44 protein-coding genes, 1 other RNA gene and 1 pseudogene (1 of these 46 running past the window's edge) are annotated in these 57671 nt (G+C 42.6%); 2 read left to right on the forward strand and 44 right to left on the reverse strand.

All coding sequences use genetic code 11. From position 1 onward, the window contains the following. Window positions 1–95 precede the first annotated feature (95 nt). The 6 genes from LJE11_RS05260 to mutS form a co-directional block, all read right to left on the reverse strand. On the reverse strand, window positions 96–1691 hold the full coding sequence (locus LJE11_RS05260; RefSeq protein ID WP_008703185.1) for an NAD(P)/FAD-dependent oxidoreductase: 1596 nt from the start codon (window positions 1689–1691) through the stop codon (window positions 96–98). Next, window positions 1688–2878, reverse strand: coding sequence for an NAD(P)/FAD-dependent oxidoreductase (locus LJE11_RS05265; RefSeq protein ID WP_008703187.1), 1191 nt, complete (start codon window positions 2876–2878; stop codon window positions 1688–1690). The genes LJE11_RS05260 and LJE11_RS05265 overlap by 4 nt, the downstream gene beginning before the upstream one ends. Further along, the gene (locus LJE11_RS05270; RefSeq protein ID WP_008703188.1) at window positions 2875–4149 is read right to left on the reverse strand and encodes a methionine gamma-lyase family protein; all 1275 of its coding nucleotides are present in this window, start codon (window positions 4147–4149) and stop codon (window positions 2875–2877) included. The genes LJE11_RS05265 and LJE11_RS05270 overlap by 4 nt, the downstream gene beginning before the upstream one ends. A gap of 95 nt (window positions 4150–4244) precedes the next feature. Further along, window positions 4245–5189, reverse strand: a complete 945-nt coding sequence (gene miaA, locus LJE11_RS05275) for a tRNA (adenosine(37)-N6)-dimethylallyltransferase MiaA (RefSeq protein ID WP_008703189.1) — start codon at window positions 5187–5189, stop codon at window positions 4245–4247. Window positions 5190–5208: 19 nt separating this feature from the next. Next, window positions 5209–7260, reverse strand: coding sequence for a DNA mismatch repair endonuclease MutL (gene mutL, locus LJE11_RS05280; RefSeq protein WP_227295614.1), 2052 nt, complete (start codon window positions 7258–7260; stop codon window positions 5209–5211). 6 nt (window positions 7261–7266) lie between these two features. Beyond that, window positions 7267–9897 carry a DNA mismatch repair protein MutS gene (gene mutS / locus LJE11_RS05285; protein WP_020993914.1) on the reverse strand — a complete coding sequence of 877 codons (2631 nt, stop codon included), beginning with the start codon at window positions 9895–9897 and terminating at the stop codon, window positions 7267–7269. A 428-nt stretch (window positions 9898–10325) separates the two neighbouring features. Here mutS and LJE11_RS20260 point away from each other — a divergent pair, with 428 nt between their 5' ends. Both LJE11_RS20260 and LJE11_RS05295 read left to right on the forward strand, forming a co-directional pair. Then, complete coding sequence (locus tag LJE11_RS20260) at window positions 10326–10619, forward strand: helix-turn-helix transcriptional regulator (RefSeq protein WP_319017571.1); 294 nt, start codon at window positions 10326–10328, stop codon at window positions 10617–10619. Next, window positions 10609–11133 (forward strand): annotated as a pseudogene (locus tag LJE11_RS05295) (OLD family endonuclease); the annotation flags it as partial. The gene LJE11_RS20260 and the pseudogene LJE11_RS05295, both read left to right, overlap by 11 nt. A gap of 39 nt (window positions 11134–11172) precedes the next feature. Here the strand turns inward: LJE11_RS05295 and LJE11_RS05300 are convergent. From LJE11_RS05300 to LJE11_RS05485, 38 genes are all read right to left on the reverse strand, one after another. Continuing rightward, on the reverse strand, window positions 11173–12417 hold the full coding sequence (locus LJE11_RS05300) for a serpin family protein (RefSeq protein ID WP_020993915.1): 1245 nt from the start codon (window positions 12415–12417) through the stop codon (window positions 11173–11175). A gap of 195 nt (window positions 12418–12612) precedes the next feature. Continuing rightward, a complete protein-coding gene (locus tag LJE11_RS05305) occupies window positions 12613–13776 on the reverse strand; it encodes an RNA-guided endonuclease InsQ/TnpB family protein (RefSeq protein ID WP_044952123.1) in 1164 nt (387 codons plus the stop codon). Beyond that, window positions 13706–14362 (reverse strand): IS607 family transposase, encoded by a 657-nt coding sequence (locus LJE11_RS05310; RefSeq protein WP_167338119.1) that lies wholly within the window; start codon window positions 14360–14362, stop codon window positions 13706–13708. The genes LJE11_RS05305 and LJE11_RS05310 overlap by 71 nt, the downstream gene beginning before the upstream one ends. A 655-nt stretch (window positions 14363–15017) precedes the next feature. Further along, window positions 15018–18440, reverse strand: a complete 3423-nt coding sequence (locus LJE11_RS05315) for an Ig-like domain-containing protein (RefSeq protein WP_020993916.1) — start codon at window positions 18438–18440, stop codon at window positions 15018–15020. Further along, the gene (locus tag LJE11_RS05320; protein ID WP_227295616.1) at window positions 18437–18781 is read right to left on the reverse strand and encodes a hypothetical protein; all 345 of its coding nucleotides are present in this window, start codon (window positions 18779–18781) and stop codon (window positions 18437–18439) included. Before LJE11_RS05320 ends, LJE11_RS05315 begins: the two co-directional genes overlap by 4 nt. A gap of 152 nt (window positions 18782–18933) precedes the next feature. Beyond that, on the reverse strand, window positions 18934–19557 hold the full coding sequence (locus LJE11_RS05325) for a PrsW family glutamic-type intramembrane protease (protein ID WP_020993918.1): 624 nt from the start codon (window positions 19555–19557) through the stop codon (window positions 18934–18936). Continuing rightward, a complete protein-coding gene (locus LJE11_RS05330; protein WP_008703202.1) occupies window positions 19554–20180 on the reverse strand; it encodes a hypothetical protein in 627 nt (208 codons plus the stop codon). The genes LJE11_RS05325 and LJE11_RS05330 overlap by 4 nt, the downstream gene beginning before the upstream one ends. Continuing rightward, window positions 20164–20532, reverse strand: coding sequence for a hypothetical protein (locus LJE11_RS05335; protein ID WP_020993919.1), 369 nt, complete (start codon window positions 20530–20532; stop codon window positions 20164–20166). The genes LJE11_RS05330 and LJE11_RS05335 overlap by 17 nt, the downstream gene beginning before the upstream one ends. Then, window positions 20519–21151, reverse strand: coding sequence for an RNA polymerase sigma factor (locus LJE11_RS05340; protein ID WP_008703204.1), 633 nt, complete (start codon window positions 21149–21151; stop codon window positions 20519–20521). The genes LJE11_RS05335 and LJE11_RS05340 overlap by 14 nt, the downstream gene beginning before the upstream one ends. 292 nt (window positions 21152–21443) lie before the next feature. Continuing rightward, window positions 21444–22499, reverse strand: a complete 1056-nt coding sequence (gene rsmH, locus LJE11_RS05345) for a 16S rRNA (cytosine(1402)-N(4))-methyltransferase RsmH (RefSeq protein ID WP_008703205.1) — start codon at window positions 22497–22499, stop codon at window positions 21444–21446. A 19-nt stretch (window positions 22500–22518) separates the two neighbouring features. Beyond that, window positions 22519–25173 carry a heavy metal translocating P-type ATPase gene (locus LJE11_RS05350; RefSeq protein ID WP_008703207.1) on the reverse strand — a complete coding sequence of 885 codons (2655 nt, stop codon included), beginning with the start codon at window positions 25171–25173 and terminating at the stop codon, window positions 22519–22521. Between the two features lie 119 nt (window positions 25174–25292). Then, window positions 25293–25610, reverse strand: coding sequence for a metal-sensing transcriptional repressor (locus LJE11_RS05355; protein WP_008703209.1), 318 nt, complete (start codon window positions 25608–25610; stop codon window positions 25293–25295). A gap of 437 nt (window positions 25611–26047) precedes the next feature. After that, a complete protein-coding gene (locus tag LJE11_RS05360; protein WP_044952126.1) occupies window positions 26048–27367 on the reverse strand; it encodes an MATE family efflux transporter in 1320 nt (439 codons plus the stop codon). A 121-nt stretch (window positions 27368–27488) separates the two neighbouring features. Beyond that, complete coding sequence (gene miaB, locus LJE11_RS05365) at window positions 27489–28889, reverse strand: tRNA (N6-isopentenyl adenosine(37)-C2)-methylthiotransferase MiaB (RefSeq protein ID WP_020993922.1); 1401 nt, start codon at window positions 28887–28889, stop codon at window positions 27489–27491. 143 nt (window positions 28890–29032) lie between these two features. Then, on the reverse strand, window positions 29033–29932 hold the full coding sequence (locus LJE11_RS05370; protein WP_008703215.1) for a M14 family zinc carboxypeptidase: 900 nt from the start codon (window positions 29930–29932) through the stop codon (window positions 29033–29035). Between the two features lie 151 nt (window positions 29933–30083). Then, entirely contained in the window at window positions 30084–32129 is a 2046-nt protein-coding gene (locus tag LJE11_RS05375) for an LPXTG cell wall anchor domain-containing protein (protein ID WP_020993923.1), read from the reverse strand. A 137-nt stretch (window positions 32130–32266) separates the two neighbouring features. Further along, window positions 32267–33517, reverse strand: coding sequence for a glutamate-5-semialdehyde dehydrogenase (locus LJE11_RS05380; protein ID WP_195382508.1), 1251 nt, complete (start codon window positions 33515–33517; stop codon window positions 32267–32269). Window positions 33518–33531: 14 nt separating this feature from the next. Next, window positions 33532–34089, reverse strand: coding sequence for a 5-formyltetrahydrofolate cyclo-ligase (locus LJE11_RS05385; RefSeq protein ID WP_008703219.1), 558 nt, complete (start codon window positions 34087–34089; stop codon window positions 33532–33534). After that, window positions 34067–34288, reverse strand: coding sequence for a DUF896 domain-containing protein (locus LJE11_RS05390; protein ID WP_008703220.1), 222 nt, complete (start codon window positions 34286–34288; stop codon window positions 34067–34069). The genes LJE11_RS05385 and LJE11_RS05390 overlap by 23 nt, the downstream gene beginning before the upstream one ends. Window positions 34289–34380: 92 nt before the next feature. Beyond that, the gene (proB, locus tag LJE11_RS05395) at window positions 34381–35238 is read right to left on the reverse strand and encodes a glutamate 5-kinase (RefSeq protein WP_022381406.1); all 858 of its coding nucleotides are present in this window, start codon (window positions 35236–35238) and stop codon (window positions 34381–34383) included. Window positions 35239–35341: 103 nt separating this feature from the next. After that, window positions 35342–35836: an rRNA maturation RNase YbeY gene (gene ybeY / locus LJE11_RS05400; RefSeq protein WP_022381407.1), complete on the reverse strand. Its 495-nt coding sequence runs from the start codon at window positions 35834–35836 to the stop codon at window positions 35342–35344. Then, window positions 35833–36843 (reverse strand): PhoH family protein, encoded by a 1011-nt coding sequence (locus LJE11_RS05405; RefSeq protein ID WP_227295618.1) that lies wholly within the window; start codon window positions 36841–36843, stop codon window positions 35833–35835. The genes ybeY and LJE11_RS05405 overlap by 4 nt, the downstream gene beginning before the upstream one ends. 140 nt (window positions 36844–36983) lie before the next feature. After that, window positions 36984–38168 (reverse strand): sporulation protein YqfD, encoded by a 1185-nt coding sequence (locus LJE11_RS05410; RefSeq protein WP_008703228.1) that lies wholly within the window; start codon window positions 38166–38168, stop codon window positions 36984–36986. After that, on the reverse strand, window positions 38162–38446 hold the full coding sequence (locus LJE11_RS05415) for a YabP/YqfC family sporulation protein (protein ID WP_020993926.1): 285 nt from the start codon (window positions 38444–38446) through the stop codon (window positions 38162–38164). The genes LJE11_RS05410 and LJE11_RS05415 overlap by 7 nt, the downstream gene beginning before the upstream one ends. A 73-nt stretch (window positions 38447–38519) precedes the next feature. Continuing rightward, the gene (locus LJE11_RS05420; protein ID WP_008703231.1) at window positions 38520–39056 is read right to left on the reverse strand and encodes a DUF2284 domain-containing protein; all 537 of its coding nucleotides are present in this window, start codon (window positions 39054–39056) and stop codon (window positions 38520–38522) included. A 38-nt stretch (window positions 39057–39094) separates the two neighbouring features. Beyond that, entirely contained in the window at window positions 39095–39574 is a 480-nt protein-coding gene (rlmH, locus tag LJE11_RS05425) for a 23S rRNA (pseudouridine(1915)-N(3))-methyltransferase RlmH (RefSeq protein WP_008703233.1), read from the reverse strand. A gap of 50 nt (window positions 39575–39624) precedes the next feature. After that, on the reverse strand, window positions 39625–40716 hold the full coding sequence (locus LJE11_RS05430) for a chitobiase/beta-hexosaminidase C-terminal domain-containing protein (protein ID WP_008703235.1): 1092 nt from the start codon (window positions 40714–40716) through the stop codon (window positions 39625–39627). A 13-nt stretch (window positions 40717–40729) separates the two neighbouring features. Continuing rightward, window positions 40730–43429 carry an FtsK/SpoIIIE family DNA translocase gene (locus LJE11_RS05435; RefSeq protein WP_020993929.1) on the reverse strand — a complete coding sequence of 900 codons (2700 nt, stop codon included), beginning with the start codon at window positions 43427–43429 and terminating at the stop codon, window positions 40730–40732. Between the two features lie 42 nt (window positions 43430–43471). Continuing rightward, window positions 43472–44350 (reverse strand): undecaprenyl-diphosphate phosphatase, encoded by an 879-nt coding sequence (locus LJE11_RS05440; protein WP_020993930.1) that lies wholly within the window; start codon window positions 44348–44350, stop codon window positions 43472–43474. A 262-nt stretch (window positions 44351–44612) separates the two neighbouring features. After that, complete coding sequence (locus tag LJE11_RS05445) at window positions 44613–45509, reverse strand: YihY/virulence factor BrkB family protein (protein ID WP_008703238.1); 897 nt, start codon at window positions 45507–45509, stop codon at window positions 44613–44615. A 231-nt stretch (window positions 45510–45740) separates the two neighbouring features. Continuing rightward, a complete protein-coding gene (locus LJE11_RS05450; protein WP_008703239.1) occupies window positions 45741–46802 on the reverse strand; it encodes an aldose epimerase family protein in 1062 nt (353 codons plus the stop codon). Window positions 46803–46880: 78 nt separating this feature from the next. Then, window positions 46881–47062: non-coding RNA, 6S RNA (ssrS, locus tag LJE11_RS05455), on the reverse strand. 92 nt (window positions 47063–47154) lie between these two features. Then, window positions 47155–48645: a threonine synthase gene (gene thrC, locus LJE11_RS05460; RefSeq protein WP_008703241.1), complete on the reverse strand. Its 1491-nt coding sequence runs from the start codon at window positions 48643–48645 to the stop codon at window positions 47155–47157. Window positions 48646–48928: 283 nt separating this feature from the next. Beyond that, the gene (locus LJE11_RS05465) at window positions 48929–49765 is read right to left on the reverse strand and encodes a cell wall hydrolase (RefSeq protein ID WP_020993931.1); all 837 of its coding nucleotides are present in this window, start codon (window positions 49763–49765) and stop codon (window positions 48929–48931) included. A gap of 196 nt (window positions 49766–49961) precedes the next feature. Beyond that, window positions 49962–52475 carry a methyltransferase domain-containing protein gene (locus tag LJE11_RS05470; protein WP_227295620.1) on the reverse strand — a complete coding sequence of 838 codons (2514 nt, stop codon included), beginning with the start codon at window positions 52473–52475 and terminating at the stop codon, window positions 49962–49964. A 461-nt stretch (window positions 52476–52936) separates the two neighbouring features. Then, window positions 52937–53677 carry a pyruvate formate-lyase-activating protein gene (gene pflA / locus LJE11_RS05475; protein ID WP_008703250.1) on the reverse strand — a complete coding sequence of 247 codons (741 nt, stop codon included), beginning with the start codon at window positions 53675–53677 and terminating at the stop codon, window positions 52937–52939. Between the two features lie 18 nt (window positions 53678–53695). Continuing rightward, window positions 53696–55951, reverse strand: a complete 2256-nt coding sequence (gene pflB / locus LJE11_RS05480) for a formate C-acetyltransferase (RefSeq protein WP_020993932.1) — start codon at window positions 55949–55951, stop codon at window positions 53696–53698. 405 nt (window positions 55952–56356) lie between these two features. Then, window positions 56357–57671, reverse strand: partial view of a 2-isopropylmalate synthase gene (locus LJE11_RS05485; RefSeq protein WP_020993933.1) — the 3' portion only. The gene runs 341 nt beyond the window's last position; only the last 1315 of its 1656 coding nucleotides appear in the window; the start codon falls outside the window, past its right edge; it ends in the stop codon at window positions 56357–56359.

Genomic DNA, 57671 nt, shown 5'->3' on the forward strand with positions numbered 1-57671 from the left:
GGCAATCTGGAATGAATTTTGGCTACGTTACTGTGAACGGAGTGAACAGTAACGTTACTGGATTACTGGTTATCGGTAATATCCCGCTTAAGAGATCAATTATTTTTTATAGCCGCATATTTTCGGCATACAGTCTCAGCAACTTTGATTCCATCCATGGCAGCACTTGTGATTCCGCCTGCGTAACCGGCACCTTCGCCACATGGATAAATTCCTGCCATATTTGCTGTGAGCTCCTGATCACGTACGATTCTTACAGGAGAAGAAGTACGGCTTTCAATGCCACTGAGCAGTGCATCCTCTCTGTCAAATCCGGAAATTCGTTTTCCGAAGGCTCTGACACCTTCTTCAATAGAATCGCCTACTGCTTTTGGCAGAACAGAGCGTACATTTGTCAGTATATATTCTCCCTTCATACAAGGAGTAACCTCTCCTAATGCTTCACTTGCCTGATTTTTGCAAAAATCACCAAACAGCTGAACAGGAATTTTTCCTTCTCCGAGCTCCCATGCTTTTTTCTCCAGATCACGCTGAAATTCTACGCCGCCAAGAATTCCTTTATCCGGGAAATCTTCTGGTGTGACTGTGACGATCATGGCACTGTTTGCATTTCTGGAATCACGTGCCTGATAGCTCATTCCGTTCACTGCGAGACGACCGGGTTCAGAGGATGCATTTACAACATATCCGCCCGGACACATACAAAAAGAATAAACACCTCTGCCATTTGCACACTTATGGGTTACTTTATAGCTGGCTGCACCAAGTAATTCATTCTCAGGCTCTCCATAAAGATCCATATTGATCATTTCCTGAGGATGTTCAATACGCAGCCCCACTGCAAATGACTTTGGCTCCATATAAACACCACGTTTCTGTAACATTTCAAAAGTATCTCTTGCACTGTGTCCTGGTGCCAGTACACAGACTTGTGCAGGGATTCTCTTATCATTGTTGATCTCAATTTCTTTTAATGTATTGTTCTCAAAAATCAGATCTGTCACCTTGGAACGGAAGCAGAATTTTCCTCCCATTTCTTCGATTTCATGACGCATTTTTTCAACGATACCAACCAGCACATCTGTTCCCAGATGTGGTTTCTGCTGATAAATAATTTCTTCCGGTGCGCCGGCAGCTACGAAACGCTTCAGTACCTCATGATTACGTCCGTAAGGATCTTTTACCAGCGTGTTCAGCTTTCCGTCGGAAAAGGTGCCGGCGCCGCCCTCTCCGAACTGTACATTGGACTCAGGGTCAAGAACACCATTTTTCCAGAAATTCTCTACTGTTTTCTGACGTTTCTCAGCCTCTTCTCCGCGTTCAAGTATTATTGGACAATATCCGGCCTTCGCAAGATACCATCCGCAGAAAAGCCCTGCAGGACCACTTCCCACAATAACGGGAGAATGTAAAAGAGGTGTCTCACCCGGAGAGGGAAATTCATATGGTTTCTCTTTTGTTAACATAATGTTGTTATTGTTAACTTTTTTGGCGAGTTTCTGTTCATCTCTGATCGTTACATCTACAGTATATACAAAGATTTTGTCATTTTTGTGTCTGCAGTCCAGAGATTGCTTTTTTATCTCGTAAGTAAAACTGTTTCCGGGATTTTTTAATGTTTTTGCAATCTTTTTTTCGAGCTGTGCCTTTGTATGTGTGATTGGAAGTTTCAGCTGTGAAATTCGAATCAATTTTTCTCCTCCTTTGCTGCATTTTTGCCGGCCACTGCGCCGCTGCTCCATGCCCATTGCAGATTATATCCGCCGCATGTACCGTCAATATCCAGAAGCTCCCCTGCAAAATACAGACCCCTACAGAGCTTTGACTCCATGGTTTGAGAATTTACCTGTGAGGTATCTACTCCCCCGGAGCAGACCTGTGCCTGTGAAAATGACATACCATCCTGCACTTCAAGAGGAAATTCCCTTATGGCAGAAACCAGTTGTTTTTGTGATATAAGGATTTTGATAAGCTTTTCCGGGAAAAGTCCCACCAGGAGTTCTTTTTCTTTTTTATAGGGACATGCCTTCTTTCGTGCATACAGAAGTTTCTTTAATTCTTCTTCTGACAGCTCCGGCATGAAATTAATGCGGAGCTCTGCTTTATGTCCTTCTCTGACTGCACGTACTGCATAAGTGCTGAGCTGAAACACTGGGATTCCGGAGATTCCGTATTCTGTAAGCTGCAGCTCGCCATGTTCAGATTTACAGAATTTCCCATCTGTAAAAAGAGAAATCTCTCCTTCTGTACGTACGCCTGCCCATGCCTTAAAAGAAGAACCCTTACATTTCAGGGCAGTAAGTGCCGGATAAACCGGGACAATGCGGTGCTGAAAGCTCTCTGCCAGCATATATCCGCTGCCGTCTGAACCTGAAACAGAAGATGCCCGGGATCCATTGGCAAGTATCAGTGCATCTGCATCATAGTGCCATCCTTTTGTCAGGATTTGAAAATTCTTTTCATTTGTCCCGGTTTTTATTTCTGTAACCTGTTCGTTTGTCTTTATTTTCACACCCAGACTGGCAGCCTCCATACACAGTACATCTACAACACTCTGCGCCTGATTGCTTCTCGGATAAAGATAGCCGTTCCTGTTTAAAGGATAGATTCCTATCTCTTTGAAAAACTCAATGGTATTCTCGACAGAAAACTCTCTGAGTGCATCTTCGACAAATTCCGGATGTTCGCCTCTGTATGCATCATCCGGTCTTGCAAGATTGGAAAAATTACATCTGCCGTTTCCTGTAGCACAGATTTTCTTTCCGGGTTTCTCGTTCTGTTCCAGAACAGTGACTGCTGCCCCGTTTCGGGCCGCCATGATCGCTGCCATCAGTCCACAGGCTCCTGCTCCTGTGATTACTACCTGTCTTTTTTTCATAAAGTTACAAGTCCTTTATCAACCATTTTCTGCAGGGACATCAGAACACCCAGTTTTGCATGTTCCCAGGTAAGTCCTCCCTGAAAATACACTGCATATGGAGGCTTCATCGGACCATCTGCGGAAAGCTCGATGGAAGAGCCCTGTACAAAAGCACCTGCTGCCATGATAACCTGACTGTCATATCCGGGCATATCCCATGGCTCCGGATCTACATAACTGTCAACCGGAGCCGCTGCCTGAATACCCTTACAGAACGCGATCAGACCTTCCGGTGTGCCAAGGCTTACTGCCTGAATGATGTCCTGACGTGGCTCTGTGGAATCCGGGATTACCGGGAATCCAAGTTTCTCATAAATATTTGCCGCAAACACAGCTCCCTTTAACGCACCCTTGGTAACCATTGGTGCAAGGAAAAATCCCTGGAAGAAAGAACGGTTGACTCCCAGAGTTGCGCCTACCTCACTGCCAAGTCCGGGACAGGTCATTCTGTAAGAAGCATTCTCCACGCACTCCTTAGTACCTGCAATATAACCGCCGATAGGCGCAAGTCCGCCGCCCGGATTTTTGATCAGAGAACCAACGATCATATCAGCTCCCACATCACTTGGCTCAATGGTATCTACAAACTCACCGTAGCAGTTATCCACCATACAGATCACATCCGGTTTAATACTCTTTACAAAAGAAATCAGTTCTCCAATCTGCTTTACAGAGAAAGACGGACGTGTCTGATATCCTTTGGAACGCTGGATCTCCACAAGACGTGTTTTTTCATTGATTGCTTTACGGATGCTGTCATAATCAAAGGTTCCGTCTTCTAACAGTTCCACCTGACGGTAACTTACTCCATATTCTGCGAGAGAACCTTTTGACGGGCGGATGCCGATTACCTCTTCCAGAGTATCGTAAGGCTTTCCGGCAGGCGCCAGAAGTTCATCACCCGGACGGAGATTACCGAATAAGGCAATGGCCAGCGCGTGAGTTCCGCATGTGATCTGCGGGCGTACCAGACAGGCTTCCGTATGGAAAGTATCTGCATAGACCTTTTCAAGTGTTTCCCGGCCAATATCGTCATATCCATAACCGGAAGAACTTCCGAAGCATTCGGCACTTACCTTATTTTTCTGCATGGCAAGAAGCACCTTCATCTGGTTATATTCTGCCGTTTTATCAAATTTTTCAAATCTTTCTTTTAAAGATTCCTCAATCTTATGACCAAAGTCATAAACCTCTGAAGAAATCCCAAGCTGTGCGTACATTTCTTTCATAATTTGTTTCGTCCTCATTTCTGTTTGCATTATTATCTTTATTTTATCTCTGAATTTCACTTATTCTGTATCAGTGATTTTTAAGAAAAATTCGGTTATAAAATTCCTCTGTCCCTGCATACCTTCAGCATTTCATCAAGGATTCTGTCTTCATTATAGTCAAATTCATCCTTATTCATCCAGATGGTATCCTTCTCCCTGCGAAACCAGGTCAGTTGGCGTTTTGCAAAATGTCTGGTATCTCTTTTCAGGATCCTGACCGCTTCCTCTAACGGATACTCGCCATCCAGATATGCAAGGATTTCTTTATATCCAAGTCCCTGCATGGAAACCATCCCCCTGTGGTATCCCATATCTTTTAACTTCTGCACTTCCTCAAGGAGTCCCTCTTTTAACATCTCATCAATACGGTCATCAATCCGTTTATAAAGAAGTTCCCTTGGTACATTCAGCACAAAATATGCCAGATTATAAGGGGTTTCGTGTTCCTTCTGCTCCTGATTATGTGCGGAGATCGGCGACTGGTTCTGATGATAAAACTCCAGTGCCCTGATCACACGTTTCACATTATTAGCGTGGATTTCCCCGGCACTGACAGGATCAACATTCAAAAGCATCTGATGCAGATATTCATTTCCCTTCTCTGCAGCAAGCTGTTCCAGCTCCTGACGGTATCCGTCTTCCTGCTCTGCCTGAGTAAAATCAATATCCTTTGTAATAGCCTGTATATAAAATCCGGTTCCTCCTACCAGAACAGGAATTTTCCCCTTGGCATAAATTTCTTCCATGGCAGCTTTTGCCATCTGCTGGAATTTCACGATATGAAATTCTTCCTGAGGCAGCAGTTCATCTACCAGATAATGCTTTACTCCCTGCATCTCCTCCGGCCGGATCTTAGCTGATCCAATATCCATATATTTGTAGACCTGCATGGAATCAGCAGAAATGATCTCTCCGTTTACTGCTTTCGCAAGAGCAATGGATAGATGGGTTTTTCCTGCTGCCGTCGGTCCTGTAAGAACGATCAGTGGCTTTTTCATAATAGCTCCTTTATATAAACTATACAATACGTTTAAATTTCTTTTCCAGTTCTGTTTTAGTCATGGAAATAATCGTCGGTCTTCCATGAGGACAGTGATAGGGGTTCTCCAGTGTGAGCAGTTCATCGATCAAGGCATTTGCTTCCCGGTCGGACATCTGGTTATTTCCCTTTACCGCAGCCTTACATGCCATGGTGGCCAGTCTGGAAGCAAAGATTCCAAGTGGATCCTTATCCTTCTCAGAAGCAAGATTGTCAAGCATTTCCAGAAAAAGTTCTTCCTCCGTAAGACCGTACAGATTGGACGGGACTGCATTGATACAGTATTCCTTACCGCCAAAAGGTTCAATCTCAAATCCAAAATCCTCGAAATACTTACGGTTAGCCTTAAGAAGAGCTTCTTCCTGAAGATTCAGGGATACGATCAGCGGCGGGCTGAGGTACTGGGATTCTACTGTCTGCTCACGAAACCTTTTTACGAAACGTTCATAATAAACCTTTTCATGTGCCGCATGCTGGTCGATAATAAAAAATTTATCCTCAAACTGAACAAGCCAGTAAGTATCAAAAATCTGTCCGATCAGCTGATGACGGCTTCGTGATTCAGGAGCAAGAAGTTTCTCCTCAAATAATTCCAGCTGCTGTGGTCTGATTTCTTCTGATATTACATTTTTGTTTTGTTCTATCTGTTTTCTGTTTCCTTCTGAATCCACAGCAGTCTTCAGATATTCTGCAGTTTTCTGTTCTGCAATTTCCTGCTTTGTCTCTGAAAATACCGGTTGTTCTTCATTCTTTTTATCGCTTAGTGTTCCCTCAAAAAGCTGTTCCTCTGCCTTGGTAAGAGGATCCCTAGTCTGATAGATCTGCTGTTCACGCACTGCCTGTTCTGCCATTGTAACAGTTCCTCGTGGTAGTGCGGTATGCTCAGAAACCCTGGAAGCTGTATTTACAGTCTGTGGACGATACTCCGGAATTTCAGCCCGACGTCTGGTTTCAAATGGCTCCGGTACATCCCCCGGTTTTACCACAGGCTGCTGCTTTTTAATCGGTTCTTCTTTTCCAAAAGGCACTGTCTGGATCATTTCTCTTGTGGTAAGAGCCTTGTGGACTGTCTCGTAAACTGCATCATAAACTTCTGTTCCTCTTGCAAACCGCACCTCCATCTTGCTTGGATGCACATTTACATCCAGATCATTTCCCTCCATCTGAATATGAAGAGAAACAAAGGGAAACTTATGCTGCATGAGAAAACCCTTATAGGCATCCTCTATCCCCTTTGCAATGATCCGGTTCTTTACAAAACGTCCGTTAATATAATAATTCTCAAAGGTACGGTTACCTCTGGAAATCTCCGGTTTTCCCACAAAACCCTCAATCTTCATGAAATCATTCTCGTAGGATACCTCAAGAAGTGCTTTGGTGATATCTCTTCCATATATATTATAAATCACATCTTTCACATTGTAATTTCCGGAAGTATGAAGCTTCACCTGTTTATTCTGGATATATTTAAAAGAAATCTCAGGATGGGACAATGCCAGCTGCTCCATCAAAGTGCTGACATAATTTCCCTCCGTAGTATCTGATTTCAGGAACTTGCTTCTAGCAGGTGTATTGTAAAAAAGATTTCTCACCAGGAAAGTAGTTCCTTCCGGTGCTCCCATATCCTCTAAAGACTCCTGTACACCACCGTTGATCACATAACGGATGCCGCTTAATGCAGATGGGGTTTTTGTGATCAGTTCCACCTGTGCAACAGCAGCAATACTGGACAAAGCCTCACCGCGAAATCCAAGAGACGCAATGTGTTCCAGATCCTCAACCTTCTCAATCTTACTGGTGGCATGACGCAAAAATGCCAGGGGTACCTGATCTCTTTCCATACCCCCGCCATTATCTGTGATACGTATCATCTTTTTGCCGCCGTCTGTGATCTCCACTGTTACAGCAGTTGCTCCTGCATCAATTGCATTTTCCACAAGCTCCTTCACAATGGAGGACGGACGTTCCACTACCTCACCGGCAGCGATCTTATCTATGGTCTGCTGGTCTAATACTGCAATTTTTCTCAACTTTTATCACCATCTGTTCTTAATCTTGTTCTGCAGGTTATAAAGTGTATTCATTGCCTCGATAGGAGTCATATTCCCCATATCAAGACCTTTTATCTCATCAATGATATCGTTATCCTTAACTGTATCGAACAGAGACATCTGTGCCATATCCATCTGATCGTATACAGGCTTTTTCTTTTTCGCAGATGTCAGGTCTTTTACTGCTGCCGTAATATCCGCATCACTTAGTTCCTCCACCAGTTCCTTTGCTCTCTGGATCACAGAATCCGGAACACCGGCAAGCTTGGCAACCTGGATACCATAACTTTTGTCTGCGCCGCCCTGAACGATCTTACGCAGAAATACAATATCGTCCCCTTTTTCCTTGACAGCAATACAGTAGTTATTAACTCCCGGAATTTTACCCTCCAGTTCAGTAAGCTCATGATAATGGGTGGCAAATAATGTCTTTGCACCACAAAGCTTTGTATTGCTGATATGCTCGATCACAGCCCAGGCAATGGCAAGACCGTCAAATGTACTGGTGCCACGTCCGATCTCGTCAAGAATCAGAAGGCTTCTTGCAGTTGCATTCCTCAAAATATTGGCAACCTCTGTCATCTCTACCATAAAGGTACTCTGACCACTTGCCAGATCATCAGAGGCACCCACACGGGTGAAAATCCTGTCAACAATTCCAATGTTTGCTTTTTCAGCAGGGACAAAGCTTCCGATCTGTGCCATCAGTACGATCAGGGCAGTCTGTCTCATGTAGGTAGACTTACCTGCCATGTTCGGACCTGTGATAATGGATACCCTTTTCTTATGGTTATCCAGATATGTATCATTCGCAATAAACATATCGTTCTCTATCATCTGTTCCACAACAGGATGACGGCCGTTTTTAATATCTATCACACCTGTTGTATTTGTCTTCGGACGTACAAAATGATTTCTTTCCGCAACCAGTGCAAGAGAAGCAAACACATCCAGTGCAGCCACTGCCTTGGCAGTCTTCTGGATCCGCATAACTTCTTTCCCGACTGCATCTCTCACATCACAGAACAGTTCATATTCCAGAGCATACAGCTTATCCTCTGCCCCAAGGATCAGGTCTTCCAGTTCTTTTAACTCCTGGGTAATGTATCGCTCTGCATTGGTAAGCGTCTGTTTACGGATATAATTATCCGGCACCAGATCTTTAAAAGTATTGGTGATCTCCAGTGAATAACCAAATACGCGATTATATTTGATCTTCATTGTTTTGATGCCTGTACGCTCCCGCTCTTTGGCCTCCAGTTCTGAAAGCCATTTCTTACCATCTGTCCTGGAACGGCGGAATTTATCTACATCTTCATTATAGCCCTCTTTAATAATGCCTCCATCCTTCTGTGCAAGAGGCGGATCTTCCACGATGGCACGTTTGATCAGATCTGTCACATCCTCCAGCGAATCCATATCCTCATAGATTTTCTGAAGCAGAGGTGTTTTAAATTCTTTTAAAACCTGTTTTATATAAGGAAGCATTTCCAGCGAAGAAGCAAATGCGATCAGATCTCTTGGATTCGCAGATTTATAACTGATACGGCTGATCAGTCGTTCCAGGTCATAAACAGGTCCCAGATATTCCCTGATCTCATCCCGGAGCATTCCGTTTTTATTTAACTCTTCCAGTGCTTCCAGACGTTGTTCAATCTCATCTCTGTCGATCAGTGGCTGTTCCACATAACTGCGGAGAGTTCTGGCTCCCATTGCTGTTTTTGTCTTATCCAGTACCCAGAGAAGAGAACCTCTTTTCTGTTTCTCTCTCAGGGTTTCCACAAGTTCCAGATTTCTGCGGCTGGAACTGTCGATAAGCATATATTTCTCTGCTGCATAGGGACGGATAGTTGTCATATGGGACAAGGCTGTCTTCTGGGTTTCTTTTAGATATAAGAAAAGAGCTCCTGCAGCAATGATCCCGCAGTCATAATCACCAACGCCCAATCCCTCCAGAGAACCTACATGAAAATGATCTTTTAGTGTGCGGCGGCACAACTCGTCATCGAAATACCAGGAATCCAATGAAAAAACACAGATCCCAAGACGGTTCTGCAAGTCATCTGTATCTATATTAGACATATAAAAAGAATCATTACAGATAATCTCTGCAGGAACAAATTTATTGATCTCATCAAGAAGTTTCTGAGGTTTGTCCACCTCTGTAAGGAAACAGTCACCTGTTGTAATGTCTGCAATAGCGCATCCGAAATGTTCTTCCATAGACACAATAGACATCAGGTAATTATTCTTTGTCTCATCAAGAGCAGCAGCATCCAGTGTGGTTCCTGGGGTTACGATCCTTACAACCTCACGCTTTACCAGTCCTTTGGCTTTTTTAGGATCCTCTACCTGCTCACAGATTGCTACCTTATGTCCTCTCTCGATCAGACGATTGATATAAGTCTCCGCAGCATGATAAGGGACACCACACATGGGTGCCCTCTCCTCTAATCCGCAGTCTTTTCCTGTAAGGGTAATCTCCAGTTCCCTGGTGACAAGTAATGCATCATCAAAAAACATTTCATAAAAATCTCCCAGACGGTAGAATAAAATGCAGTCTTTATATTGTTCCTTTGTCTTGCAGTATTCCTGCATCATCGGACTCATTGCCATTTAATTGTTATCTCCTATCTTCATAACAGCTCACTGCTGTTTTTTATCTCATATATATTGTATTTTTGACATCTTAAGATTTTAACATGAATAAATAGAAGATGCAAGATAGAGTATAAACATTTATTCTATCATGTTGACTATATGTTACTAAACATCCTCCTTCACCATCCCTTTATAATTTATTTCAGCGTAGTCACGATCAGTTTACTTTCCAGGGCAGCTGCGATCATATTATCAGGGATATCTTTGGATACCACACTTCCTGCGCCAATCACTACATTGTTTCCGATTGATTTTTTACTTTTGCAGATGCTATAATTATAGTATTCTCATATATGGAAATCTATCAGAATAGTCTTTGATTTTTATAAAAATCGTACACGAGGTGAGCTTTTTGGATTTAATCAGAACAGAGCTTATGCCGGATTCCTCAGAAGTCGTTTCCTAGTAAGTGCTGCCAGATTTTTAAGCATTATATGCAACAGTCACCGGTTGACTTTCTGAATGCATACAGGTTGAAAATCAGCTGTCAGCTTCTGTGTACCACCCGGAAAAGTATTACGGAAATTGCCATGCTGTGTGGATTTAATCACCTGAGTTATTTTTCCAAATATTTTATGGAGTGTTATGGATGTACACCAAGGGAATACCGTGTACTTCATGATTCACATCATATTTGTTATTGTGATAAAACCACAATATTAGACATATCTGCGTGATAATTTCCTGATGATCCGGGATGGGGATGGTAAAGATGCAGAAGAACTGGCTTCTTCCCTGTGCAGGTATTATGAGGCTCGTAACCGTGAGGATATGGACAGACTACCGCGTGTGACTCGAGAAAATGTTCTGATCCTGAAGTATTATTCCTTTGAGAATTATTTCCTGGATCCGAAGATAATGGAAAAAATCGGAGTGATAAAAAGTGAGGATGATTTCTACGAAATCCTGTTGAAAAAGTGGAATGAATATCTATACAAATTAAAAAGCGGTCAGCATCTCACAGAAATGATCGGCCATGCTCTCAAAAATACTACAGATATCAGAGAACATATGGAAGAAATCCGTATCTGTCTCCGCGGACATAATTTATATGATATCTTTTACGGAAGATTCCGTAAAAACGAAACTGAAATCCTCAAATCCTATATAGAGGAGGCTCCAAGGGATACTTTTAAAGATATTCTGGATGCAATTGACCGTTTTGTTTATTTTGAGAACAGAAAAAAATAATTCATGAAGAGGGATGCCACGCATGGCATCCCCTTTTCATCAGGAAACGGTCATTACTTTTCCCATAAACAGTATTTCGTTATTGCTCCTGTCATAGATCAGGAAGGCAAAAGGACGAGTGAGTTCCACATTTTTGATAACTGGTTCTTTCTCCTCTACAGCTGACATACATTCCATGATAACTGCTGTCACCGCTGCTGCTTTCGTGCCGTTTTCATCCAGTTCCAGTTTTGTTTTCTGCAGTATCGTATCTACATTTACATTTTTGTCTGCAATACCGGAGAAATCAGCGTTGCTGGAAAATATATTATCAAGCCCCAGGCTTGAGAGTATGTCATTTAGGATGGCGGTAGTCTCAAAATCAAGTTTTGGCATCTTACATTGTACTTCGTCATACTCTGGCTGAGATTTCAGGAGTCCACCAATATCCAGATCCTCAAGTGTAAAATCGCCTTCATCGACAGGCAGGATTCCGACAAAACTCAGTCCGTTTGCATACTCTCTGTCAAATGCTGTTGCCTTATCATTTTCATAATACCTGTCTCCGGCACAGGTCATGTATTTTGTCTTTTCATTGTTTCCAAACTTCTCTTCTGTATCAGAAACATTCCAGGGTTCTCCACTCCATCCGGACTCAAAATATAGTGAATTAGTTAAGCACAGTCCGGTAGTATCATTGATCAGATCCGGGGTTATGATTTTCGGGATCAGCCCTTCCGTATTTTTGTCACACCAGGAATTAATGATACCGCATGTTTTCTCTGCAGCGGAAAAATCTACATTTTCCACTTCCGCCCCAAAACCGTTCGTTACTGAATTTTTAAATTCTTCCTGTAATGTCAGATTATTATCCACCCAGACTGCATCTGCAATCTTTAATTTTGACTTATATCCGTAACTCTCATCTTCAGTATTATATTCTTTAATCTTGTTCAGATATTCCTTTGCATAAGATGCAAAATCATCGGTTCCCAGGTAATTACATAGAACTTCTTTTGTCTCTCCTTCTGCACCTTCTGCGATCATGCCCAGCGCAAAATTAAGGCTTGTGGGACTGAACATAATATTTTCTCCATTGACTGCCGCAGAGATTTGGTCTGTCATTTTTACGGAATTCTGTAATGTCACGGCTTTGTCGATACTGGCTCCTTTATTACCGGACACCGTGTCTTCATTGCTGCTTTGGATTTCACTGGCTTCTGCGGAACCGGCATATATGCCGACAGCTGGCAGCGCGACAGTCATAGCTGCCAGTATTCCGATTAAGAGTTGTTTTCTTATCATAAGGCATTTCCTGCCACTCAAAGCGTGTGCAAATATACGCACATCGAGATAATGTAGACTCTCACGAGTTCTACTTACTACTTCATCGTGTATGCTTTGGATTGAACGAGATCATATCTACTCACAGGTTCTTGTACACTCCATAGTCGTAAATTCCCGAAATAGCCTTCGGTACATACTCACGTTTGCGTTTCGTTATGCAATTTCGTAAGTCGTGACATCTCTCAGATTTAAAGCAGCATTGAAATCCCTATCTTCGACATAACCACAACTGCATTTAAAGATCCTATCTGAAAGTTTTAAATCTTTCTTGACAGCACCGCAACAGTGACAGGTTTTAGACGATGGATACCATCTATCTACTACTCGAAGTTCAATTCCTTTTTCCCTGCATTTGGCTTGAAGTTTTGTTCTAAATTCATAAAACTTCTGTGATGCAACTGCTTTTGAAAGATGTCTGTTTTTCATCATGCCTTTTACATTTAAGTCTTCAATCGTTATATAAGATGGTTTGGTTTTTACTATCTCAGCGATTGTTTTGTTAATGTAATCAGTGCGGATATTATCTATCTTATGATGAAGTTTCTGTACCTTGCGCTTTTGTTTTTGTAAATTTGCTCTTTGAGTGGACTCTCCTTTCTTTAAATTTTCATATTTTCGCGAGAGACTTCTCTGTTTCCGAATAAGTTGTTTTTCAAGCTTTTTAAGTCTTGCTGATCTGTTAATGTTCTTATAAGTTTTACCATTAGAAACAATGGCGAATTCCTTTAATCCAAGATCAATGCCTATTCCCTCATTAGGATCATCAGTTATTTTGTTATCAGGGATCTCTACAAGAACGGAAACATAAAATCTGTCAGCTTTTATTGAAACGGAACCGCTTTTAATAACATATCCATCTTTTGTGGTTGGGATATATCCTTTTTCTTTGATACGAACCCAGCCAAGTGACGGGATGTTGATCCTATGTCTTTCGCATCGACAATCTTTTGGATTATTCTTTACAAAATACATCTTCACATCAGATCTGCCTTTCTTTTTGAAATTAGGAAAGGCACTTTCATGATTGAAAAATCTTGTAAATGCGGTCTGTCCGTTGTTCACTGCCTGCGTTACTGCTTTTGAATAAGCTTCCTTGATCCATGAATACTCCGGATGTTGTGGAAGATATTCATTATTAAGCCAGACTCTGAACTTATTGCTGCTCATAAATTTTTCGCCATTATTATAAAGTTCTTTATTATGAGCAAGATAGAAGTTGTAGATAAACCTGCAAGTTCCTATTGTCTTACGGATCTTGATCTTCTGTTCCTCTGACGGGTTTATTTCCGTCTTGAAGCTCTTTCGCAATTTCCTCATCCCTCTCTATTTGTTTTTTATACTTACGAAGTCCATACAGCCTGCAAGAGAAAACATGAAGGATCGAAACAATATCCTGTACAAGTTCTTCTTGTGGTGATAGTTCTTCATTATTGACTGCCACTATGGTCGTATTGAACTTCATACAGAATTTTTCAAACCAATCATAACCAAATCTGATAAATCTATCTTTATGGGTGATTATTATGGTTTTGATTTTTCCCTCCATTACTGCATCTAACAGTTTATTCCATTCTTTACGGTTATAATTAAGACCACTTCCATAATCTTCAATACATTGATCAACAATAATTCCTTTAGCATTACAAAACTGTCGTAAAAACGCGACTTGATTTTGTAAATCATCTTTTTGATTTCTTGTAGACACTCTTGTATAAATAACCACTTGTCGCATATCATTTTCGGTATTTATGCCTTTGAATTGAAGATATTGGTCGTAAGTGTAATAACGTCTATCAGTTGGGGTTCGGTCTGCCTTTAGAATCCCTTCTCTGTCCCAGCGTTGTAATGTCTTAACGGATACGCCTAACAGTTCCGCAAAATCTTTTGGCTTATAATTTGTGATATTTGATGTGTTCATAACCTTTTACTCCTTTGAGTATATTTAAACACATTTAATCCTGTTAGTCAATGTATTCAGTTACTTATAAAATCCTCCTATCAACAAATAATATAAAAATATCTACAGTAACTATTATAGTTCGAGCATCAACATTTTGGAAATAAAAAATGTATAGAAATCAACATTTTGGAAATAAAAAATGTATGTCTATTAACATTTTAGAATATTATAGCACTAATCAGGATATATTAAAGCTGAAAAAGCTTTGTAATGCATCATAGTATAACAACATTTCCATAGCGTTCTGTATATGGCAGCCCTTTTTTTCTTCATCTGAAAAAGTTAAACTTTAAAAAGAGAAAGGGAATAGGGCAAAACCGGATTGAGCAGAATAAACTCAATCCGGTTTTTGGTGTTAAAGATTATATACCTATGATTTTCTAATATCTTAATATTTTTTATTTCTTTTGTAGAAAACAGAATCAGAACAAATGATAGCTGTTGGAGTCACTTATGGCTTTTTTTCGTCAGTACTTGAATATAAAAAACAAAACGCTTCGATCCAACTCTTGCTGAAATGTGTGCTGCCCCGTTGCTTATGGTCACTGGATTAGCTGGTGGCCGTAGTTTATATATATTCAGATGATATCATGTTTTATCATTTCACAGTAACCGTCAGTGCCGCATATACACCATTTTGTGCATATACCCATATCGTACAGGTTCCTTTACCAACTGCCTGGATAAGCCCCTCCGGGGTAACAGTGGCTACTGCTGTATTGCTGCTTTCATAGCAGAGATTTCTGTGGTGTCTGATCTTTTTGTCCTTTTTTATTTCTTTTACTGTGATCTGTGCTGTTTTTCCTTTTTTCAGGGTTATTTTTGAAACATTCTTTTTGTTTCCGATCTTAGTTACGGAAACAGATCTTGCAATTCCGTATTTGCTGCCCTGTGTGATTACATGTATGGAGGCAGATGTATCTGTCACTACCTTTTTGCCATCTACTATCTTATATGCTTTTACGATATATTTATAGAAAGTGCCTTTCTTCAGGTTTTTATGTGTCCATGTACGTCCGTTTGTAATAGTGGCAAGCTTTTTGTATTTGTATGTCTTTGTACTTGTATTGCAGCGGTTTCCATATACCAAATATCCGTCCACACCATCAAGTTTACTCCATTCTAAGGTTATGGAAGTTTTCGTCTGGTTTACAGAACGGACTTTTAAGCGTCCGAACCCTTTTGTTTTGTTAATTACAGGCTTATCAAGGATCTTCACTGTGATTATTATTGAAGCTGTGTTTTTTCCATACTCTGTAGTTACTGTGATTATTGCCATTCCATTTCCGATTGCTGTTACTTTACCATTCTCATCTACAGCAGCAACCATTTCATTGTCAGACTTCCAGATCAGCTTCTGAGCGTCTGCGTTCTCAGGTTCGATCTTAACTTTCAGTTCTGTGGATTCACCAATCTTCGTCAGTGTTTCCTTCTCTGCTTCAATCGAGATCTTCTCAATTTCTACAGGAATCTTTACGGTTACGGCTACCGTTGCGGTATAATTTCCGCTTACGGATGTGACTGTGATTGTAGCTGTTCCATTTCCAACGGCGGTTACTTTACCCTTTTCGTCTACAGTTACCACACTTTCATCACTGGACTTCCATGTTACCCGCGTATTATCTGCATATGATGGAACCACTTCCGCGGAAAGCTGTGCAGTCTCGTCCTTCTTTGTAAGCATAAGGGTGTCCTGAGATACCTTGATACCTGTTACAGGGTAGCTTGGGATGTAGATCGATGGGATTGTTTCTTTTTCTGTGTATCCACAAACCGTACAGGTTCGTTCCTTCTCTCCTTCTGCTCCGATTGATGCCTGTTTTGTCACTACCCAGTTACCAAATGTATGTGCTTCCTGAGTTGTATTCTCATTTCCAATGCTGCAGTGCTCCCAGTGATTTGTTTTATCAAACTGCCAGGAATAAGAATGTTCAAACGCAGGAATTACAATAGATGCTGTCTCTGTGGAATTCACTCCTGCTTGACTTGTAGCTGTTACCTCCACTTTATAGGTTCCCGCCTCAGAGACTGTAAGAGTTTCTCCTGTCTGACTATTCAGGATCTGATCATCTTTATACCATTGATAGCTGTACGTAATGCCTTTATCGTCAAGCACATGCGTTGCCTTTGCCGTTAAAACAATTTTAGAAGACGGACAGCCTTTTTCTTTGTCCGCTGAAACTTGGACTTTTGGCTTTACCAGAGCCCATTTTAAATACTTTCCATCTCTTACCAGTTTGCTCATACCATTTGAATAGAATTGTGACTCAAACGATTCAGCTGCTGAATCATTCTCATATTCAACCGCAATTAAATCAGCTTTTCCATATGTAGGTGTCACCAAAATATGTTTGTCTGATAATTGCAAAGATTTACCTACATATATACGAGGCCCATAATTATTATCATCTGAAAGTGTTACGCTTCCCGTTATTACCGGACTGTCACTAAGATGCAGATCTGCGAAACCGGTATCTTCAGTCAGATTCGGATCCCACCCCATCAAGACGATCGCATTTTCTTCTTCATTCTCTCCTGTTCCGCTGTAATTATTTGTTATCGTTCCACCGGAAATGTTCACATCCATATTATGTTTGTTTCCCCTAGAACATATAGCGAATATACCGGCTCCGCTTCCATTCACATGATTGCCGCTGATAGTTCCACCTTCTATATTAAGCAGACTAGAATCATTGTTCGTTCCCTCTGTGTATATCGCACCTCCACGGTTACCCGCACTGTTATTACGGATTTTTGTATCTCCTTTGATGGTTACTCTTGAATACTTTGCTGAAATTGCACCACCTAATCCGCCCTGGATATTACCGTTTTCGTCAGGAGCTGCTGCAATGGCTGTATTTTTGTTGATGGTTCCAGATTCAATTTCTGCTTCAGAATAAATCAGATAAATTCCGCCACCTTCGCCGCGCATATCTTTAGGAGAAGGTTCTGTTGTTACTGTATTTTGGGTGATCTGGCAGCTTTCCCCATTTATAAACAATTTAGAAATAGACAAGTAGACACCTGCGCCCTGTCCACTTTTATTATGAATAATACTGCCTCCTTTTAAACTTACGTTTGAATCATTTATCGCATATATTCCACTGCCTCTTATTGACTGATTATCACTGATTGTACCCCCGTTTATTTTAATGTTTGAGTAAGACGAAAATATTCCACCGCCATACGTTGCACTATGTCCACTGATTGTACCTCCATTCACATTGACAGTTGCATGTTCCGCATATATTCCACCGCCATATTCAACTGTGTTCTGCTTATCTCCCAGGATTTTACCACCATTCAGATTTACAGTACTATCGTGTGATACAATAATACAACTGTTTCCCGGGAACGGTCCAATCTCAGTACCATCCGCTATAGTCAATGTTGCCAACCTTCCAGTCACTTCAATAGGATAATTAGAGAACTGGCAAGACTTACCATCCGGTGTTTTATTATTTATTATTATGTTTTCTAATGTTACCTTACCTCTACTTATATACAGCATACCTGACATATTGCTTTTTCCAGGGCGAAATGTCACATTGCTCAGTTTGATATCACTATCGACCTCCACACAATCAAGAAGAAAAATATCGCCACCTTGTGCAAGCTCTACGGCTTTCGAAAGAGTATTTACGGCAGACTTAGCACTCTCTCCAGTATTACCATCGTTTCCAGATGACGGATCCAGGTAAACAGCCGCTTTTTCTTCTGTCTGCGCAGCTAGAACGCTGTCATCGGAAAACCCGCTTGCCTCATTTTCGCTGGAAAATCCGGTACGTCCTGAATCTTCGCAGTTATCTTCGATCTCAAAGGTATGTTCTGGCTCCATCATACCTTCGTCTTCTGCATCGGATATTGTAGCTGCCGGAGTCTCTTCTCCTGCATCTTCGGAAACGATCAGCTGACTACCATCAGTAAAAGTGTCTGCCAATACCGGAGTTACCGCCATCGTTGCGGACATAACGATACTCAATGCCCATGAAACAGTTTTTTTGAAACACTTTTTCTTCATACTTCCACCTTTCCTTTCTTTAATACATGATCTTCTACGTCTTGACTCTTTTGTCCTCTTTTTCTGAATTTGATACATAATGCAGTAATCACGACTGCCACAGTAAAGGAAATGACAGCCACCAACACATAACCGCCTGCGTCCTCATGCAGCAGGATTGTGCCGTACATTCCCGTGATGTCTATTGGCTGGCTTTGCATCATCCCCATTGTTCCCACGAGAGACAGGAACAACAGGGTACACAGAACAGACAGCCGGCAGACTGTGCGCCGCTCCTGGCGGCGGTGATATTCATACATTCGCTTTTTTACCAATTCGATACGCTCTTCTGTATCGTACATGCCTTCCAACCTCCTTCCACAAAAACAGTCTTAAAAGTCTTTCACTTATATAGGTACAAAAAAAGCGAAAAACTCTCACCTGAAAATCAAATTTTTTCAAAAAAATTTGAGAGCTGCCGAAACAGCTCCCAAAAGCGGAAAATCAGGTTATATTATTGTATTGAACTGCGGAAGATCAGTTTTCCCGCTGCCAGGATCAGTACAGGCAACAGATAAGCAATATACTGTGCTGCACTGCCATAGGCGATCAGAAGATTATAAATTGCGTGAAAAGTGATTGCTGCTCCCAGCAGACCGCAGGTTCCGGCAATCTTCAGCCATGTTCTCTGCCACACATATGCAAGACCACCGCCGACAATGGCTCCACAGATCACATGCATGGCTCCAGTCCCAATACCACGGAAGAAAATAAAAGAAAAATGTCCGGCTCCGTTTTGGATCAGGTAGCAGACGTTCTCAAATGTGGCAAAGGAAAGAGCTATAACTACAGCTGTATTTTTTATCTGCTCTCTTTTCGGCTCAAATATCAGCAGATAAAAGAGCAATGGCAGAAATTTCATCACTTCCTCCACCACCGGGGCGATCTCTGTAGTAGTGGTAAAGGTGTCCGCTCTATAAAGTGCGGCAAAAAAGGTGTTGATGTAAGCAGACAGCAGACAGGCACCCATTCCGGCAAGGCAGAACAGAAAGAATTTTCTCTGCCGCTTTCCCATACACAGAGCCGCGATCAACAGGGGCGAAGCAATGCAGAGAAATACATTTTCAATATAGGTCATGTCTGCACCGCCTTTCCTGTGGCCGGGAGCAGTGCGAACAGGCAGCCTGTAAGCAGAAGATCAAACCAGCAATAGGGATTGGAAATGGAATAACCCGGCCACAGACAGCCGGAGAGCCAAAGAGCATACTCCACCGCCACATAGCACAGCACCCCAATGTGAAAATACCGGATCTTACGTGCCGTTCCCGTCTGTATCAGAGCATAAATAAGCCCTCTGATGGAATGATAAGAAACAACGATCATCATGCTACACCAGAGCAAATTGGAGAGAACATCCCCAAAGGTACAGTAAAACACACAAAGCGGAATGCCAATCAGAGGAGCTATCAGAGATTTCCGTGTCGAAAAGTCTCTTTCCTCCGCAGAAGAAAGGGTGTATTGCAGAAGATAAAGAAAAATCACGCTGGCTATCCAGCCGAACTCTGACACATAAAAGACCTGCGGCGTTTCAGAAAACAGAAGCAGATACAGCGTCCAGTAAAGAGAGCCAAGGGCAAAGCAGCCGTAAAAACAGGTCAGCAGGAAACAGGTCTGTTTTCGATCTTTCAGATACCAGATACCACTCAGACAAAAGCCCAGCAGGGTGACAGCGAATTGAAAAAGATTACTGATCAGCTCCATCCCCATTGTCCCCCTTTTGTTCCTCCGTCTGCTCCTCTTTGTTCAGCTGGCGGATGCGGAAGCACAGAATAGTCACGCAAACGCCGAGAATAAAAGCCAACAGTCCGATTACCATATATCCCAGTGCAGTGCCGCCGCCTAAAATTGTTGCTGCCGTTTCAAAGCCGGAAGAAGTACCGGGCGTAATCTGTCCGACAATACCTGGCATGACAAAGGAAACACCAACGATCACTGCAAGGCATGCCGCTATGCAGAATGCGGAGACAATCCGTCTGTGCCGCAGTCTCTGCTGTCGTTCTTTTTCCTCAATACGCCGTTTTACCTCAACAATCCGTTCCTCATTTTTCAACATCTGTAATACCCTCCCGTTGCAATAATCCACGTAAACGCTCTTTTCCCCGGTACACCATATTTGTGATCTGCTTTACACTTTTCCCCATGACCTCAGCTGCCTGTTGATAGCTCATACCCTCAAAATAGGTCAGATAAAGAGCTTCCCGATAATCTGAATTTAACTCGTCCATGCAGAGATGCAGGATCTGATTTCGTTCCTTTGTGCGGATGACCTCCTCCACCAGTGTCTGCGCCTCCGGTTCTCTGGTCAGGTCGTCAAGACTGAAGATAATCCGCCGTCTGCTTTTGTGGCGTAAAGCCATGTGCCGCGCCGCTTTATAGAGATAAGCCTTAAAACATCCATCCCGGATGCGGGGCTTTTTCGTAAACAGCCAGGAAAAGGTTTCCATCATTAAGTCCTCCGCTTCATGGACATCATGCAGATAACCATCGATGTATAAGGTCAATGGGTCGCCGTATTTTTTTATCAATAGTTCAAGTCCTGTCTCGTCACCGCTCAGATATTGCCCATAAAGCTCTTCATCAGTAGCCATACCGTTCAATTCCTTTCCCCATATTACTCCTCTGTTGTCAGGTGTAATCTCCGGGCTTCTTTCCTTCGTTCTTTTAATAAGCATAGTATACTTTTGTTTACAAAATACGTCAATTGTTCATAGTTCATAGCAATTCTATAAAATAATGCAACTTTGTATACTTTCCTGTGTTATCTGATTTCTTACAGTGGACAGTGCAAAAGAACTGTCCGTAACCGGACTGAAAACACCTGAAATAATAAAAGCAGCTGTATAGCTCTAAAGAGCAAACAGTAGTGGCGCCATGGATGCACCATGAAAAAAGGCGGTATCCCGCCTTTTTTCAGATGCTCTGGTAACTCAGTTACCGAGTAATTCACAAACATTTATTAGAACTTTATTCAGCCTTTATAGCCCAGCGCATCTTTGTGGAACGAGCTCTTGGGTTCTGTGTGCACTCTTTGGCTGAGGGGCGGATCACATCTTTTGCATAGTCAGAATAAATTCCATCTTTGTATCCTGCCTTGAGAGCTTTCTTTACCAGCTTGTCCTCACCGGAATGAAAGGTAAGGATTGCCACTCGTCCGCCCGGACGCAAAGCATCCGGAAGCTTCTCCATAAATTCATACAGTACTTCGAACTCATGGTTAACATCAATACGCAATGCCTGGAAGGTTCGCTGGCAGGTTTTCTTAATTGTCTCTTTCTTTTCCTTTTCAGGAAGGAAATCAAGAGTTTTTTCGATTACCTGACGCAGTTTTGTGGTAGTATCAATATGATTGCCTCTGCGGATCTCATCGGTAATGGCTTTGGCGAGTTCCTCACAGTATGGTTCATCAGAATTTTCACAGAGCATTCCCGCAAGCTCCTCTCTGGAAATGGTATCCAGACGCTGGGCTGCACTGATGCCGGTTTCCTGATTCAGGCGCAGATCCAGAGGTCCGTCTGTTTTAAAAGAGAAACCTCTTTTGGGGTTATCAATCTGCATGGATGAAACACCGAGATCTGCCAGAATAAAGTCAAATCCTCCAACCTCTTTGGCAATCTCATCAATGGTGCAGAAGTTCTGAAGCTTTACTGTCAGCAGTTCTTCCCCGAATCCCTGCTCTGCCAGACGTTTCTTTGTTTTGGCGGATTCCTCAGGGTCTACATCTGTTGCATAAATATGTCCCTTGCCATTCAGACACTGAAGCATCGCTTTCGTATGGCCGCCATAGCCCAATGTGGCATCAAATCCGGTTTCTCCCGGCTGGATATTAAGAAAATCAAGGATTTCCTTAACCATAATGGAGATATGCATTCCCGCCGGGGTATTTCCTTTCTGAATCACGTGTTCAATGGTATCTTTATATTTTTCAGGCTGTAATTCCTTGTATTTCTCCTCGAATTTCTTCGGATATTTTCCTTTATAACGGACACGCCTTTTATGTGGTGTCTGGTTCTGGTTTTCCATAAAATCCCCTTTTTGTTTTTTATTCCTGTGTGATACCGGTTACTTCATAGCCGGCTTCTTTGATCACTTCGCGGATCTTATCCTCGTCCAGTTTTTCCGGAGCATGGATCACTGTGGTTCCTTTTTCATGGGAGGAAACTACATCTTCCACTCCAAATGCCTCTTTTACTGCCTTTGTCACATGTGCTTCACAATGTCCACACATCATTCCTGTTACGTTTACTGTGATTGTTGTCATTTCTTTGTTCTCCTTGTTTTCTTTTATATTTTCCTGATCTTTTGGATCATGAATTTCACTGTTGCAAAAGTCTGGATTCTCTGCCTTTAGACTTTTGTTTTCTGTTACATTTTTCATTTCTGCATTAGCTGAAATGTAATGGATTTCTTCCACATTCTGTTTTATTTTTTTGTCTCTGGAAGCATCATGTACCTTAAAGAGATTCAGTCTCAGTGCATTGGTTACCACACAGAAACTAGAAAGGCTCATGGCAGCTGCACCAAACATGGGGTTCAGTGTCCATCCGAAAATCGGAATCCATACACCGGCTGCCAGTGGAATACCGATCACATTGTAGAAGAATGCCCAGAAAAGATTCTCATGGATATTTCTCAATGTTGCCCGGCTTAAACGTATGGCAGCAGGTACATCACTGAGCCGGCTCTTCATTAATACCACATCTGCGGCATCAATGGCAACATCTGTTCCTGCACCGATCGCAATACCGATGTCTGCCCTGGTAAGTGCAGGGGCATCATTGATTCCGTCTCCTACCATGGCAACCTTTCCCTGTTCCTTCAGAGAACGGATCACACTTTCCTTGCCATCCGGAAGAACACCTGCAATTACATCGTCCACTCCTGCCTGTGCTCCGATTGCTTTTGCTGTGCGTTCATTATCACCGGTAAGCATTACTACCCGGATTCCCATGTTCTGCAGTTCTTTTATTGCCTGAGGACTGTCCTCTTTTATAACATCTGCCACTGCAATCATGCCGAGAAACTTCCCGCCTTTTGCAAAAAGAAGTGGTGTTTTTCCTTCTTCTGCCAGCTTTTGGGCTTTTGAAATCAATTCTGATGATACAGATGTCTCATTGCTGATAAATTTCATATTTCCGCCTGTAAGCACGTCACTGTTTAATACTGCACGAAGGCCGTTTCCCGGAAGAGCCTGAAAATCAGAAACCTCCTGCAAGACAGTCTTTTTCTCCTCTGCTCTGGCAATAATGGCTTTCGCAAGAGGATGTTCACTCTTCTTCTCAAGTGCATAGGCACAGCCTAAAAGTTCTTCCTCTGAGATTCCCTCTGCAGGGATCATATCTGTCACCTGCGGTTCACCCTTTGTGATAGTTCCTGTCTTATCTAATGCAACCATCTGGATCTTACCTGCTTCCTCCAGGGATACTGCTGTTTTAAACAGGATTCCGTTTTTGGCTCCCATTCCGTTTCCTACCATGATGGCAACCGGTGTGGCAAGTCCAAGGGCACAGGGACAACTGATGACCAGAACAGAAATACCTCTGGCAAGTGCATATCCGAACTCTTTTCCTGCCAACAGCCAGACAATGGTGGTGACAACCGCAATACTGATAACTGCCGGAACAAAAACTCCGGAAACCCTGTCTGCGATTTTGGCAATAGGCGCTTTTGTTGCAGCCGCATCACTGACCATCTTAATAATCTGGGAAAGAGTAGTGTCCTCGCCTACCCGGGTTGCCTCACATCGGATAAACCCGGACTGGTTTACAGTTGCAGCAGAGACTGCATCTCCCGGATTCTTGTCCACAGGAATACTCTCCCCTGTAAGTGCAGCCTCATTGACCGCACTGTTTCCTCCAAGGACCACTCCGTCCACCGGAATGTTTTCACCGGGATGTACCACAAAAACATCACCTTTTCGGACCTGTTCGATGGGCACCGTAGCTTCCTGTCCGTCCCGGACAACAACTGCTGTCTTAGGTGCCAGTTTCATCAGACCTTTCAGCGCATCCGTTGTCTTTCCCTTAGATCGGGCTTCCAGCATTTTTCCAACTGTAATCAGGGTAAGGATCATGGCTGCAGATTCAAAATAGAACTCCATCATGTAATTCATAACTGCTGCCGAATCTCCGTCCACCTGTGCCCTTGTCATTGCAAAAAGTACATAAACACTCCACAAAAAGGATGCCATGGAGCCAAGTGCCACAAGGGTATCCATATTTGGTGCACGATGCCACAGACTCTTAAATCCGCTGATAAAAAATTTCTGGTTAATGACCATTATGATTCCGGCAAGAAGAAGCTGCATCAGTCCCATGGCAATATGATTATCATTAAACCATGCCGGAAGAGGCCAGCCCCACATCATATGTCCCATGGAAAAATACATCAGCACAAGCAGAAAGCCTACAGATGCGATCAGCCTTCGTTTCAGTGCAGGTGTTTCATGGTCTTCCAGTGCTTCCTCTGCCGCAGAAGCAGATATCTGCTCCCCGGATGCCCCCTTTAAGGATGCTCCATAACCTGCATCCTGTACAGCCTTGATGACCGCACCTGCACCGGCAGTTCCTTCTACTCCCATGGAGTTAGTCAGCAGACTGACCGAACAGGATGTCACACCCGGAACCTTGGATACGGCCTTCTCCACTCTGCTGCTACAGGCCGCACAACTCATTCCGGTTACATTGTATTGTTCCATTTCTATTCCTCCTTACGACTTGTTGTCCCTTACCTGATATCCCCTGCTCTGCTGCTTTGCAGTTCCCGGATCTTTGTTCTGCTGTACTCTGATTCTATAATAATCTGGACACACAGCTTTCACTTCATCAGTTTCTGCAAAGTAGCCACCAGCTCATCGATTGTATCATCCTTGCCCCTGCGGATATCTCTTGCCACACAGTTGCGGATATGGCTGGCAAGCAGTTCTTTGTTAAATGCGTTCACTGCTGCGTTGACTGCTGCGGACTGGATCAGTATATCGTTACAGTACGCATCATTCTCCAGCATACCGATAATCCCTCGGATTTGTCCTTCCACACGTTTAAGACGATTGATCAGCTTCTTTCTCTCCTCCTCAGAACGCATTGTGTGTTTTGTGCAACAGGGACAGACTTTTTTCTCCTGTGTATCTGCCATATGGGAAATCCTCCTTCTGATTTTTATGTACTCTCGGAATCTTTTTGTACTTGATTTTATGAGAAGATTTTTTGTCAGATGTGCCCGAATTTTTGAGGCGTACGCGGTGCGTACGTTGATAAAATTCGGGTGAATCTGGCGAAAAATCAGCCATAAAAGCAAGTGCAATAAAGACTCCGAGAGTACATTTTTATAAATAAGCTCTGTTTTATATAAATTTCTGAAACATATAACGATTTCAAAATACCCTTACGGGGTATCTTTATAGTAGTCACTATATACCCTTATGGGGTATTTGTCAATACTGTTTTTTCATATCGGAAACAAAAAGATTACCGTGAACAGAGTAAGCAGCAGTAACACAAAAAAGAGCTCTCACAGAAAATAACCACTGGCAATATTCTGCCGGTAATTATTTTTCGCAAAAGCTCAAAGACCTATACTCTATGCACTTTTCTTCTGACAAAATAAAAACAGATGACCTGCATAATGATCGTCAGCATCCAGGATGCAGGATAGGAAATAAACAGAACAGCCAGTGATCTGTGATGCGGGAATATTCCAAAGATCCATACGATCCTGGTTCCTACTGTTCCGATCACTGACAGGATCATTGGAACGCCGGAATGTCCCATTCCACGCAGGGCACCCGGAAACAGATCCATAATCCCGCAGAGAAAATAAGGTACGGTAGTGTAAGACAGGATTTCCAGTCCGCAGCGGATCACTTCCGGATCGGCAGTATAAATCTTAAGGATCTCAGAACCGAAGAAATATGCACCGCATCCAAGGGAAAAGGAGGTAACTACGGAAATAATAAGACAGTCGACCAGAACCTTATCCATACGTTTAAATTTATGCACACCATAGTTCTGACTGGTAAAGCTCATACATGCCTGTGTGACAGAGTTCACCGCCACATACAGAAAACCGAAAATATTATTGGCCGCCGTATACCCTGCCATGGCGGTCGATCCAAAGGAGTTAACCGAGGACTGAAGCAGAGCATTTGACAGATTAATGACTGTGCTCTGGATCCCGGCCGGAATCCCAACCTGGAAAATCTGTTTTAAGTAAACAGTATTGATCCTTAATTTTCCAAAATGAAGCTGGTAGCTGGTTTTCGATGTACGCAGACATCTGAGTACCAGAATGCAGGAAATTAACTGGGAGATCACAGTAGCAATGGCTACGCCCGCCACATCCATATGAAACATGATCACGAGGATCAGATTCAGTACTGCATTTACAACACCGGAAATAACCAGAAAGATCAGTGGACGTTTCGTATCTCCTACAGCCCGCAGAATCGCAGCTCCATAATTATAAAGCATAAAAAACGGCATACCCAGAAAATAGATTTTCATATACAGTGCAGACTGTCCGATCACATCATCCGGAGTACCCATCAATTCCAGAGCCCATCTGGAAAAAATCAGTCCCACAAATGCCATGACGATACCGCTTACCAGTGCAAGAGTTACAGCCGTATGAACGGTATCTGACATTTCCCGGTCTTTTCCTGCCGCATAGAACCGGGCAGCAAGTACATTCGCACCAAGTGAGATACCAATAAACAGATTAGTAAACACATTGATCAGTGCTGTGGTTGAGCCTACGGCTGCAAGTGCCTGACTTCCGCTAAATCTTCCCACCACTATGATATCCACAGCATTAAACATCAGCTGCAGGATTCCGGACAGCATCAGCGGCAGTGAAAAGGAAATCAGCTTGTCCATGATGGTTCCGTTACACATATCTATTTCGTATTTATTTTGTTTCACTTTTATCTTCCACCCTTTATATCTAAATTGATATGGGCTTCTGTAGAAGTCCTTTATATTACTGTTCGTAAACAGTTAGTATTTTTCAATGTTTTTATTCTGCAAGGCTTCCGAAATAATAGAATCCCTTGCAGGTATCCAGTTTTACTTTTACATATTTACCGATCAGATCCTGACATCCCGGGAAATGGACCAGAAGGTTATATTCTGTTCTTCCTGTAAAGATACCTTTTTCTCTGCTTTCTTCCTCTACAAGGATCTCCTGAACAGTTCCCTCGAAACGAGAAGAAGCCTTTCGGCCTTTTTCCTGAACCAGAGCAAGAAGACGGTCAAAACGGTCTTTTACCACATCCTCAGGTACCTGATTCTCCATTTTGGCAGCAGGTGTGCCGCTTCTTTTGGAATAGATAAAGGTAAATGCAGAATCAAAATCACATTTCTCCACAACATCCAGAGTATCCTGGAAATCCTCTTCCGTTTCTCCCGGGAAACCAACGATAATATCTGTAGTAAGGGAAATATCCGGTACGGCATTACGGATTTTGGCTACAAGCTCCAGATACTTTTCTTTGTCATAACGGCGGTTCATGATCTTTAAGATTCGGCTGCTTCCGGACTGCATGGGAAGGTGGAGGTGATGGCACACTTTTTTGCTCTCTGCCATTGTCCGGATCAGTTCATCAGACAGATCCTTCGGATGGGAAGTCATGAAACGGATTCTCTTTAATCCTTCAATTGCTTCCACCTGTTTCAGAAGCTGTGCAAAAGTAACCGGATGTTCCAGTGTCTTTCCATAGGAATTAACGTTCTGTCCCAGAAGCATAACTTCTGTCACACCGTCAGCTACCAGACCCTTGATCTCTTCTATGATCGCCTCCGGTTCGCGACTCTTCTCTCTTCCTCTTACATATGGTACAATACAGTAACTGCAGAAATTATTGCAGCCAAACATAATATTGACACCCGTTTTAAAGGAATATTTACGGTCAGAAGGCATACCCTCCACGATTTCATCAGATTCCTTCCAGACATCAATGATCTGTCCCTCCGTATTTAAGCTTCTGTAGAAAAGCTCCGGAAACTTATGGAAGTTATGGGTACCGAAAACCAGATCAACAAAAGAATATTCTTTGTGGATCTTCTCAATTACTTCCGGCTCCTGCATCATGCAGCCAAACAATATAATCTTCAGTTCAGGATTCTTTTTCTTAATACTTTTCAGATGGCCAAGATGACCGTAAATCTTCAGGTTTGCATTCTCCCGGACTGTGCAGGTGTTATAGATGACAACATCTGCATCTTCTTCTCTGGATACTTCTGTATAGCCCATACGTTTCACGATACCGGCCACTGTATCCGTCTGCAGGGAATTCATCTGGCAGCCTGCATTCTGGATAAAGAAAGCTGGCGCCTTTTCATATTTTTCCTTCACAAGCTCTGTACATTTATTGATATATTCTAACTGTATTTTACTTTCCTGTGTATTATTATTCACTATTGATTCCTCATCTTTCTGTTTACAACATTTCGGGGCACTCTTTTTATCATACAGAATCTATGGCTTTATGTCAAACGCTAATCTCTGTTTTTATTACTTTTTATTTTCGGATACAGTTTTTCTTTGACTATGTGACGGATTTATGCGTTTGCCAATATGCCGCTGTTTAGAGAATAAAGATATTCAAGTGGAATCAGACGCAGTTCTTCCATATCGTCCTTGCGGTATTCCGGAATCTCAATTGCCAGAGAGGGCTGACGGATTACTTCCGCATAAAACTGTTCCGGAGATCCCATCTCAGGTTTTGCTCCGGCTTTTTTGACTCTCGCACCACCTGCAATCCCTTTTTCCAGACGATAGCCGGAACATTTCTGTAAATGCCTTGCCAGTCTGTAATTTTTCTGATTGTAGGCAAAGCCTTTCTCCTGTCTGCAGTAAACGATCTTCCCTCTGGAATAACTGAATGTAAGCAGGCCAAGGCTTGAATATTCCTGAAAAATGCTGATCAGGGCACGAGTCTCATTCTCACTGGCAGGCTCCTGATTCACTCTTTTCCGCTGATAATAATTAGTCGGAAAATTTCTGCGCAGATCAATTCCCCTGGCATTACATTCATACTCTTCCACAGGCCTGTCCTGCATTTTCAGCATCTGTCTGTGGATGGGATTATGTATGGCACCATATCCGTATTCACATATTTCATAGCTGTCAGGATTCAGCATGGGGATCATACAGATACGAACCTTATCCAGAAGTTTACGAACTTCATAACTTTCTCCGATGGTCCAGTTGCTTTCATAGGATCTGCAGTAATCTTTTGCAATAGACAAAAGATATTCCGGGAGATTTCTGTCTCCGCTTTCCACTCCGCTCAGACAGATAATGCAGGTATCACCCTTTCCAATCTCAAGCATGGGGATCATTCTGTCATCATGACTTCTTCCGATCACTCTGAACTGGACAAAATTTCCATATCTCTGTCCGAGTTCCCACAATGCGAAGTATATTTTTTCATAAGTTCCCATCTGTTCTGTTGACATACATTCTCTCCTCCTTTTTGGCAAATGTTCAGCAGCCTGGATCAGATTCCGGATTCTGACCTGTATGGACGGCTGAATGGCTGCCTTATTATTATATATATGAAAAGAGACAGGCCATAAGACCTGTCTCTTAAAAATAATTGGATTATATTTACATTTCTTTTTTACGTCTTCTTATCAGTACGTAACCACCTGCAAGAACAGAAGCTGCAGCAAGAGCCAGCATAGTTCCGACCGGTGATTCATCACCTGTGGATACTGCTGATTTCGCTGTTCCGTTTGTTCCGTCTGCATAGGTTGTCGGAGTTACATCTGTAGTTCCTCCATCTGTAGTTCCGTCGCCGGATCCGGTTCCGTCTCCGTTTGTTCCGTTTGCACCTGGTGTGGTAGTGGCCTGTGTCAGAGGAGCTGCCTTGAACTGATAGGGCAGAACTTCGGAAGCATCTGTTTCCTGCCAGTCATTTCCACTGTATACCTGTTTTGCATATTTAATGTAAATAGTATATGCTTTTTCGGCATCTGTATAAATACCGCTCTTGGCACCAATTTTCCAGGATGTGTTCCAGGTTGACGGGTTAGAAGACATACTCCATCCTACAGGTACCCATCTGACATCACCTTCTCCCGGATTATTGTTCTGTGTACCTGCACCGATTACCTTGAAGTCATAGAAAGTATTCGGATAGAACACAAGTGCTTTCTCAAATCCCTGTACAACACTCTCTTTTACATCGGGTACTACCGGAGTATGAGATGGTGTAGGTGTAACAGGACGTTCTTTTGAATCAGGCTGGAACATTACAGAGCCATAATTACTCTTATCCTTATCACTGATCACACATACATAAATATCAACATCATAGTCAGGAAGATCAGTAACTTTTGCTGTTACATTTGTATCAGCCTCAATAGGAGCACCTACTCTGGAAGTATCGATTGTCGGTGCTTTCTCACCACGTTTTACCCAGTCAATATAATAGGTACCTTTTACATTTGACTGGAACTTAATTTTAACAGTACCACTTCCGGACCATTTGCATTCTTTTCCTGTTACTTTCAGTTTTTCTTCTGCAGGAGTTGGGGTAGGGGACGGTTCTGTTGTACTGACTAAAGTTCCGTCTTCTCCGATTTTAAGGCTAGAATCTCCCTCATATGTAATCTGAGAAAGAACATCCGCCAGTTTCACATCAGTAACAGCGTCACCCAGCTTTACGACTGTTCTTCCGGCGTTAGCCTCCTGAACAGCAACACCAATGGCAGAACCTGTAACAGCACCGCTTACATTGATCACACCGTCTTTGGCAAGCACAAGGTTACTTGCAACTTCAAAAGAATTTGTAACCGTATTTCCTGTAACACTTACAGTTCCACGAATATTGACAGTTCCCTCACTGTAAATCGCACCGCCTGCTGCTGCGGAGTTTGCTGTGATAGTACCACCCAGAAGATATACATTTGCACCGGCAGCATTGTTGACCGCACCGCCATTTCCGGTTGTGGTATTTCCTGTCAGAGTTGTACCGTCAATCAATGCATAATTACCACTTGCTACTTCTACAATCGAACCGGTAACGTTATCGCCTGTACCATCAACAGTTAAACTGCCTGAACCGATAGCATTTCCATCTGAATCAGTCACAGAACCGCCTGCCATCTGAAGATTACCACCATTAACAGTAAACATACTCTCAGTAAAGCCGGCTGCACGTTTGATCGTAGTATTATCTTCAGCAGCAACTAGCATGATATTCTTCTTTTCAGGAACTTTTATTGTGTTGTTGACTTCAATGGTTCCTTTTAATTTTACATAAGTAGGCTCACCATTTATCATATCCTCACAGTCTGGTACTACTGCGAACGCTTCTTCTAGAGAAGTAAAGGAATCTCCGCCAATCACAATCGCAGATCCTGCCTCAGCAGCCTGCTCATCAGTTTCTTCAGCAGCCGGTGCCTCTGTAGGATCAGCTGTTGTTTCGGCAGGAGTTTCAGCCGGATCTTCCGGTGTTTCGGCTGGTTCCTCAGGAGTTTCAGCCGGATCTTCAGAAGGTTCTTCTGTATCTGCAGAGTCAAGTTCACCTTCCAGTTCGCCTTCGGCTGATGTCTCAGCAGCAGTATCTGCTGCAAATGTGGCTGTCGGTGCCATTCCTACAGACAGGGCACCTGCCATTAATAATGCAAAAAGTTGTTTTTTTCTCATTGTATGTCCTCCCATAGATGAGTTTTAGTTAAAATCACTACTGACACCATCCGATTTCTTATTCCCCACGAAGCAGTCAGTAATCCCAAATCTGAATTGAAGTATAGCACATCCCTCAGAAAAAATCAATGTGCTGTCTATGGGCGTACCTGTCCGTTTCCATAGATGATATATTTCGTTGTGGTCAGAGCCAGAAGTCCCATAGGTCCCCTCGCATGAAGCTTCTGTGTGCTGATACCGATCTCTGCCCCGAAACCGAATTCAAATCCATCTGTAAAACGTGTGGAGGCATTGACATAAACTGCCGCAGCATCCACCTCATCCAGAAACTTCTGTGCATGTTCATAATTATTGGTAATAATTGCCTCTGAATGTTTTGTATTATATTTATTGATGTGAGCAATCGCCTCTTCCACAGAAGAAACCACTTTAATAGAAAGAATATAATCCAGATATTCTTTGCCCCAGTCTTCTTCTGTTGCGTGTACAGCTCCCGGGATCAACGCATAAGCCGCTTCATCTGCGCGGATCTCCACATGTTTCTCCTGCAGACGCTTTGCAAGGACTGGAAGCAGGGCATCCTTTACATCTTTATGTACAAGAACAGATTCGCAGGCATTGCAGACGCCTACTCTCTGAATCTTGGCATTCATGATAATGTCTGCTGCCATCTCAAGGTCTGCGGTTTCATCCACATAAATATGGCAGTTTCCAGTACCGGTCTCAATCACAGGGATGGTGCTCTGCTCCACTACGGCTTTGATCAGGCCTCTGCCGCCTCGCGGGATGAGTACATCCACATACTGGTTCATCTTCATGAATTCTGCTGCTGTCTCTCTGGATGTATCAGAAATCAGCTGAATCGCATCCTCTGTCACGCCCTGTTCATTCAAAGTTTCCCTGATACAGTTTACAATGGCCTCGTTGGAATGGATCGCATCACTTCCACCCTTCAGGATTACTACATTACCGGTCTTAAAGCAGAGTGCAAATGCATCCGCAGTTACATTCGGTCTTGCTTCATAGATAATTCCGATCACGCCAAGAGGTACTCTCTTCTGCCCGATCAGCAGTCCGTTTGGGCGTTTTTTCATCCCGGTTACTTCCCCGACAGGATCATCCAGGGCTGATACCTGGCGCAGGCCCTCTGCCATTCCTTCAATCCTGCTCTCTGTGAGAAGAAGCCTGTCGATCAGCCCCTCAGGCATATGATTCCTTTTTCCAGTTTCCACATCCAGCCTGTTGGCATTGATCAGAGCCTGTGCATCCTTTACCAGTTTGTCTGCTACTGCAAGAAGTACTTCATTCTTTTTGTTTGTAGAAAGATTTCTCATTTCTGTTTCAGCTGCCTTCGCATTCATGCCAAGGCGGTTCAGCATTTCATTCATGTTCAGTTCCCCTTTCAGTCAGTAAGATAGCATATCTCCTCTTCTGTTACTATGATCTGCGGACAGATATCAGTAGGTTCTGTGGGAACCTCCGGCAACATCTGAAAAGAAAATGCAATGGCAACTCTTTCAAGCTGCGGATGTTTCTCAAGATAACGGTCATAGAAGCCACCGCCGTATCCGACTCTGTGGTTTGCTCTGTCAAAAGCCACTCCCGGCATGATCATAAGAGCCTTTGACCAGTTGACGATCTCCCCCGATACAGGCTCAGGAATCCCAAAATATCCGGGTTCCAGCCGGGCAAAGTCTGTCAGCTTATAAAATACCATATCCTTTCCCACAACCTTGGGAACTGCAACCTCCTTGCCGGCCTTCCATGCTTCTTTTATAAGATACTCTGTGACAACTTCATGGTTGTAATCTGCATATACCAGAATGCGGTCCGCATTCTTAAATGCAGGAAGTGCGGTCACTTTGTCAGTGATCGTGCGGCTCATTGCCTCTATCTGTTCATCTGTGTGCAGCTTTCTTTCTGCGAAAATCTTCTTTCTAATGTCTTTTTTTGATTCCATATTTTTCACCCAGATTAATGATTGTTCCGTCTTCCTGCTGAACATCCACATTGTCCAGCTGAGCGCGAAGGTTCATGCGGACAGATGCAATATATTCCTTGCGCAGCAGTTCTCTTTCTTTTTTCTCTTCTTCAGTAAGCCCCACACTTTTGGCTTTATGTGCAAGTGCATTAATGCGGTCGATTTTCTCAACTTCCATAGTTCTTCCTCCTGTTTTTGTCTGCGGCAGTCTGTCTGTAAACACTGCCATTTACTCTGTGAATGTCATTTGGCACCGGTAAATTTCCGGTATTATAACAGTCTGTCAATAATATCGATCAGATAAACTTCTTTTTTGGACTGGCTTACAAACAGCGTACCGTACTTGCGGCCCTCTGTGATCTTATGGATAATATGGAAATCGGCTCCGTTTGCGATTACCATATCTACGCCTGCTGCAGAAGCGATCTGTGCTGCTGTCAGCTTAGTAGCCATTCCGCCGGTTCCTACCTTACTTCCAGAAGTACCTTTTCCCATGTTAAGCAGATTATCATCCAGATTTTCTACCACATCAATGAATTTTGCATCAGGATTAGTATTGGGATCATCTGTAAAAAGACCATCAATATCTGATAACAGGATCAGCAGATCTGCCCGTACAAGTGCAGCAACCATTGCAGACAATGTATCATTATCTCCGAATTTCTCCAGATTCTGAAGCTCATAGGTGGAAATGGAGTCATTCTCGTTTACAATGGGAATCACTCCCAGGCTGAGCAGTTCATCGAAAGTATTCTGAGCATTCTTTCGGTTAACATTATTAACCATAGTATTTTTGGTCATAAGGATCTGAGCGGAAAGCTGATTATATTCAGAAAAAAGTTTCTGATAAATCATCATCAGTCTGGCCTGTCCTACTGCTGCACATGCCTGTTTTCCTTTCAGTTCTGTGGGTTTCTCATGCATTCCAAGAGCTGCCACACCTGTTGCTATAGCTCCTGAAGAAACCAGTATGACATCTTTTCCCTGATTGCGAAGGTCACTGAGCTCTCTTGCCAGCACTTCCAGTTTGCGAAGGTTCAGTCTTCCTGTCTCCGAATGAGTCAGGGAAGAAGAACCGATCTTAATTACAATACGTTTTTTATCTTTAAGTCGTTCCCGGTAATTCATCTTTTTGTTACTCCATATAAATATATTTTTGTAACTGTTCAGTGTCTTTACAGTTACGAGACAAAATCCATCAGAAATTGCCTGCAATAACAGAATTTGAAGATCAGCGTGTAATCCCAAGCTCCTCCAGGGCTTTCGCCTGTTTTGCCTCCATGACTGCCGCTTCCCCGGGAGTCATATGGTCATATCCCAGCAGATGCAGCATACTGTGTGCAACCAGAAAACAGAATTCTCTTGTCACACTGTGTCCGTATTCCTCTGCCTGCGCAAATACCTTGTCAACTGAGATCATGATATCTCCAAGAAGAAGTTCGTCTGTATCCAGATCAAAGTAAGATTCATCTTCCTCCACAATATCATATCCTGCCGGTGTCTCAAAAGGAATCATAGGGAAGGATAAAACATCCGTAGGTCTTGCGATATCGCGAAACTCAGTATTAACTCTCTCAATCTCTTCGTTATCTGTAAGTACAAGATTCACCTGTGCATCATAGGGACATTTTTCCATTTCAAGAACCTTGTCAGCTACCTTTACTGCCAGTGTCTCATAGTCGATCCCCAGTTCACGCTCTGTCTCATAATCAATCTGCATGTTCATCGTTCATTTACCCCGTTTCTGCGTCTTGCCGGTCTTTCAGGTTTTTGTTTCTTCTCATAGGCATCATAAGCCTGTACGATCTGCTGTACCAGAGGATGACGGACAACATCCTTGCTGGTAAGCTGGCAGAAGCCAATGTCATCTATTTTTTTCAGTACTTTCATTGCCACGTCAAGTCCGGATGTAGTATCTCTTGGAAGATCTTTCTGTGAGGCATCTCCGGTGATGATAACCTTGGAACCAAATCCGATACGTGTCAGGAACATCTTCATCTGTGCCGGAGTAGTATTCTGTGCTTCATCGAGAATGATAAATGCATTATCCAGTGTACGTCCGCGCATATATGCAAGCGGTGCAACCTCGATCAGGCCGCGCTCCATATTTTTCGCAAAGCTGTCCGCTCCCATGATCTGGTACAGTGCATCATAGAGTGGTCTCAGATAAGGATCTACCTTGCTCTGCAGATCTCCCGGAAGAAATCCCAGCTTCTCACCGGCCTCAATAGCGGGACGTGTCAGGATGATCCTGCTGACCTCCTCATTTCGGAAGGCTGTGACAGCCATTGCCATCGCCAGATAGGTTTTGCCGGTACCGGCAGGACCTACACCGAACACGATTATTTTTTTGCGTATCTGTTCTACATAATCTTTCTGTCCCAGTGTTTTGGGCTTGATAGGTCTGCCCTGTATGGTGTTACAGATAAAATCTTTGTCTATTTCTGTGAGAACTTCGTTTCTCTGCTCCATTGCCAGAGAAAGAGCATAATTGACATTCTGTTTCGTGATCGTGTTGCCTCTTTTTGCAAGTACTGTCAGTTCTTCTATCAGTTTCTTCGCAGAAGCCGCATTCTGTTCATTGCCAAGTATCTTAAGGATTCCGTCTCTGGAGATCACTGTCACATTCAGTGTTCTCTCAATCAGCTTAAGATGCTCATCAAACTGGCCAAATACATTTGCTTCCAGTTCTGCGGGGACTTCTGTGTGTAATTCAATAATATTGCCAGCCATCCTGTGATGTCCTTTCCTGTTGATAAGTTAATAATGGATTATTGCCTCGTTTATGGACGATAATCAAAGTCCGGTTAAAACCAGATGCATCCATTGTAACACCTCCCTGCAACTTTTTAAATACAAATTTTTATGGAATTTTATGTTATCCGGCTTTTTTCGCCTGTCTGTTCGATGATAAGCAGGGTTCCTCCGGTAATGCACAGAGATTCTGTCAGCCTGGTAGTAATATGATTTTCACTGATCTTAATGCCATTTTGAAGCAGCTTCTTTTCATATTGATGAAATCTTCGCACAGCTTCCTTCTCGGCTTCTTTCCTGGTATAGGTTTCTTCTTTTATTGTATAATCAGTAGTTTCGGTCCATCCGATCCATACGGGAAGTATAAAATTTTCTGTGATACGCAGAGGAATTTCCTCTGTGATACGTTTCTGACCTGTATGTAATGTCGGATACAATCCCAGATACCAGTGCCCAAACCGGAAGTACATTTCTTTTTTCTTTTTGCCGGCAGGGATTTCTGTACGGTATTTTAATGGAAATTCCTGATAATAGGAAATTTGTCTGGAAATAAAAATATCCGCATCTGCATGAACGTATTCCTTTCGCAGGACTTCCTGACTGTCATTCATGATATGAAGTTCCCCGGATACCAGAAGTTCCCCTTTTTTGCAGGAATCCCCGGGCTTTTTTACCGGTATGCCCCTTCGGACGATCATATCTGTGATCACTCCGTCCTTGTCTGCGAGCAGATTACAGGGTGAGGTATTACTGTTGATTTTTGGGGGGATAATTCCTTCCTGGATATTAAGAATCAGACGGGTTCCTTCTATTCTGGCAGATACCCAGGTAATCTCCGGAAAATTTTTCCGTACAGCTGCTGCAACTTCTGAACAGTTGATCTTTTTTTTGGACATCCCATGGTTTATATCCTGCTTATCCAGAAAATCGAGGATTTCTCCGGTACTGTTTCTGACATTTCCTTCAATATGGATATTCCAGATTCTCCCTGTCAAAAAAAATATCAGGATACCTCCCAGAATCATGCCTGTAAAAAAAGCCTTTCTTTTTTTATTCCTTAAAAAAAAGAAGGGCATTCCCCGTCTCTGTATGATCTGAATATGTACACCTGTTTTATTCCGGAGAGGTCTCAGGCGAAAGAAATCAGCGGCCTGCATTTGTGCCATAAGCTGGCCGTCCTCTCTGTACCGAATCTTTTCCATATAAACTTTTCTGCTTTTGCAGAGATTCAGAAAGCGTTCCAGATTTTCTCCTCTTACAAGGATGATCACATAACCATATATTAATTTCAAAAATTTCAACATTCGCTGTCACCCGCTTTTATATCATAAATACTTCCCGTCACTTTCATTGCACTGGAATTGTACCAGCGGATTTCAAGATTTTTCCCGGATATGGTCACTTTTCCGCAAAAAGACTGTATCACAATTTCAGAAGGTGTATATTTAAAAACAGATTTATAATTTTCGATAACAGCTTCCGTCTGACCGGTCAGTGTGACGATCGTTTCATTATATGCCAGATCAGGCGGAAGTTCTAATGCCAGCACCATCCGGTTTTTCCATTGTCCTGCTTTTTTCATAAAAAAAGCTCCCCCGGCTTTTACTATCAGTCTATGCCGGAAGAACTTTCTTTAAAACACGTTTCAGCAGCAATCATCGAAACAAAACCATAGAAAACCACAGAATTGTATTTCCACCCAGATTATATTCCATAGATTCACGCTCTACAATCTCATTTACTACTACACCATGACTTTCCAGACATGGATGCATCCGATCAGGATATCTGCATGGTTTTCCCTCTTTATAGGCACATTTTTCACAGATATCACAGGATTCTGTAGACAGGATGTAAGTTTCATACCCTTCTGTATTCAGATATTTTCCCACCTCTGTAGTCAGGTCCTCGTGTGCCCGTCTTGTAGAAAGCATTTCTTCCATGTTCATGATATCCGAAACTTCCGCTACACTGGAAAAGAAAACAGCCTGAGGATAACTTTTTATTTTTTTTTCACATTCCTGCAGGGTTCCTACTGCGGGGGGACAGGCCCAGGTAGAATCATAACGTTCGCATTCTTCTTGGCAGATCGTGCGCACGCGTTCCTGAATTGTAATATCTTTTGTGTCCAGTATGCGGTATTCAAAAATCGGGTACTGTGAAATAAATTCTTCAAATTTTTCTATGTTCATAGTTTTCTTCTTTCTTTTGGACTTGTTGGTACATTCGTTCATTTATGATAGGGTTCGTGATTCATAATGCGGTAGCTTCTGTATATCTGTTCCAAAAGGATCATCTGCATCAGCTGATGCGGAAAAGTCATTCTGGAAAAGCTGAGCTTATAATCTGCACGTTTCAGAACGCTCTCACTCAGTCCTAAGGAACCTCCGATCACAAATGCAATGGAACTGATACCGGAAACTCCCAGTTTCTCAATTTTTTGAGAGAGTTCTACAGAATCCGGCGTTTTTCCATCAATTGCCAGTGCGATAACATAATCCTGTTCGCGTATATGTTTCATCAGACGTTCGCCTTCTGTATTTTTAATCTGTGTGTTCAGTGCTTCTGACGCTTTATCCGGTGTTTTTTCATCTGCTACCTGACAGAAAGTCAGCCTGCAGTATCTGCTCAGCCGTTTGGCATATTCTGCGATTCCGTCACACAGATATTTTTCTTTGATCTTTCCAACTGTAACAATACGGATTTCCATGATCTTCTTCCTTCTATTTTAATAAAATCAGCGATAAAATCACAGTATTTTTAGTACTGCAGATAATATTCCATAGCAGTCATTTTACTGGTCTTGCCATTTGCTGCAACAAGAATAACATTCAGCCTATGGTAACCCACAGGCATGGAGATTGGCTGTTCATAAACAGTACTGTTAAGATCCGGTTCAGAATCAAATGCATAATATGCCTTACATCCATCCGGAACAGTGATCTTAATCTCTGTTTTTTTATTGTAATCCCCTGATTTAGGTGTTACCTTAGGGGCTTTCGGTGCATTTAAAACAATCACATACTTTCTGCTGATCACATCACTTTCGATGTTTTTATCATTTACACCAAAGGCTTTTAATTCAGTTGTGCCTTCCCTCAGAATAATAGGTTCTGTATATACTTTACTCTTTCTGGTAGGTGTGCTTCCATCTAATGTGTAATAAATCTTTTGGCAGTTACCTTCCAGTTTCAGAGTCTGCGTTGTAGTATAGGTTCCGGGTGCAGGATTTGATACAGGTGTTTCGCAGATATATTCTGCGCAGGCATTCTGCACTTCTCTGTCAGCAGATTTCAGGATCAGTCTGACTTCGTTGGTCTTTCCCTCCTGTGTAAGAAGCTTCACATACTCTTTATATATTCCTGTTCCCGCAGTTTTGTTCTGGATAAACGGGCGCAAAACAAGAAGTGCAGATCGTTTATCGCCTGATTTCTCCATACTTTTGGCCAGAAGAAGATTGGCGGCTTCATTTTTGGGATTTTTATCCAGAGCATTTTCTGCAATCCGCTGTGCTTCTTCATAGTTTTGCTGTGCATATTGTTTTTTTGCCCTGGAATATAAGGCAGAAAAAGTATTTAACTGCCGATAACAAAAGACCCCCAGTAGTGTTGCCGCACACAGAAGCAGACATAGAAGCTGTTTTCTGCTGAATTTCAGCTTTCTTCTTTTTGGATGCTTGAAATATTTTATAATTTTTGTTTTCTGTTTTTTTTCGGATGGGCGGTTCTGCTGCTCCTTTTTCATCAGAGTTTCCACTGTGCTAAATTCTCTTACCCAGGGTATCTCCGCAAGGCAGTAGGGGCAGTACAGAGAGCCTTTTTCCACCTCTTTATGACATTTAGGACATTTCATAGACAGTCCTCACTTACTGATTTTCCAGATAATTCTGAAACTCCTCCATAGACATAAGAACTTTTCTCGGTTTTGTTCCCTCTTCCGGTCCCACTACACCTGCGTCGCAGAGCTGATCCATGATTCTTGCCGCTCTGTTGAAACCAATCTTAAACATTCTCTGCAGCATACCAATAGAAGCTTTCTCTTTCTCTATGATAAACTTACCTGCTTCTTCAAAATGGATGTCCCTTTCATCTCCGGACATACCTGTTGTTACAGGAGAATTTACCTGCTGCTCGATCTGTTGGTTATACTGGACACCCGGATTTTTATCTGCAAGAAATTCAACCACAGCACTTACCTCATCATCAGATACAAATGCACCCTGAAGTCTTGCAGGCTTCTGATATCCCTGAGGATAAAAGAGCATATCACCTTTTCCAAGAAGCTTCTCGGCTCCGTTCATATCCAGAATTGTCCTGGAATCCACACCGGAAGATACAGAGAAAGCAATTCTGGAAGGCATATTCGCCTTGATCAGACCGGTGATAACATTTACAGACGGCCTCTGTGTGGCAATGATCAGATGGATACCCGCCGCACGTGCAAGCTGGGCCAGGCGACAGATAGCATCCTCCACCTCTCCGGGCGCAACCATCATAAGGTCTGCAAGCTCATCCACGATGATCACGATCTGCGGCATTTTCACAGGTTCTTCTTCAGCTCCTGCCGCCTTGATCTGCTCTGCTTTTCTATTATATTCATCCAGATTACGGACACCGTACTCCGCAAATGTATTGTAACGGTTTGTCATCTCCTGTACTGCCCAGTTTAATGCGCCTGCTGCTTTCTTCGGATCTGTCACAACCGGAATAAACAAATGTGGAATTCCGTTATACACACTGAGCTCTACTACTTTAGGATCGATCATGATAAGCTTTACTTCATCCGGATTTGCCTTGTACAGGATACTGATGATAAGTGTATTGATACATACTGATTTACCTGAACCGGTTGCACCTGCGATGAGAAGATGTGGCATTTTGGCAATATCCGCAACTACAGTCTTACCTGCAATATCCTTTCCTACTGCAAAAGAAAGTTTGGATTTTGCCTTCTGAAATTCTTCTGACTGGAGCAGATCTCTGAGCATAACCGTACTGTTCTCTTTATTGGGAACCTCAATGCCCACTGCTGCTTTGCCCGGGATCGGTGCTTCAATACGGATATCAGGAGTGGCAAGATTCAGTTTGATGTCATCTGCAAGACCTACAATTTTGCTGACCTTCACTCCCATCTCGGGCTGAAGTTCATAACGGGTAACTGTTGGTCCGCAGCTCACATTAGTGACAGTCACGTTCACGCCGAAATTGTGAAGTACTTCCTGGAGTTTTTTTGCAGTCTTACGCAGATAGGCATCAGAATCCCCCTGAGCTTTGCTGCTTCCTTTCTTCAGCAGATTTAAGGCTGGAAATTTATATTCTTTTTTTACGGCTGCTTCCTGTCGGGTGATCTCATGCTGAATGTTTACAATTCCGCTCTGTATCTCCTTTTCAGAAGATTTGGGGTTTTTCGAAGGCGGCCGCACTGCCTCCTCATCCTGAAAAGGGGGCAGATCTTCCTCCGGTTCTGAAACCACAGATTTCTTCCGGTCAGTGACAGCATCTTCAAATGGAAGGTCTTCCTGCTGTTGTGATTCATTATCTGCCTCGTATGTATCCGGGGATGTATCCGCTCTGTGAATCTCAAAATTCATCGGAGCATCGATGTATGGTTTATTATCCGCATCATCAGAGGATTTAATCCCTGTGTTCTCGGTATCCTCCGCAGCTTCGACTGTTTCTGCTGCTGCTTTATCTGTATCTGCTGCTTTTTTCAGAAGTTTCCCCTTTTTCTTTGGCTTCTGTTCAGAATAGCCTGCCAGCTTGGTTCCTTCCAGAAAGCCGCCTTTTTTCATTTTTTTTGCTTCCGAAGGATCCATGAGAAAGTCATCATCTGAAAATTCATCATCGCCAATTTCTTCCTCCAGTCTGCAGACTCTTTCTTCACGCCGCTGTTCTCTTATAAGCTGACGTTCTCTGGCACGTTCTTCTCTATATCGCTCACGTTCAGGCTGCCCCTGCATATAGCGCATATGTCTGTCTTTTACAAAATCACACACCTTCATAACCAGCCGCGTTACAAAATCGAGCAGAGAGCGCTGTGTGATAATGATCATACATACAACAAATGCTAGTATAATGATCACATATCCGCCGATAGTTCCAAAAGCAGATGTGACAGAAATACAGATCGCTCCTCCGATCAGACCACCGCCTGTTTTATAATCTGCGCTTAAAGCATAATAATCCAGCAAAGTTGTACTCTGCATATATCCGTCTGTGAGAAGCTGCGCTGCCCCACACAGAAACAGAAACATCACAAACGCCGCTGCAAGTTTCTTATATGCCAGCCGGTTTGTTTTATTGATCAGAATAAATGCTGATTCAAGGAAAAATACGATTGGAAACAGATATGCCATCAGTCCCATCAGACCGAAACAGAAATTACTGATCGCATCTCCTACAAAACCACCTGCTCCAAAATTGCTTGCCATCAGGATCACACATGCGGCCAAAATCACAAATAATATGATTTCTGTCTGAAATCTGCCGACTTCCTGTTCCATTGCTGTCTTCTTTTTTGTATTTCTTCCCGAATGCCCGGTATTCTTACTCTTTGATGCTGCCATTCTAAGGCTCCCCTCCTTGATCTTCTCGTAAATATCTTCCCTTTACAGGGCAAAATTTAATGCCAGTGTAATAATACCGACTATAAATGAATAATATGCAAAATAGCGTAATTTTATATTCTGAGTCATGGCTATTGTATTTCGGATAACAAGACATCCCGCAAAACCGGCGATGATCATTGCAAATACATAGGTAAACCCAAGTCCTGCCGTCATTTCAGAAGCACCAAAATTTCCGATTTCCGTAAAAAAAGCACCTATGATAGCAGGCAGACTCATAAAAACAGAAAAACGAACCGCAAATTTGCGGTTATATCCGCATAACAGTGCAGCACATAATGTAAATCCCATTCTGGAAATCCCCGGAAAGACAGCAATCCCCTGACAAATTCCAATCCACATGGCGCTGTCATAAGAAGCCTCTCTCGGTCCCTTTTTTCCACCGGATTTATTCAGATCTGTTACCAGAAGAAATACGCCTGTAAGTAAAAATCCGATTCCCGGAACAATCTGAGAGTCTGCGGCCAGAAGAGCCAGCCGTTTTCCTGTAAGTCCCAGAAGTGCTGTTGGGATCATGGAAATCACAAGAAGTGCACCTGTTTTCCGATATGTTCCGGTGACTATTCTGGCATAGCCCAAACTTTCCCCTGTCTTCTTGTTATGGATATATAGATTCAGATTACCGATCATATCCATAAACATCCCCAGAAGTCCCAGTCCGATTTTTTTTAAATCTTTGCGGAACAAAAATATAATTGCTGCCGCACTTCCAAGATGGAGCATCGTTTCTGACAGCAATCCGGTTTCGTGGCCGATTCCCATATATTGTTCCAATATGCATAAATGTCCCAGGCTGCTGACAGGAAGAAATTCCGTCACAGCCTGAATGACAGCCAAAAATATCAAATATACAACGATCATAGAACTGATTCCTTTTTGTTTCTCCAAAATTATGGTTTATTATAGCACACTCAGAAAGGCTTTACAATAAAAAGCCCCCTGACTGTCATGTTCACAACGTAGCCAAAAGTTACTGTTCACTCCGTTCCCAGCAACACGCTTCGCGATGCACAGAATTTATGCTAATCGCATAAATTCGCGCAGTATGTCTCGGGTTTTCTGTGACCTTCGCTCACAAAAAACACCTCGCGGGATATTACCAGTGAACAGTAACAGCCAAAATTCATTCATTTTCCTGCTGCTTTTTTTCTTTCTCATGTGCCAGCAGTTCCTGTACCGATTTATGTGCAATCCGGAATTCTTTTTCAAAATAAGCATTGATCTCTGCACCGTATAACAGAAGATTCATACAGATATACAACCACACCATGACCATGATGATCGTCGCAAGGTTTCCGTACATATTACTGAATCCCGGAAAAATCTCAAAATAAAAAGAGAATCCGTATGAAAATATCGACCATGCAACTGCTATGATCAAGGCTCCGGGAATCTGGCTTTTGAATGTGGCTTTTCTGTTCGGAAGAACCTTATACAACATAAGAAAAACCAGAAACAACACACCAAATACCAACAGTGCTCTTGCCCCCAGTATTTTTCCCAGAACTCTTCCAAGAAAAGGAATATATCTTGATACAACTTTCTGTATTTCATTTCCGAGTACAAGCATAAGCAGAGACACGATTACCGCAATCACCAGTGATAAAGTATAGAATACTGCATAAATTCTGGTTAACAGCCAGTTACGGGTTTCTTTTACGTGATAAATGGTATTTAATCCATTGATGATAGACTGCATTCCTTTTCCGGCAGACCACAGTGCCACAATTGCTGACAAAGGGACAATTGCAGTACTTCTTTTGTATACATCTACCACGATCCCCAGAACAAAACTCTGCAGATTCTCCGGAATAAAAGCAACGATCGCATCCCTGACTACATTATAGGTCAGAGGTGTATACCGTACCAGTGTAGTCAGAAACAGAATACAGGGAATAAAAGACATGATCAGAAAATACGCTGCCTGTGTCGCATAAGCTCCTACGTGATCTCCGGATACACGTTCCATAAACCCGAATAAAAGCCCTGTAACAGACCGGGTTTTATTTTTCTTTTTCATATATGTCTCCATTCTGTTATTTTACAGCAGTCATTTCTGATAATGCATTTATGGTGATTGCTGTAATTATAAAGATAACTGTTTCGAATATCTCTGTTTACTATCATACCATGAAACTGCCGTTATGACAAACATGAATTATGGATAATAAAATCCGGTTCTTTTCATGCTGGAACGCTGTAGATATGAAAAAAACCGGATCAATATGTAATTAGTTTTATGGTCAGATTTTTACTTTCTGATGTAGAAATGATAAGCAGTCACAGAATCATACTGTTCACCTGCATTAAGAATCGGGGAGTGGAAATCTTCAACATTGACCGCATTCGGTTCAACCTGCGTTTCCAGACAGAAAGCATCCCGCTTATTGTAAGTATGACCATTTTTACCATGTTCATTTTCGACAAAATTTGCTGCGTAAAACTGTACACATGGACAGTCGGAAGTGACATCCATGGCAATTCCGGTTTTATCACTGTATGCGGTTGCGATCAGTCTTCTGTTTCCTTTTGCATAGTTGTCTGTCACATAATTGTGGTCATATCCGCCTGTGAATTTCAGCTGCTCAAATTCTGCTTCAATATCCTGCCCGATCTGTTTGGCAGTTCTGAAATCCATGGGAGTCCCTGCAACTTCCTCATACACTCCTGTAGGAATGGAATGACTGTCGGCTACAGGTGTATAATATTTTGCATGGATTGTAAGATACTGATCCATGGCGGTTCCGCTTCCCTCACCATTCAGATTGAAATAAGAATGATTTGTCATATTGGCAACTGTCGGCTCATCGCAGATTCCCTGATAATGGATCCTCAGTTCGTTGTCTTCCGTAAACTCATATTTTACAGACACATCAAATTCTCCCGGGAAACCATTCTCGCCATCCGGACTTATACGGTTAAATATAACACTGTTTTTATCATCGGAAATCTCAGCCACTTTCCAGAGCTTTTTTTCAAATCCGTCAGGACCGCTGTGAAGATTATTGTCATTCTCATTCTGAGCAAGAACTACTTCTTTGCCATTGACAGAGAATTTCGCACCGCCGATGCGGTTTCCGTTTCTGCCGATGGTTGAACCGAAAAAGCATCCATTTACTTCATAAGATGCCAGATCATCATATCCAAGTACTACGTCTGTTAAAGTACCATCTTTATCAGGTACGCAGACCTTAACCAGGATTGCTCCAAAATCTGTCACTTCCGCATATGCCCCGGATTTGTTTTCCAGATGAAAAATTTTTACTGTTTCCCCAGTCTGTAATACACCGAACTTTCTTTCAGAAACACTCATTGTTTCCAACCTCCCGTATCATAAAATAATATTAAATCCAAAAGATAATAAAAAAGAGCCTCTCTACGGCTCATTTTTACAGTTCCCGAAATGCCGTTCCCTTCCCATTGACGCCTAGCCGCAGCTAGGTGGGTATCCTCAACAGACCTTCTGTCTTCCGCTGCATAATGACGGCCTGACATCCGGCCTGCGATGTTGGGTTCCCGTTAAAGTCGATGTAGGTTCAAAAAAAGAAGGGGCCTCGTACATTTCAGGATATTCACTGTTTTTAACTGATTTTTATTATACTCCAGTATATGTTCTTTTTCAACATAAAATGTAGAATTAATTATATTTTTTTATAATATGGAGATTATCGGATTCCAAGGATATCTTTTACTGCCTTTGGCATATCCGGCGCATCTACCACCCGGTTATGAAGTACCGGTGCTGTGCGGATCGTCTCAACTGCCTGTGGAAGTTTCACTCCGGAAAGCGCACTCAGTTCATCAGCCAGTGCAAAATCATCCTTACCGTCTGTATCTGCTCCAAGTGCTTCCATTACACTTCTTGTAAATTTATATGGGCTTGCTGTGGATGCAATGACAGTTGGTGTGGTATCATTGGTATCTTTTACATATTTGTCATAAACACCTGCTGCAACTGCAGTATGGGTATCTATCACATAATGACTGTCTTTGAAGATTTCTGCGATTGTTTTTGCTGTTTCGTCTTCTGTACAGTAATTGCCATAGAAGTCTGCAAGCTGTGCCTTCATGTCTTCTGTGATGGTATACTCGCCGCCTGCAGTAAGAGACTGCATCAGCTCTGCACATTTTTTTGCATCACCGCCTGCGATACGGTAGATCAGACGTTCCAGATTGCTGGAGATCAGAATATCCATGGACGGTGAGGTTGTAAGGATAAAGTCACGCTTTCTGTCATAAGTTCCTGTGCGGAAGAAATCATACAGAACCTTGTTATCATTGGAGGCACAGATAAGTTTGTGAACCGGAAGTCCCATCTGTTTTGCATAATAAGCAGCCAGGATATTTCCAAAGTTTCCGGTAGGTACTACCACATTAATCTCCTGACCGTCTTTGATCTTGCTCTGACGTACAAGTGATGCATATGCATATACATAATAAACGATCTGCGGTACCAGACGTCCGATATTGATAGAGTTCGCAGATGAGAACTGATATCCTGCAGCATCAAGTTCTGCTTCCAGTTCCTTATCATTGAACATTTTCTTTACGGCAGTCTGTGCATCGTCAAAGTTTCCGGTAATTCCCACAACATATGTATTGTTGCCTTTCTGAGTTACCATCTGTTTCTCCTGGATAGGACTTACACCATGTTTCGGATAGAAAACGATGATCTTGGTTCCCGGAACATCTGCAAATCCGGCCATTGCCGCTTTACCTGTATCTCCGGAAGTAGCGGTAAGAATAACAATCTCATTTTTTACCTGATTCTTCTTAGCAGCTGTAGTCATAAGATGTGGAAGAATTGATAATGCCATATCCTTAAACGCAATGGTCGCACCATGATACAGCTCAAGGAAATAAGCTCCGTCTGCTTCATGAAGCGGTGCAATTTCTTTTGTATCAAATTTTTCATCATAGGCATTGTTGATGCAGTTCTTTAATTCTTCTTCTGTAAAATCAGTAAGGAAACATTTCATTACTTCATATGCTGTCTCCTGATAGCTCATCTTTGCCAGCTCATCCATTGGGACATCCAGCTTCGGAATCTCTGTCGGCACAAATAAGCCGCCATCCTCAGAAAGCCCCTTTAAAATAGCCATAGAAGCTGTTACGGTTTCTTCTTTTCCTCTTGTGCTTTTGTATAATACCTGCATGATATTTCCTGCCTTTCCAAAGTTATTCGTAACTGTTCAGTATATTGGCAGTAATAATAAACCGCTGAACAGTTACAGTTATTCATTTCGCCAATTGAGCACATTATAGCATATACTTTAGCAAAATACTATCCTAAATTATTTCTCTTTTTTCTGTCTTTTTATGATTGATTACTATAAATCAAAAATATGGACATATTCTTTTGTTCCCGAAGAATATGTCCATATTTTGAGCAGTATTACCGCAATCCTGTTAAATGAGTTATATGAAGAGTATCGTTTATTACGATCCTGTGGAACTTTCTGCTGAATCCGGATAGGTATAAAATTCATGTACGCCGTATTTAAACAGCCTTTTCAGATCTTTCTCAAACCAGGAGACATTCTGGCTTTCAGCTTCAGATTTCTGGATAAAAAACAGTGCTCCTTCTGAATAATCCACACCTTCAAGAGCTTGTCTGACGGCTTCTCTTGTCTCATCTGTAACAGTTACTTCATTGATACGTCCGTCATAAGTCGGCGAAAACTGCGGAACACCATTGGTATTCTGCCATACCACTTCTGTGACTGTATCGGGAAATTCCTTATTCTTTATACGGTTCATGATCACATTGGCAACCAGAATGCGTCCCTTGACATCCTCAGTACCTGCTTCAGCCTCTACAATATGAAGCAATGTATCATAGTCCTCATCCGACATCATCCGGGCACTCTCTGCAAGAGCCGCTGTCCTTGCATCCAACTCATTGATGCTGCTCTCCATAGAAGAGCTGACATCAAATTCTGCCATATTATCTTCAATAACTTTAATTCTCTGACCGACCATTACCTGTTCACAGGAAGTTCCGATACGTGTGACTGATTTTTTAGGAGAAGCTGTATCATTCATTCCGGATACTACTCCTGCAATTCCTGTTGGCAGTACATCTGTTTCGTCAGCATCAGAGGAAAAAGTTTTCTCCCTATTTTCAGAAGCTGCATATACTTTGTTTTTTCCATTAAAATCTGCTATTCTGCCGCCTGCTGCAAACGCAATCGCCGTACAGGTACACACTGTAACCAGTATCAGACTCCGCGCCGGATTGCCGGACTGTTTTGACTCTTTTTTCTGAACTTTCATACTTATCATTCCTTGAGTTTTTTTAATTACAGGTTTTTATGGTTGTAACATTTCTGTAACTTATAAGAAAATTATATTTAATATAATTGATTTTGTCAAGCTTTTTTTCATATTTTTGTAACATTTTAGCTTGCAAAAAAGAAAAAAAGGAAGGCTCCATCAATGAAATCTCCCTTTAATATATGCTTCATTTTTCTCAATTATTACATTTATTTTTTTCGCCGCAGATCAGGAACATAGGGGTTGGATTATAAAACTCATCTTTCTTTGTATAAATTCTGCTGCTGATACCCAGATCAATGGAGAATCTGTTGATACCCAGTTTTCCCAGTGTCTCCAGATCCCAGGCAGGGCGTACATAGGAACTGATAGGAAGCTGGCGTTTAATTTCCTCGCATTCCTGCATCATGGCATCGCCTACTGTAAAATGAGCATGATTGGCAGGCAGATCAGCAGTATCTGAGAAATCATCTGCACCATAATTGGCATCTGCGTTGATCAGGATTCCTCCCGTTTTCAGCACACGAATCCATTCTTTATATGCTCTTGCTGCATCCGGAAGTGTCCAGGTAAGATTTCTGGACACGATCACATCAAAGGTACCATCAGGAAAATCCGGATTTTCCGCATCCATTACTTCAAACGTACAGGAGGCGTTCTCTTCTTTTGCCAGTTCCCTGGAATGAATGATCATATCCGGTGTCAGATCGATTCCTGTAACTTCATGTCCCAGTTTTGCTAAAAGAATGGAAAAGAAGCCTGCACCGCATCCCACATCCAGAATCCTTAATTTTCCATCAGGAAGAAAAGTCCCGATCTCTTTCAGCCATTTATCAGCCATATCACTGTGAAGCTCAGCTCTTCTCTGTTCCATAAAACTGTCGCTTCTTTTCGTCCAGTAATTTGTGATCTTTTCCTTGCGTTCATCCTTTCTTCTGCTGAAACTGCCATATGTGATCATCGGACCATCCTTAATAACCTGAAGACTTCCCGCCTGATATAGAACCACTCCATTTAAATCGGATAAACTTGTCTCCAGAATATTTCCCTCATAATCCTTAACACAGCCAAGATACTCTCCAACCTTAATGATATCTCCCGGTTTTTTGGCAGGATACCACAGCCCGGATACACTGGCAGACTGATAACGCACATCTTCAATTTCCATGGGATAATAATTACTGTAACTTCTCATGCCATCGTAAACACCCAGCGCACACAGAATATTACGCACATCTTTTCTTGTAGAATGAACCTCCTCCGGACTCCAGCTTCCCATCTGGCCACGTTCGATCAGAACACTGGGAATGCCACATGCGGCAGCATAATTGTAAGAACCACCGGATGCCACATTAGACTTTACCATATAGGGAACATCTGCCTGCTCTGCCATCTTCCTTGACATCTGAACCACATCTTCATCTGCACATCCGGCATAGTAAATATAAGGCGTAAGCTGCTCATAATCATCCCCGCTGTGAAGATCAATATAATAATCTGCTGCACTGTGAAGCTTCTGAACCACCTCATACGCCAGACGGTCCATCCTGGTTCCCTGCGGATTTCCCGGAAATACACGATTCAGATTCTTATCATCCTCCGGGCAGACACTGCCGCTCCTCTCCTCAAATTCCTTCCTGCACACAGTCTTAACCAAAATCACTCTTCCATGGATTTTCTCCGGTTTCAGCTTATCCGCAAGCTCAACAGCAGCCTGGATTCCCACATATTCTCCTCCATGGACCGCAGCGGTGATCAGAACTGTCTTTCCGGGATGAGAACCGCAGATTACTGTATAAGGAAGCGAAAACTCACCTCCGCCCAGTCTCAGAAATCCACTCTTTTTCATACCCGGAGCAGCACACAGCATGGCATCCTCCAAATCTCTTTTCCTGTCATATCCGCTATCAGAATCACCCATTCCATCATTCTCGGACCAGACGTTTTTCTCTTCCTTCACAGCGCTGATCATAAACATCGGCGTAGAATGATAATTCAGCTTCTCTTCCTGACTCCACACCCGCTGCCAGATCCCGGTATCCACTGCCACAGATTCAAACCCGTTCTCCTTCAGAAACTTCCTGTCCCAGGACGGTCTGTTAATAGAAGAAAGAGGCATCTGTAGTGCAATCTTCTCCATTCTGTCAATATCCGTACAGAGGTAATGATCATCCAGATGCTCACTCTCCACACTCTTTCGGTCTTCCTCATAAGACAGGCGTTTCTCCTCATCATAAAGATAACCGTACCAGTTTGCATCGAAATTAAGAAGCTTTCCGCCCAGTTTCAGTACACGACACCACTCTTCATAAGCTCTCTTAGGATCCTTCAGATTCCATGTCAGATTCCTGCTGATCACAACATCAAACACACCATCCTCAAATTCCAGATTCTGAGCATCCATCTTATAAAAAGAAATCCGCTCACAAAGATTACCGGCATTCCTCTTCGCAGTATCCAACATCTCCTGCGTATAATCAACAGCAGTCACCTTATATCCCGCCTCAGCCAGAATAACAGGAAAAAATCCAGGTCCTGTTCCGATATCCAAAATCTTAATTTCATCCTTCGCTTTCTCCGGGAACTGCCCTTTCAACACCTCAAGCCATGCCCCCTTCTGCATCCCATTCAATTCCTTATGATTAACTTCAGAATACCCCTCAGCCCGGGTAGTCCAGTAACTCTCAATCTCCGATAATAAATCCTTCACCTTATGCCAACCTCCATGCATGCAATTTATAATCATATATGACCAAAATTATATCAAATCCACCCTCCCCCCAACAAGCCCTCCCGGGGGATATATTTCACGTCTCAATTCATTTTTATATAAACAAAGTCCTTCTTATAATTCACACTCCACCTTGTATTATATCTTAACCAAAACCAGCGAAGCAGGCGTATAGTTGTACCGGATGCATTGCAGGCATCTTAGAGATTCTTAGTCCTCGGAAATCTGCGTTATGAGACGAAAAGTCCCTTGTCTGAGCGACAGCGAGTAATTCCGGATTTTTCGTCTCATGCTTTTAGCGGATTTTCGAGGGCTTAGAATCTCTTAGATGCCGAAACCGTATCCGGTACAACTATACGCCTGCTTCGCGTCCCCTTTTTAAACCAAAAACAAAGCTGCCATACCCCCAAAAAGAGGATATGACAGCTATATATTTTTACTCAGATAGCTCCAAGAATCTTCCGGGCATTATCAATCCTTTCCTGCGTCGGAGGATTAACCCCCTCCAGTGGATAAGAAAGCCCCAGATTCTCCCATTTAAACTTACCAAGCGTATGATAAGGGAGCACCTCCACTCTCTCCACATTGGAAAGAGTATGGATAAAATCAGCTAACCGGTGCAGATATTCATCCTTATCACTTCCGCCCGGCACAAGCACATGACGGATCCATACAGGTTTTTTCATATCAGAAAGTTCCCGCGCCATCGCAAGAATATTCTTATTGGAATGACCGGTAAGCTTAATATGCTCCTGCTCGTCAATCTGCTTGATATCAAGCATTACAAGATCTGTATACTTCATAAGCTCCAGCCACCCGGAATGCCATGGTTCCTGATCAGTGAAGGGATTTCCACTGGTATCAAGATTCGTATGCACACCCTCTGCCTTTGCCTTCTTAAAAAATTCTGTAAGAAAATCCATCTGAAGCAATGGCTCACCACCGCTTACAGTGATACCGCCTTTGCTGCCCCAGTAGCCCTTATAACGTAAAGCTTTCTTAAGAAGCTCATCTGCCGTATAAAGCTCTCCCTGCTTCATCTTCCAGGTATCCGGATTATGACAGAACTGACATCTCATGGCACAGCCGCTTAAAAAAATCACATATCTTACTCCGGGTCCGTCAACGGACCCGAAGCTTTCTAAAGAATGAACATAGCCTTTTATCTGTTTATTATCCATTATATCATCATCCATTAATTACATTCTGTCGTGGCAGGTTCTGGCAATAACGTCTAACTGCTGCTCTCTTGTAAGGTCGATGAACTTAACAGCATATCCGGATACACGGATTGTGAAGTTTGCATACTCTTCTTTTTCCGGATGTTCCATAGCGTCGATCAGTTTCTCTTTACCAAATACGTTTACATTGAGGTGATGAGCACCCTGATCAAAGTATCCGTCAAGTACATGTACCAGATTCTCTGAACGCTCGTCATCACTGTGTCCCAGAGCATCAGGATTGATTGTCTGAGTATTGGAGATACCGTCAAGAGCATCTTCATAGTCAAGCTTGGCAACAGAGTTCAGGGAAGCAAGAAGACCGTTCTGCTCTGCACCGTAAGATGGGTTTGCGCCAGGTGCAAGAGGTTCACCTGCTTTTCTTCCATCCGGAAGAGATCCCGTAGCCTTACCATAAACAACGTTGGAAGTAATAGTAAGGATAGATGTGGTTGGCTTGGAATCACGGTAAGTATGGATGTGTTTCAGTTTCTCAAGGAATGTAGACAGAAGAGTTGTTGCAATCTCGTCTGCTCTGTCATCATCATTACCATAACGTGGGAAGTCACCCTCAACCTGGAAATCTGTTGTAATACCGTCTTCATCACGGATAGCTTTAACTTTTGCATATTTGATAGCGGACAGGGAGTCTACTACATGAGAGAATCCTGCGATACCTGTTGCGAAAGAACGCTCAACCTTTGTATCGATCAGAGCCATCTCTGCTGCTTCGTAGTAGTATTTGTCATGCATGTAGTGGATCATGTTCAGTGTTCCGACATACAGATGAGCCAGCCAGTCCATCATTTTGTCATATTTTGCAATTACTTCATCATAGTCAAGATATTCAGAAGTGATCGGCTGATAGTTTGGTCCTACCTGCTGTTTTGTCTTCTCATCAACACCGCCGTTGATCGCATAAAGAAGGCATTTTGCAAGGTTTGCACGAGCGCCGAAGAACTGCATCTCTTTACCTGTCTCTGTAGCAGATACACAGCAGCAGATGCTGTAGTCATCGCCCCATACCGGACGCATAACATCATCATTCTCATACTGAACAGAACTTGTTGTAACAGAAATATTTGCAGCATATTTCTTGAAGTTCTCAGGCAGTCTTGAAGAATAAAGTACTGTAAGGTTTGGTTCCGGAGCCGGTCCCATATCTTCCAGTGTGTGCAGGAAACGATAGTCGTTCTTTGTTACCATGGAACGTCCGTCCTGTCCCATACCTGCTACTTCCAGAGTTGCCCATACCGGGTCACCGGAGAATAACTGATTGTAAGAAGGGATACGTGCAAATTTAACCATACGGAATTTCATTACCATGTGGTCAACAAGCTCCTGAGCTTCTTTCTCTGTAAGAGTTCCGTTCTGAAGATCTCTTTCAATATAAATATCAAGGAATGTAGAAATACGTCCGACACTCATTGCAGCACCGTTCTGAGTTTTGATGGCTGCAAGATATCCGAAGTACAGCCACTGGAAAGCTTCTCTTGCATCTTTGGCCGGTTTGGAGATATCATATCCATAAGATTCAGCCATAACTTTCATGCCTTTCAGAGCACGGATCTGATCAGCGATCTCTTCACGAAGCTGGAAGTCATAACGTCTCATACCCTGACGGTCGCATGCTGCGAAGTCTTTCTGTTTTCCTTCGATCAGAGCGTCGATTCCGTACAGAGCCACACGTCTGTAGTCGCCAACGATACGTCCACGTCCGTAAGTATCCGGAAGACCTGTAAGGATCTTGTTGTGACGTGCTACTTTCATCTCAGGTGTGTAGATATCAAATACACCCTGGTTGTGAGTTTTAAATTCATAGTTGTGGAAAACATCTTTAATCTTGTCACTTACTTTATATCCGTAAGTTTCACAAGCCTGCTCTGCCATTTTGATACCGCCGTATGGCATGAAAGCACGTTTCAGAGGTTTATCTGTCTGAAGACCAACAACTTTTTCAAGGTCTTTTGTTTCTTCATCAATATATCCGGGACCATATGCTGTCAGAGATGTAACTACCTCTGTCTCCATATCAAGAACTCCGCCTTTGGCACGTTCTTCTTTCTGAAGTGCCTGGAGCTTGCCCCACAGTTTGTTTGTAGCTTCTGTAGGTCCTTCCAGGAAAGAAGCATCACCGTCATATGGTGTATAGTTCATTCCAATAAAGTTACGTACATCGATTTTTTCTTTCCAACGGTTGCCCTTAAAGCCATTCCACTGTTCGAAATTTTTCATTCTTTTACCTCTTTCTCTAAAATATTTCCGCGCATTTCTCACTGGCCTGGAGTGAGATAATAAAATGTAAATTGTACTTATTTAGGACACTTTTCTGTCCACGCTGTCAGTATACGTAAACATGAGTGTTATGTCAATTAATTTCCTTTATGATTTTAATTAAATACAATTCTGATAGCTTTTCATCGGAGTTTGCTTCTTTATTGTACTTTATCGCGTACATTAAGACTTTCTTGTATTTTTATAAATACAAAAAAATACCGGTCAGGAAGTCCTCTGGACAATCTGACCGGTATCTGATTTTTGATGTTTTATGTAAACTATATTATTCCTTACCAAGCGGATATTAGCCTGACCTGCAGAAGCCAAAATACAGTAAAAAAGAATCGGGCGTGTCGGAACAATCTAACGGTTATTGATCGCTGTTACAAGTGCATCAATAGATGCGCGAATGATATCTGCGTCTACGCCTGCACCCCAGGCAAGGGTTCCATCCGGCTTTTTGATACCGACATAAGCAATAGCTTTGGAACTTGAACTGCGCTCCAGCGCATGCTCCTGATATGTTTCCAGGGAATATTTCAGCTCATATGCCTTCTTCAGTGCATTGCTGACTGCATCAAGACGTCCGTTACCGGATGCCTCTGTAGTGATTGTCTTTCCGCGGAAAGTAGAGGTAACTTTTGTTACAATACCACCATCTTTCTGCTGGAAATGTACTTCATTGATACTGTACGGTTCTGTGATATTCTCAAAGGTCTGTTTAAACAGATTGAAAATTTCGTCAGGATGAAGCTCTTTATGTTTGTGGTCTGAAACAGCTTTTGTGGCATATCCCATTGCCTCACGCATTTTCGGAGGAAGGTTAAGACCGAATTTGGTCTCAAGGATATATCCCACGCCACCTTTACCAGACTGGCTGTTGATGCGGATAACATCTGCGTCATAATTTCTTCCCACATCTGTCGGATCGATCGGAAGATACGGAACATTCCAGTGATCCGGATCCTTGTCATCTCTCCAGTGCATACCCTTGGCAATTGCATCCTGATGAGAGCCGGAAAATGCGGCAAATACAAGTGCACCACTGTACGGACTTCTTTCGCCTACTTTCATTCCGGTACATTCTTCATATATTTCACAGATATGCGGCATATCAGAGAAGTCAAGTTTTGGATTTACACCCTGGGAATACATATTCATGCCAAGTGTAACAATATCTACATTTCCGGTACGCTCACCGTTTCCGAACAGAGTACCCTCGATTCTGTCTGCACCTGCAAGTAATCCCATTTCAGAATCTGCAACACCGCATCCTCTGTCATTGTGCGGATGGAGAGATACGATTACATTCTCGCGGTATTTCAGATTTTCACACATATATTCTACCTGGCTTGCATATACATGCGGCATGGAATGCTGTACAGTTACAGGCAGATTGATGATGCATTTGTTATCTGCTGTAGGCTGCCATACATCAAGAACTGCATTGCATACTTCCAGAGCGTATTCCGGTTCTGTGCCTGTAAAGCTTTCAGGGCTGTACTCAAACTGGAAATTTCCTTCTGTTTCATCAGCCAGTTTCTTTAATAATGCGGCACCATCCACTGCAATCTTTAAGATTTCTTCTTTGGATTTCTTAAATACCTGTTCTCTCTGAGCTACAGAGGTGGAATTGTATACATGTACAATTGCCTTCGGTGCGCCTTTGACAGCTTCA

It is taken from the genome of Blautia sp. DFI.1.216 (assembly GCF_020594215.1).
GTDB lineage: Bacteria > Bacillota > Clostridia > Lachnospirales > Lachnospiraceae > Blautia_A > Blautia_A wexlerae.

Excerpts from the sequence above, each read along its gene's own strand:
- LJE11_RS05265 (WP_008703187.1), bottom strand. The coding sequence starts at position 2,878 with ATGAAAAAAAGACAGGTAGTAATCACAGGAGCAGGAGCCTGTGGACTG.
- LJE11_RS05270 (WP_008703188.1), bottom strand. The coding sequence starts at position 4,149 with ATGAAAGAAATGTACGCACAGCTTGGGATTTCTTCAGAGGTTTATGAC.
- miaA (WP_008703189.1), bottom strand. The coding sequence starts at position 5,189 with ATGAAAAAGCCACTGATCGTTCTTACAGGACCGACGGCAGCAGGAAAA.
- mutS (WP_020993914.1), bottom strand. The coding sequence starts at position 9,897 with ATGGCAATGAGTCCGATGATGCAGGAATACTGCAAGACAAAGGAACAA.
- LJE11_RS05300 (WP_020993915.1), bottom strand. The coding sequence starts at position 12,417 with ATGATAAGAAAACAACTCTTAATCGGAATACTGGCAGCTATGACTGTC.
- LJE11_RS05305 (WP_044952123.1), bottom strand. The coding sequence starts at position 13,776 with ATGAGGAAATTGCGAAAGAGCTTCAAGACGGAAATAAACCCGTCAGAG.
- LJE11_RS05315 (WP_020993916.1), bottom strand. The coding sequence starts at position 18,440 with ATGAAGAAAAAGTGTTTCAAAAAAACTGTTTCATGGGCATTGAGTATC.
- LJE11_RS05320 (WP_227295616.1), bottom strand. The coding sequence starts at position 18,781 with ATGTACGATACAGAAGAGCGTATCGAATTGGTAAAAAAGCGAATGTAT.
- LJE11_RS05325 (WP_020993918.1), bottom strand. The coding sequence starts at position 19,557 with ATGACCTATATTGAAAATGTATTTCTCTGCATTGCTTCGCCCCTGTTG.
- LJE11_RS05330 (WP_008703202.1), bottom strand. The coding sequence starts at position 20,180 with ATGGAGCTGATCAGTAATCTTTTTCAATTCGCTGTCACCCTGCTGGGC.
- LJE11_RS05335 (WP_020993919.1), bottom strand. The coding sequence starts at position 20,532 with ATGTTGAAAAATGAGGAACGGATTGTTGAGGTAAAACGGCGTATTGAG.
- LJE11_RS05340 (WP_008703204.1), bottom strand. The coding sequence starts at position 21,151 with ATGCTTATTAAAAGAACGAAGGAAAGAAGCCCGGAGATTACACCTGAC.
- rsmH (WP_008703205.1), bottom strand. The coding sequence starts at position 22,499 with ATGGAAAACCAGAACCAGACACCACATAAAAGGCGTGTCCGTTATAAA.
- LJE11_RS05350 (WP_008703207.1), bottom strand. The coding sequence starts at position 25,173 with ATGGAACAATACAATGTAACCGGAATGAGTTGTGCGGCCTGTAGCAGC.
- LJE11_RS05355 (WP_008703209.1), bottom strand. The coding sequence starts at position 25,610 with ATGGCAGATACACAGGAGAAAAAAGTCTGTCCCTGTTGCACAAAACAC.
- LJE11_RS05360 (WP_044952126.1), bottom strand. The coding sequence starts at position 27,367 with ATGTGTAACGGAACCATCATGGACAAGCTGATTTCCTTTTCACTGCCG.
- LJE11_RS05370 (WP_008703215.1), bottom strand. The coding sequence starts at position 29,932 with ATGTCAACAGAACAGATGGGAACTTATGAAAAAATATACTTCGCATTG.
- LJE11_RS05375 (WP_020993923.1), bottom strand. The coding sequence starts at position 32,129 with ATGAGAAAAAAACAACTTTTTGCATTATTAATGGCAGGTGCCCTGTCT.
- LJE11_RS05380 (WP_195382508.1), bottom strand. The coding sequence starts at position 33,517 with ATGAATGAAATGCTGAACCGCCTTGGCATGAATGCGAAGGCAGCTGAA.
- LJE11_RS05385 (WP_008703219.1), bottom strand. The coding sequence starts at position 34,089 with ATGGAATCAAAAAAAGACATTAGAAAGAAGATTTTCGCAGAAAGAAAG.
- LJE11_RS05390 (WP_008703220.1), bottom strand. The coding sequence starts at position 34,288 with ATGGAAGTTGAGAAAATCGACCGCATTAATGCACTTGCACATAAAGCC.
- proB (WP_022381406.1), bottom strand. The coding sequence starts at position 35,238 with ATGAATTACCGGGAACGACTTAAAGATAAAAAACGTATTGTAATTAAG.
- ybeY (WP_022381407.1), bottom strand. The coding sequence starts at position 35,836 with ATGAACATGCAGATTGATTATGAGACAGAGCGTGAACTGGGGATCGAC.
- LJE11_RS05405 (WP_227295618.1), bottom strand. The coding sequence starts at position 36,843 with ATGGCTGGCAATATTATTGAATTACACACAGAAGTCCCCGCAGAACTG.
- LJE11_RS05410 (WP_008703228.1), bottom strand. The coding sequence starts at position 38,168 with ATGTTGAAATTTTTGAAATTAATATATGGTTATGTGATCATCCTTGTA.
- LJE11_RS05415 (WP_020993926.1), bottom strand. The coding sequence starts at position 38,446 with ATGAAAAAAGCAGGACAATGGAAAAACCGGATGGTGCTGGCATTAGAA.
- LJE11_RS05420 (WP_008703231.1), bottom strand. The coding sequence starts at position 39,056 with ATGAACATAGAAAAATTTGAAGAATTTATTTCACAGTACCCGATTTTT.
- rlmH (WP_008703233.1), bottom strand. The coding sequence starts at position 39,574 with ATGGAAATCCGTATTGTTACAGTTGGAAAGATCAAAGAAAAATATCTG.
- LJE11_RS05430 (WP_008703235.1), bottom strand. The coding sequence starts at position 40,716 with ATGAAATGTCCTAAATGTCATAAAGAGGTGGAAAAAGGCTCTCTGTAC.
- LJE11_RS05435 (WP_020993929.1), bottom strand. The coding sequence starts at position 43,429 with ATGGCAGCATCAAAGAGTAAGAATACCGGGCATTCGGGAAGAAATACA.
- LJE11_RS05440 (WP_020993930.1), bottom strand. The coding sequence starts at position 44,350 with ATGATCGTTGTATATTTGATATTTTTGGCTGTCATTCAGGCTGTGACG.
- LJE11_RS05445 (WP_008703238.1), bottom strand. The coding sequence starts at position 45,509 with ATGAAAAAGAAAAATAAAACCCGGTCTGTTACAGGGCTTTTATTCGGG.
- LJE11_RS05450 (WP_008703239.1), bottom strand. The coding sequence starts at position 46,802 with ATGAGTGTTTCTGAAAGAAAGTTCGGTGTATTACAGACTGGGGAAACA.
- thrC (WP_008703241.1), bottom strand. The coding sequence starts at position 48,645 with ATGCAGGTATTATACAAAAGCACAAGAGGAAAAGAAGAAACCGTAACA.
- LJE11_RS05465 (WP_020993931.1), bottom strand. The coding sequence starts at position 49,765 with ATGAAAGTTCAGAAAAAAGAGTCAAAACAGTCCGGCAATCCGGCGCGG.
- pflA (WP_008703250.1), bottom strand. The coding sequence starts at position 53,677 with ATGGATAATAAACAGATAAAAGGCTATGTTCATTCTTTAGAAAGCTTC.
- pflB (WP_020993932.1), bottom strand. The coding sequence starts at position 55,951 with ATGAAAAATTTCGAACAGTGGAATGGCTTTAAGGGCAACCGTTGGAAA.